This window comes from Flavobacterium frigidum, from assembly GCF_048286735.1.
Classification (GTDB): Bacteria; Bacteroidota; Bacteroidia; order Flavobacteriales; family Flavobacteriaceae; genus Flavobacterium.
The window spans coordinates 57,672-115,342 of the sequence record NZ_JBLVPU010000009.1; the positions used below are offsets into that span (position 1 = coordinate 57,672).

Below are 57,671 nucleotides of genomic sequence, written 5' to 3' on the forward strand. Positions count from 1 at the left end.
TTTTTAGAGAAACATTTTGGAAAATCAGGGACTTTTTATTACAATGTTGTAAGAGGAATTCACAATAGCTTGGTAAAATCAAACCGAATTACCAAGTCAGTCGCCGCTGAACATACTTTTGATGTCAACCTCTCCTCTGAAGTTTTCATGATGGAGCAATTGGAAGTCATTGCAATCACATTAGAAAAAAGATTAAAAAAACACAATATAGCAGGTAAAACAGTTACTTTAAAAATTAAATACAGTGATTTTACCCAACAAACACGTAGTAAAACATTACCTTATTTTATTGCAGATAAAACACTTATTGTAGAGGTTGTTAAAGAGTTGTTGTATCAAGAACGAATGAAAGATTCCGTGCGGTTGTTAGGAATTTCTTTAAATAATTTAAATACGGAACAAAAAAAATATGTTGTTGTACAGCTTAAATTTGATTTTTAACAGATTACACACACGTTCAACAAGGGTTAAAGTTTACTTATTACTATTTTTTCGTTGTAATTAATTCTAAATTTGGTGTTTTAAATCAATTTATTATGAATGATTTTAGACAATATGAAGAAGCTATCGCTTTGTATCACAATAAATTAAGTATAAATACTGCTCCAGTTTACTCATGGGATTTTCATAACGATTTCCTGTGTTCTATCAAGAACTTTTTTTTAGATCTAAACAAACTGAATGGAATTGCTTCTAAGAATAAATGGGTTCATAGTGATTGGGATTTAAATGATAGCCCACAAGATGAAGTGATCATTGTGACGGATGTAAAGTTGAAAATTGTTTTTGCCTCGCATAACATTGTTAATATGAATGGGTACAGCGAAGAAGAAGTTCTAGGTAAAAGCCCAAAAATGTTTCAAGGTGCGGCTACAAATGGTACTACCTCTAGTGAAATTCGTACAGCTATTTTAGAACAAAAACCATTTGAAAAAACAGTTATGAATTATAAAAAAAACGGTGATGTTTATGCCTGTATAATAAAAGGATATCCTGTATTTAACAACAAAGGGGAATTAATCCATTATATAGCCTTTGAAAAAGCTGCTTAAAAGATAAAACCTTTCCAATTGGAAAGGTTTTATCTTTTTATGACAATCGCAGTTGTTATTAATTTTTACTATTCAGTTTTGAGAGTAATCTTAAAAATTCGATGTAGAGCCAAACTAGCGTAATCATTAATCCCATGGCGCCGTACCATTCCATATATTTAGGCATTTTTTGCTCAGCGCCTTTTTCGATACGGTCAAAATCCAAAAACAGGTTTAAAGCAGCAATTACTATTACAAAAATGCTGATTCCAATACTCATCATAGAGTTACCATAATGTACAGGGACAAAACTTGTAAACATCGAAAATAACCAAGAAATAATGTAATAGGTAGCAATAGCTAGTGTAGCTGCCACAACAACTGATTTGAATTGTTCGGTTACTTTTACTATTTTATACTTGTATAAGCCTAGGCAAACCATAAAAGTAACAAAAGTTGCTCCCACGGCTTGAATTACAATTCCAGGATACATGGCTTCAAAAATTGCTGAAATACCTCCTATAAATAAACCTTCAAATAAAGCGTAAGCCGGCGCTAAATACGGAGAGTATTGTGGCTTGAAAGCTGAAATTAGCACTAAAATTAATCCAACAATTGCTCCTCCAATTGTGGGAACCAAAGGATTCATACCATTAAACGTCAACCACCAGATCACAGTTGCAGATGCGGACAAAAGTAAAAATAAAATTAAACTTTTATTTATAGTTCCTAATAAAGTCATTTCGTCGTTATAATCAATAACGGTAGCCTCTTGTACTTCTTCTTTTTTAGAAACGGCAGTAGAAAAAGTCTTATTGTTTAAAAATGGATTTTTAGAATTCAAATTCATAATAGATTCAGTTAAGTGTTCATCAAATATAATTTTTATTTTTCAAAGGATTTCCTAAATAGTCTTAAATTTTAATGGGTATAAATTCTATTTCTTTGGAGTGTTAACAAAAAAAATCCGTCCTATTTCGTTTACAAACGAGATAAAACGGATTTGATATTTAAAGAGCGTAAGGTTATTCTATTTCAGATACTCTCAAGGTGTTTACCATTCCTTTATCTTTAATGGGCATTGCTGCTAAGTTGATAAGAAAATCGCCTTTTTGAACAAAACCTTTGTGTTTCACAATTTCATTGATATCTGTTACCGTATCATCTGTGCTCACATCTTTAGTATACATGAATGATTTTACTCCCCAAAGCAAGTTAAGTTGTGTCAAGATTCTTTTATTGGAGGTAAAAACTAGAATATGTGCATTGGGTCTCCAAGCCGAAATTTGGAAAGCAGTATACCCACTATTCGTTAAGGTACAAATTGCTTTAGCTTTGATGACATTTGCCATAGTTGCAGCGTGGTGGCAAATTGTTTTGGTGATAAAACGTTTTGTTTTGATTTGTGGTGTGTTTTGTGGTACTTGAATTAGTGGAGAATCTTCAACTGCCTCAATGATTTGAGTCATTTTTTGGATCACCTGAATCGGATAGTTGCCTGTAGCTGTCTCACCAGATAGCATTACAGCATCTGCTCCATCCATAACAGAGTTGGCCACATCATTTACTTCTGCACGAGTTGGTGTTAGGGAAGTGATCATTGTTTCCATCATTTGCGTAGCAACAATAACTGGAATACGAGCTGTTTTTGCTCTGCGGATCAATTCTTTTTGAACCAATGGAACTTCATGAGCAGGAAGTTCTACTCCTAAGTCGCCTCGGGCTACCATCAAAGCATCGCAATAGGCAACAATTTTATCAATATTTTCTAATGCTTCCGGCATTTCGATTTTGGCTATAATTGGAATTTTATAGTCAGAATGTTCAGCAATTAATTCTTGTAAGTCTTGTAAATCTCTTGGTGTTTTTACAAAAGACAATGCAATCCAGTCTACATTTTGTCCAATTGCAAAAATTGCGTCAGCTATATCTTTTTCGGTCATAGCTGGAAGAGAAATTTTGGTATTAGGTAGATTAACCCCTTTTTTTGATTTCAATTCACCACCTTGAATGACTCTTGCAATGACCTCTGATTTTTTATCAGTTTCAACAATTTCAAAAATAAGTTTTCCGTCATCAAGCAAAATACGCTCTCCAGGATTTACATCATTTGGAAAGTTTTGGTACTTCATAAATACTTTCTGAGCTGTTCCTAAAATGTCTTCGGCAGTAGTAAATGTAATTAAATCACCGTCATGCACCACTACGCCTTCTTCCATCACTCCAACTCGTAACTTAGGACCTTGTAAATCACCAAGGATAGCTGTAGTATAGCCAAATTCTTCATTTAGACCTCGTATGATATTAATTTTTTCTTTTACATCATTGTAATCTGCATGTGAAAAATTTACTCTAAAGACATTTACACCGGCATCAATCATGTCTTTTATTATTTCTCTTGTACTACATGCAGGCCCAAGGGTAGCTACAATTTTTGTTTTTTTGTTTGTAAGCATTTGTATTAAAAAATTAAATTGTTTTTTGATTTTATTTGATTTATGTCTACACTATATACGGTAGATACATTATCAATGGTATTTAATAGGATTTGTATATTCGACACACTCACAGCATCTTCATTATTTTCTATTTTTAGAAAATAGTCTACTTTTTTAAATTCGGGAAGTAAATACACTTTTGTTGCCACTTCCATAGTTAGATTTGAAAATAAATTTTGAGTAGTTCCTTTTTTGTATTGAATTACTTCGTTTTTATTTTGAATCAAATCCCAAGAAATTTCTTTATCGGAATTTGAATAACAAAATCTCGAAAAATTTGTTTCTCCTTCTTTGATATTAATTTGAATTTCATTCTTGCTTTTACTCAAATTTATAGATAGCTTTTGATTTATAAAATAAGCTAACCTATAATTTTCAAGTGAAGTATGAATTGCAATTAGATGGTAATCTATTGCATCAAATTCGCCAAGATTTAGTCTATGAATTGTCATTTCGAGAAAAAATAAGATGTAAATATAGTATTTCTAATGAAGTGTAGACCTCTCAAAATAAGATGTTTTCGTTATTTTATGAACGAAAACGTTATAGTTTTGTGGAAATTGATATTATTTCCTATCCATTTTTTCTTGAAATGCAAAATAAGCACGTTGGGATGCTTTTTCTTCTGCTTTCTTTTTTGAAGTTGCTCTGGCTTTTGCAATCACTTTCTCGTCAATACTTAGTTTGACACCAAACAGTCGTTGTCCGTCAATTGCATTGTCTTCAAATATATCGTAATGAAATATTTTCTTTTCTTTTTGACACCATTCGATGATCAAACTTTTATAACTAATTACTTTTCCTTCCAATCTAGCGATATCTACATAAGGAGCTACCACTCTTTTTTGAATAAATTTTTCACAATATACATAACCACGATCCAGATAAATGGCTCCCACGAGAGATTCAAATATATTGCCGTGTATGTTTTCTCCAAAATGGTTTAAGGGTACTTTGCTTTCTATGTATTGAACTAAATTTAAGTCTTTTCCTAATTCATTTAAATGTTCTCTACTTACAATCTTTGAACGCATTTTGGTAAGGTATCCTTCATCGCCAGCGGGTGCTTTGCTAAATAAATGTGCTGCTATTACGGAACTTAACATGGCATCACCTAAAAACTCTAATCGTTCATAATTAATTGGATTCCCTAAAACATCCATCCGGTTAGAAGAGCGGTGTGTGAATGCTTTCTGGTAATACTCTAAATTTAAAGGAGCAAAACCTAAGATTTTCTGAATAGAATCAAAAAAAATCCCGTCTTCAAGAGAACGGGATTTTGAAAATATTTTTCTAATTATACGCATATATAATTATTAGATTTCTAATTTTTTTACTAAAACACAGGCATTATGGCCTCCAAAACCAAACGTATTACTCATAACAACGTTCATCTCTCTTTTTTGAGCTTTGTTGAACGTGAAATTCAATTTAGAATCAATGTTTTCATCATTTGTTACATGATTGATGGTTGGGGGAACAATTCCGTATTTCATCGAAAGAATGGAAGAAATAGTTTCTATAGCTCCTGCAGCTCCAAGTAAGTGACCAGTCATCGATTTTGTTGAATTGAGATTCATGGTATACGCATGTTCACCAAAAACATGAAGAATCGCTTTTGACTCTGCCATATCACCTAGTGGTGTTGATGTTCCGTGCATGTTCAATCCGTCAACGTCAGTTGGTTGTAAACCAGCGTCTCTTAGGCAATTTAACATTACATTTTTAGCACCTAATCCTTCAGGATGTGGAGCGGTTATGTGGTGTGCATCTGCTGACATTCCGCCACCTCCAATTTCACAATAGATTTTAGCACCACGTGCAATAGCATGTTCGTATTCCTCTAGGATCAAAGCTCCCGCTCCTTCTCCTAATACGAAACCATCACGGTCTTTGTCCATGGGTCTGGAAGCTGTCTTTGGATCATCATTTCTTGTTGATAGCGCATGCATTGCATTAAATCCTCCCATACCTGCAATAGTTACTGCTGCTTCAGATCCACCAGTGACCATAACATCAGCATGACCTAATCTAATGTAATTAAAAGCGTCGATAATAGCGTTTGTAGAGGATGCACAGGCAGAAACTGTTGCGAAATTTGGGCCTCTAAATCCATATTTTATAGAAATATGTCCACAAGCAATATCAGATATCATTTTTGGAATAAAGAAAGGATTAAATTTTGGAGTACCATCGCCTGCTGAAAAATTCAACATTTCGATTTGAAAAGTTTCTAATCCGCCTATTCCTGAACCCCAAATAACTCCCGCGCGATCTTTATCTAAAGTGTCTAAATTAAATCCAGCATCATTTACTGCCTCTTCAGACGATACCATGGCATACTGTGCATAGCGATCCATTTTTCTAGCTTCTTTTCGGTCTAAAAAATCCTCAGCATTAAAATTTTTAAGTTCGCATGCAAATTGAGTTTTAAATTTTGAAGCATCAAAATAAGTGATTGGTGCTGCACCACTCACGCCGTCAATAAGGGAGTTCCAATATTCTTCAATGTTATTTCCAATGGGTGTAAGAGCGCCTAAACCTGTTACAACAACTCGTCTTAATACCATAAATTCTTTATTTTTGTTATCTTAAAAACAAATAAAACCCATGCTTTCTTTACTGTATTGCTATTACAAAAGAGCCATGGGTATTACAATAAATATAGTTTTGATTGAAAATCAATCTCGAATTTAATTTTAAAAAAAATAATAACACCCGTATACAAGATTGCAACGGGTGTGTCTTTATTATTTTTTAGCTTCCTCTATGTAAGAGATTGCTTGACCTACAGTAGCGATGTTTTCTGCTTGATCGTCTGGAATTTGAATGTCAAATTCTTTTTCGAATTCCATAATAAGCTCAACAGTGTCTAATGAGTCAGCTCCTAAATCATTAGTGAAGCTTGCTTCTGTTACAACTTCGTTTTCGTCAACACCTAATTTGTCTACGATAATCGCTTTTACTCTTGATGCAATGTCTGACATAATCTTTAATTTTAGAATTTAATTTGTTGGCAAAAATAAAAAACTTTATTTTAAAACAACGATTTAGTTGATAAATGTGACATCTAATTTATGAAATATATTTTGACAAAGGTGTCTCAATGCTATTTATTTTAAATTATTATGCTTTTTTTTGTGGCTTCAAATTGAATGTAGTTATGAAAAAAATCGTGATTTTTGCCTCCGGATCGGGTACTAATGCTGAAAATATTATCCAATATTTTAAAAAAACGAATACAGCATGTGTTATTGCAGTTTTTACAAACAACCCTAATGCGGGAGTCATCAATAGAGTTCAAAAATACGATGTGCCTATTGAAATTTTCACCAAAACACAATTATTTGAAATCGAAATACTACAAAAAATTAAAGTGTTGAATCCGGATTTAATTGTTTTAGCCGGTTTTTTACTCCAATTCCCTTCTAGTATTATAAAAGCTTTCCCAGATAAAATCATAAATATACATCCTGCTTTACTGCCTAAATACGGTGGAAAAGGGATGTATGGAATGTATGTACATCAAGCAGTTGTTGAAAATAAGGAATTAGAAACGGGAATTACGGTACACTATGTAAATGAAAATTACGATGAAGGCGCAATAATCGCTCAACAACGTGTTGCATTAACAGCAGTAGATACTTTTGCAACAGTTGCAGAAAGAATTCATGAACTAGAGCAAGCGTTTTTCCCAGTTATTATAGAGCGCATTTTAAATCAAAGTATATAATAGTAATGGAACACGACGTACATATATATACAGATGGTGCCGCAAAAGGAAATCCTGGAAATGGCGGTTACGGCGTTGTGATGGAGTGGGTAGGAAAGCCGTATAAAAAAGAGTTTTACGAGGGTTTTAGGCGAACTACGAATAATAGAATGGAATTATTGGCTGTAATAGTGGGTCTTGAAAAATTAAAAAACCTAAATACTAAAGTATTAGTCGTTTCGGATTCGAAATATGTGGTTGATTCAGTAGAAAAAAAATGGGTTTTAGGCTGGGAAAAAAAAGGCTTTGCTGACAGGAAAAATTCCGATTTGTGGAAGCGTTTTCTGGTTGTTTACAGAAAACATAAAGTCGATTTTAAATGGATTAAAGGGCATAACAATCATGTTCAAAACGAAAGGTGTGATGAATTAGCCGTTATGGCTTCGATGCAAAAGCAACTTTCTGTCGATGCTTTTTATGAAAAAGAAGAAGCTAAATTGTTGTAAATAAGTTATATAAATTGGCAAAACTTTACATGTCTTGCACTTTGCAACTTTACAACTTATAAACTATCTTTGCCCCTTAATTTGAAACGTATATAATGAATAAATTATTGATTGTTGGAACAGTAGCTTTCGACGCAATTGAAACTCCATTTGGTAAAACTGATAAAATTTTAGGTGGAGCAGGAACATACATTGGTTTATCTGCTTCTTTTTTTAATGTGCAATCAGCTATCGTTTCTGTAGTTGGAGATGATTTTCCTCAAGAATATTTAGATTTATTAACTTCAAGAAATATTGATATCTCTGGACTAGAAGTAGTACAAGGTGGTAAAACTTTCTTTTGGAGCGGTCGTTACCACAATGACTTAAACTCAAGAGATACACTAGATACACAATTAAATGTTTTGGCTGATTTTCAACCAAAAGTACCACAAGGCTATAAAAATGCTGAAATTGTAATGTTAGGAAACTTGCATCCTTTGGTACAAAGCAGTGTTTTAGATCAAATGGAAACACAACCCAAATTAGTAGTGCTTGACACAATGAATTTTTGGATGGATTGTGCTTTGCCAGAATTGATGGATGTGATAAAACGTGTAGATGTAATTACCATCAATGATGAGGAGGCTAGGCAACTTTCTGGAGAATATTCTCTTGTTAAGGCTGCTGCCAAAATTCAAACTATGGGTCCCAAGTATGTAGTGATAAAAAAAGGGGAGCATGGAGCTCTTATTTTCCATAATAAGGATGTTTTCTTTGCGCCAGCATTACCACTAGAAGAAGTATTTGACCCAACAGGAGCTGGAGATACATTTGCAGGAGGATTTGCGGGGTACTTGACACAAAGCGAAAACATCTCTTTTGAGAATATGAAAAACGCAATTATTCAAGGTTCTAACTTAGCTTCCTTTTGTGTAGAGAAATTTGGAACAGAACGAATGCTTACTTTAGAGAAAACCGAAGTAGTGTCTCGATTAAAACAATTCAAATCGCTAACACAATTTGACATAGAATTATAATAGTATAAAACCTCGGAAACGGGGTTTTTTTGTTTACAAAAATTAGCAGGGAATTTCAACTGATTTATTATTAATTCTTCAGTTCACATTATTTTAGAATAACACAACAACACAAACAACATTACAATGAGCGATGCTTTAAAACACGAGTGTGGTATAGCCTTAATTAGATTACTTAAACCGCTTGAATTCTACAAAGAAAAATACGGTACTGCTTTCTACGGAATACAAAAAATGTATCTTCTCATGGAAAAGCAGCACAACCGCGGGCAAGATGGTGCAGGTTTTGCCAGTATAAAACTAGATGTCGAGGCGGGGGAACGTTACATTAGTCGTGTACGTTCGAATCATGCACAACCTATTCAAGATGTTTTTGCTCAAATAAACGACAGAATAAATGAAGAAATGGCTGCTCATCCAGAATATGCGGATGATGTGGCTTTGCAAAAACAAAAAATCCCATATTTAGGAGAATTGTTTTTAGGCCATGTTCGTTATGGGACTTTTGGTAAAAACAGTATCGAAAGCGTACATCCTTTTTTAAGACAAAATAACTGGATGCACCGAAACTTGATTTTGGCTGGAAATTTTAACATGACAAATGTTAAGGAGCTTTTTCAAAGTTTGATTGAACTAGGGCAGCATCCAAAAGAAATGGCAGATACCGTTACTGTGATGGAAAAAATAGGTCACTTTCTTGATGATGCCGTAACCGATTTGTACCTAGAATGTAAAAATGAAGGATTGACTAAGAGAGAGGCTTCACCCGTTATTGCAGAGCGATTGGATGTAGCTAAAATTTTGACCCGAGCTTCAAAAAATTTAGATGGTGGTTATGCCATGGCAGGACTTTTAGGTCACGGAGATTCTTTTGTATTTAGAGATCCAGCAGGAATACGTCCCGCTTATTTTTATCAAGATGATGAAATAGTGGTAGTAGCTTCGGAGCGACCGGTGATACAAACCGTGTTCAATGTTCCTTTCGAAAAAGTACAAGAGATCGAGCCCGGAAATGCTTTGATTATTAAAAAGAATGGAACGATTTCTATGAAGGAAATTTTGCCTCCCACAGTTAAAAAAGCATGTTCTTTCGAACGTATTTATTTCTCTAGAGGAAGCGATGCCGAAATATACCAAGAAAGAAAAACGCTAGGAAAACTTATTTTGCCTGCCGTTTTAAAATCAATAGATGAAGACACAGACAATACGGTATTCTCCTATATTCCTAATACTGCAGAGACTTCATTTTACGGATTAGTAGAAGCAGCTCAGGATTTCTTGAATCAAAGAAAGAACAATTTCATTTTGCAAAATAGAAATTCCTTGACTAAAGAATCGTTGCAAGAGTTGCTTTCGGTGAAAATACGTACCGAAAAAGTAGCCATCAAAGACGCAAAGCTGAGAACTTTTATTACCGAAGATAGTAGTAGGGATGATTTAGTTGCGCACGTTTATGATGTTACGTATGGCGTGATAAAACCAACAGACAATTTGGTAATTATAGATGATAGTATCGTTCGAGGGACAACCTTAAAAATGAGTATTATCAAAATGATGGATCGTTTGAATCCAAAAAGAATTGTTGTGGTTTCATCGGCACCGCAAATTCGATATCCAGATTGTTACGGAATTGACATGGCTAAGCTAGAGGGATTAGTAGCTTTCAGAGCCGCTTTAGAATTACTCAAGGAACGCAATTTATACCATATTGTTGATGAGGTGTATGCTAAATGCAAATCACAAGAAAACTTTAAGGACAGTGAAGTAGTGAATTACGTAACGGCCATTTACGAACCTTTTGAACCACAAGAAGTTTCAGATAAAATTGCTGAAATGTTGAGCTCACCAGAGATAAAAGCTGAGGTGAAAATTATTTTTCAAACTGTAGAAGATTTGCATATAGCTTGTCCTAAACACTTGGGGGATTGGTACTTCACTGGAGATTATCCTACACCAGGAGGAAATAGAGTCGTTAACAGAGCTTTCATGAATTTTTACGAGGGGAAAGATGCTAGAGCATACTAATAAGTTTCCGTATTTAGTTGTTAATCGGTTTTCTAAGTTGTTTGTCTAATTTTTTTGGTGACAATAAAGAACTACTATACTTTTAACAAACCATAATATTAGTAGGTTAAGTTTATGGTAGATTTGGGGCAAAAAGGGTGGAAGAAATTCCACCTTTTTTATTGGTATAAAGTCAAAGCCTCCTGTGCCAAAAGAAGAACAAAAATGTAACACATGGTACATTTATTATGCAATAAAAAACAGGCTATAAAAAGATGAATAAATCTTTTTATAGCCTGTTTTGCTTATTCCCTCCGGAGGGTTAGGATCTCTTATTTTTCTAAAGCGAATCTTCTAGCCACTTCTGTCCAGTTAATAACACTGAAAAAAGCTTCGATGTAATCTGGTCTTCTGTTTTGATAATTTAAATAGTACGCATGTTCCCAAACGTCCATTGCTAAAATAGGTGTTCCGCCACAACCTACACCTGGCATTAATGGATTGTCTTGGTTTGGAGTACCACAAACTTCAACTTTCCCGCCTTTTTGTACACAAAGCCAAGCCCATCCAGAACCAAACTGAGTCGCGCCAGCTTTACTGAAACTTGCTTTAAATTCTTCAAAAGTTCCAAAAGTAGCCTCAATTGCAGCCAATAAATCTCCAGTTGGAAGACCGCCACCGTCTGGAGTCATAACTGTCCAGAATAAGTTGTGATTGTAAAAACCACCGCCATTGTTACGAACAGGCATATTTTTCATATCAAGGTTAATCAAGATATTTTCAATAGTTTTACCCTCCATATCTGTTCCTGCTATAGCAGCATTCAAATTTGTCGTATACGCATTGTGATGTTTTGAATGATGGATTTCCATTGTACGAGCATCAATATGAGGTTCTAATGCGTCATACGCATAAGGTAATTGTGGTAATTCAAAAGCCATAATATGATTGTTTATTGATTTATAAATATTTTATTCAAATTTAAACATTAAACTCCGAAATGGAAATTCTATTTCGTTATAATTTCATTAAATAAATCAACAGGATTTTATTTTTGATTGCACTTCATTTGTTTTCAGGGGCTATTTACTTCGTCAGTTCACTTCGCTGTTTCATTCTTTAGGTTTTTTTTACCCATCTAAAAAGCTGTTAAAAAGGATTTTCTCCCGAAGCATCGAGAGTATTGGGTTCAAAACGAGTGCAATTCTAAAGTTCTAGATTGTTTTTAGCACAAATTACACTTTGGTTGAAACTGAAAAACAGTATTTTACGAATGCGCCATCGCCATACAAACAACACTAATTTTTGCGCCAGGGATTTGTAGTAAAGCACGCGAACACGCTTCAAGTGTTGCACCGGTTGTAATAACATCATCTATTAAAAGGAAATGTTTGTTGTGGTCTTTCTCAGTAAAAGTAACATTAAAAATAGTTTCGATTCCCTCTGTTCTTCCCAATAGGTTTTTTTTGGATTGCGTTTTTGAGTAGACGTTTCGTTTTAATAACGAGTCGTTGTAGTCAATTTTTAAACTCGCAGAAAGCGATTTGCCAAAAGTAGTTACTTGGTTGTATCCTCTTTCTTTCAGTTTTCTAGGATGTAACGGTACAGGAATAATTTCGTCTGCTGTATGCAATAAGGCAATCGTTTTTAAATCTTCGGCATACCATTCGCCAAGAATTGCTCCAATCTCTTCGTGACCTTTGTACTTTAAATTATGAATGAGTTCCTGAACAATTCCCTTTTTATGGAAATAAAATAATGCCGAAGCATGAACTATAGGGATACGACCATAAAACTTTTTGTATGCCTCATTTTCAGAATTTAAATGGTGATTCGTCAATGGAATATCATGTCTGCAAACAGTACAAATAACGGTTTCATTGGTCAATAAAAAAGAGCTGCATCCAGAACATACTTTTGGAAAAAATAAATTGATGAGGCTTTCAAACATATAATCAAGGATTTATTTATAAAAATAAGCAAATCAGTGGTTCAATCTTGAACAATTTCCTTTTTTTTAAGTTCACTTTTTATATTTTTGCAGTACTATGGCAAAACAAGAAGATTTATTTAAGAATGTAGTTTCGCACGCAAAAGAGTATGGATTTATTTTTCCGTCAAGCGAAATATACGATGGTTTAAGTGCAGTCTATGATTATGCACAAAATGGAGTAGAGTTAAAAAAGAACATACGCGAATATTGGTGGAAAGCGATGGTTCAAATGAACGATAATATTGTAGGCCTTGACGCTGCAATATTAATGCACCCAACAACTTGGAAAGCTTCAGGACACGTTGATGCCTTCAACGATCCATTGATAGACAACAAAGATTCAAAAAGAAGATATAGAGCCGATGTTTTGATTGAAGACTATGCTGAAAAGCTCAATCAAAAAGCCATTAAAGAGATCGAAAAAGCACGTGCTCGTTTTGGTGATGCTTTCAACGAACAGGAATTTGTTACGACAAATGCGCGTGTAATGGAATACAAAGCTAAGAAGCGAGAAATTCTGGAAAGAATGGCGCGTTCTTTAGGCAACGAAGATTTGGAAGATGTGAAAGCATTAATCGAAGAATTAGAAATTGCTTGTCCAGAATCTGGTTCGAGAAATTGGACCGAAGTGCGTCAATTTAACTTAATGTTTGGGACAAAATTGGGCGCTTCTGCTGATTCAGCAATGGATTTATATTTGCGTCCAGAAACGGCTCAAGGTATTTTTGTAAATTTCTTGAATGTGCAAAAATCAGGGCGAATGAAAGTTCCTTTTGGGATAGCACAAACCGGAAAAGCGTTTAGAAATGAAATTGTGGCGCGACAATTTATTTTCCGTATGCGCGAATTCGAACAAATGGAAATGCAATTTTTTGTACGTCCAGGTGAAGAAATGAAGCATTACGAATTTTGGAAAGAAGCTCGTTTGAAATGGCATTTATCACTTGGTTTAGGAAGAGAAAATTATCGTTTTCACGATCACGAAAAATTAGCGCATTATGCCAATGCGGCTGCAGATATTGAGTTCAATTTCCCTTTTGGATTCAAAGAGTTAGAAGGTATTCATTCTAGAACTGATTTTGATTTAAAAGCACACGAACAATTTTCTGGCAGAAAATTACAGTATTTTGATGCGGAATTAAATCAAAACTATGTTCCGTATGTAGTAGAGACTTCAGTAGGATTAGATAGAATGTTCTTGGCTGTTTTTGCTACTTCATTAAAAGAAGAGACATTGGAAGATGGTTCTACAAGAACAGTGCTGAAATTACCTTCAGTTCTGGCTCCAACTAAAGCAGCTATTTTACCATTAGTTAAAAAAGACGGATTACCAGAAATTGCACATAAAATCATTGACGATTTGCGTTGGGATTTTAATGTGTCTTATGATGAAAAAGATGCTGTAGGAAGACGTTACAGAAGGCAAGACGCTTTGGGAACTCCATTTTGCATTACTGTAGATCATCAAACTATTGAAGATCAAACGGTAACCATACGTCATAGAGATACTATGAAACAAGATCGTGTAGCTATTGCAGATTTAAAAGCGATCATTGAAAATGAAGTTTCGATGAAAAACTGGTTGATGAAAATGTAACTGATTTTATATTGTATAAAAAAAGCTTCTCGACTGAGAAGCTTTTTTGCTTAGAAACGGTAGCCTAGTGTTATACCAGCACGTGGTACAACATCATAAACGTTATTATTAAATAAATTTCGCCCTATTCCAGCATTGATTTCAAAGACAAAGCCACGTTTGTGTATCCACTTTGACCCAAGGCCAAAACCTAATGCAAAATCAGTGAGTCTTTTATCTTGTTGTTTATAATTTTGACCATCATAATAGGAATAAGTCTCTACCTCAGAATTTAGCATACCAAATCCTTCAATAAAAAATCCAGCTGCTGGTTTTTTTCCAAAATAAGCACGGTAGTATGGTGTTACATAATAAAAAGAATTAACACCTTCTCTTTTTCCATAAAAAAAAGATATACCAACACCAGAATCCTCAGTGATCAGCCGTTCATATGTTATTTCTACTACACCCGCCACTAAAAATAAAGCATTCCCTTTTAATTCATTTCTTTTAAAATCGATTGTTTCTTTTTCTTGGCTAAAACCAAATAAAAAAGAAGAAAAACACAAAACAACAAATAGTTTTCTCATAATTTTTTTTGCTAAAAGTAAGGTAATTTTGTAAAAAAAAAATTTTTTTATTTACTAATTATTTCTTGCAAATACAGTTCCGTTTGGTATTATAAATCTTTTTGTTGGGATTGATTGGAATAATACACTTTTACTATTGAAAGTTTTTTTGATCTAAAAGACATGAGAATGAAAATTTTAGCATCATTCCTGTGGAGTATTTTTTTTAAAGCTTAAGTTTGCGCTCTTTAACGGATTTATATGTACTTCATCTAAACATGTCAACATTTGTAAAAAACATATTAACAACACAAATAGTAAAAACATTTAATGCTTATTTTTAGGAAGTTAAGCAATTTTTATTTAGCAAGTTTCCCATAAACTACCATTATTACTTTATTATTTAAAGTTTTTTTCGCTTTAAACGAACCATGTAATGCCCAACAACTCCAGGAAAAACATTGATGAATTATTCGTACATTATTATTGACGACAATCAAGAAAATGTTTTGAAAACTAAAGCTATAACTGCTGGTTTCTCAGAGCTTCAATTTGTAGACTCTGCTACTAATTATCATGACGGTTTACATCTCATATTAGAACACCTTCCGCAACTAGTTTTTTTAGAAATTGAACCAACAAATCTAGACAGTAAATTGTCGCTAGCTTTAATTAATGAGTTGTACCGCTATTTGAAAATAATTCCTAAAATTATTGTTACCACCGCAAAAAAAGATTTGGCTTTTGAGGCAATTAAATATGAGGTTTTTGACTACTTGCTAAAACCGCTGACTCGCATCGATGTAATCCAGTTGGTATTGAAACTGAATAAATCGATAGTTCCACAAGAAATACTAGAAAAGACATCCTTGGCTTCATACAACGAGCCGACAGTTGTTGTCCAACCACAAGTACCAAATCAATATCAATCTCTTATTTTGTGCATCAAGTCGTATGGCGATTACAGGTATATTGCCGCAAAAGATATTTGTTATTTACATGCCGACAATAATTCTACTGACATTCACCTTAATACCGGTGAAATGATCACGGCTTTCAAAACATTGAAGCATTTTGAAAGAGTATTATCCCTTCCATTTATAAGAATTCACAACAGTTACATTGTAAATAAGGATTATATTTCAAGGATTCATAGCGGGAATTCACTGTGTTATATAAAAAATAGTGCTGTAAAAATACCTTTTTCTAAAACTTATAAATTCAATATTGAGTTGATTATCGCTAATTTTTCCAAAGGGAATTACCTTGAAATCTAAAAAACAATCATTCACTCAAATTTGATACTCATTCACACTCAAACAACTACACTCTACCATAAACCCTCTTTTTTGTAAGAATTCACGAAGCTTTCTATGTAATTTTATTTCAGAATCTGTTATCAAAAAGGTTCTAAAACCAAACAAATAAATAACAACATAAAAGTTTAAATTATGAAAAAAGCAATCGTAACAATCGGATTATTCTCATTTGCATTGGTCTTAACTTCTTTTACTTCAAACGGACAAATCAGTAGTATACAAAAAAAAGACAGCAAAACAGAGATTTTCAAAATTGAAAATGTAAAATTGGAAATTGTCGGAGGTGTGACAGGCGGGAATAAAAAAGGTGATTAAACACAATGTGGTTATTTTTAATTTAATATTGGCTGCCATTTATTTTGGTGGCTTTTTTTATACTCGATAGTTTTATTTCTTATTTTTGAATAATCAAAAATTACAACTATTGAAATATCCTTTTTACTTTTTATTTTTTTTAGTGTTGAGCTGTACTCATAAAAATGCAGCAACCAAAACCATTACTAGTTCCCAAGATAGTTTAGAGTCTTATTTTTCTTCCGCCAATAATTTTGATTTTCCTTCTCGTCAACGAGAAAAATACATAGAAAAAGCACTAGAAATTATTCTTCCACAAGAAAACGATTCTATGCATCGTGTCAATCTTTTCAAAATTGCCAATCGCTACTACAATATAGAAAACTGGCAAAAATATAAAAAAACCGTACTATTGGTTCTTGAAAAAGCTGAAATAAAACAGGATACTTTTAGTATGGCAAAAGGGAATACGTATTTAGGAGATTACTACGATTCTCAAGCGATACCTGATAGTTCTTTTTTGTATTATGACAAAGCACAAAAAATATATCTTGTGTTAAACGACTCTTATAATCTAGCACAAACAATTTTAAAAAAGTCCATTTTACAATTCAATCAAAATGATTTGTTTGGGGCCGAAAAAGGAGTGTCTAAAGTTTTAAAGATTATAAAAAATACTGATTATAATGACATCAGATATGATGCTTATAATCTTTTGGGATTAATTTATAATGAACTTGAGGATTATGATAATGCGATGGTATATCACAATAAAGCTTTAGCAAGTATTGATGATAAACTGAAGGCTTCTTTTTCACAACCGAAAGCCACTTCATTTAATAATATAGGGCTCGTATATCAAAATAAAAGAAACTTTAACGAAGCAAAAATATATTTCGAAAAAGGTTTAGCAGAAAAAAATGTTTTTAAAAATAAGCCCTATCTATATGCTACGCTTATAAATAATTTAGCTTATGCAAAATTTAACCTCAAGCAGAGGGAAGGGTTACCAGCTTTATATTTTAAGGCGATACAAATCAGAGATAGTTTGCAATTCACCTCAGGCATTATAGAAAGTAAAATTAATGTTTCAGAGTATTTTATGTCTGAGAAGGATTCTGTAAAAGCAAGGATGTTCGCCCAGCAGGCTCTTGAGTTATCGCAAAAATCTAAGAATTATCGAGCTATTCTAAATTCATTAAAACAGTTATCCGTAGTACAACCGCAAAATGCAGCAGCTTATTCTAAGGAATACATTAAAATCAATGATAGCTTGCAAAAAACAGAGCAAAAAATAGGAGAGAAATTCACCCGTATTGAGTACGAAACAGATGAAATAAAAAGCGAAAACAAGGACTTAGTTGTTCAAAACCGGAATATAGTGTATGCTTTTAGTGCAATTGGAATATTGGGCTTGCTTTCTTTTATTATTCTAACTCAAAAAGCAAAAAATAGAGAGCTCATTTTTAAACAGCAACAGCAATATGCCAATGAAGAAATTTATAATTTAATGCTAGCGCAACAAAATACTATCGAAACTGGCAGAATTGAAGAAAAGAAAAGAGTAGCTCGGGAATTGCATGATGGCATTTTAGGCAGAATGTTTGGAGTAAGGATGAATCTGGACGGATTAAACAAATTTCCAGATGATAATGCGGTTCATCAGCGAACAAACTACTTATCAGAATTGAAAAATATTGAGCAAGATATTCGTGAAATTTCCCATGACCTAAATAGAGAGAAATCAGAATTAATTAATAACTTCGTGGCAATAGTAGATCAGTTATTCGAAGAGCAGAAAAAGACCTATACAGCAAAATTTATTTCAAACATTGATTCGCATATAAAATGGGAATTAGTATCAAACGCTGTAAAAATAAACGTATTCCGAATGCTACAAGAGTCACTCCAAAACACCAACAAATATGCAAGTGCTACTACTGTTAATGTCGATTTGAGTCAGTTAGATAATCATCTGATCTTGAAAATAAGTGATGATGGAGTTGGTTTTAATGTGAAAAATACCAAAAAAGGAATTGGACTACAAAACATTATCTACAGAACAAATGAGTGCAGTGGAGTAGTTACAATAGAATCAATAAAAGACGGAGGAACAATCATAACTATTACACTACCGATAGTCTAAAACAAATAATTTAAAAGGGAATATGATTGATTCAGTTGACAAAGAAAAAATAAAGAAAAATATATTAATCGTTGATGATCATCCTTTTATTATAGAAGGATATAAAAACGCGATCACGAGATACCTCCCTGACCAATTTGAGTTTTTTATAACTCAAGCAAAAGACTGTGAATCAGGGTATAATAGTATTACAAAATCGGAAATTGCGCATTTTGATATTGCTTTTCTAGATATTAGTATGCCAGCTTATGAAGAAAAAAACATGTATTCTGGGGAAGATTTAGCTAAATTGATATTAGAATTCATGCCTAATTGCAAAATTATTTTGCTAACCATGTTTACCGAATTTTTAAAGATAAAAACCATTATCAATACTATAAATCCAAGTGGATTGGTTATAAAGAACGACTTAACCTTTGATGAGTTAATTTATGCTTTTAATAAAATTATAAACAATGAACAGTATTATAGCGATTCGGTTTTAAAAATGCTTGCGCAATCTAAAGAAGGAAGTATAGAAGTTGATGTATTTGACAAACAAATTTTGTTTCATTTGTCTAAAGGAACGAAGCCACGGGATTTCCCGCAATACATCCCAATTTCTTTAGGAGCAATCGATAACAGAAAATCAAATTTAAAACGATTATTAAAGGTAGAATCGGGTAGCGACAGCGACTTAATTCTAGCTGCCAAAAGCAAAGGATTGCTTTTTTAATATTTTCAAGTTCAACCAAAAACAAAAACGACACTACAAGAGTGTCGTTTTTGTTTACTTACAATACGTTTTATTGCGTCAATGCGTCCCACCCACGCGCTTTCAAAGCAATTTTTGTATTCGCACGAGTTACTAAATGAATCCCTTCGCTTTCTTGTGTCATGTGTCCAATAATCGTGAAATTAGGATTACCTTTTATCTTTTCAAAATCTTCCATGGCAATGGTAAAAAGCAATTCATAATCTTCTCCTCCGTTTATGGCTACTGTAGTGCTGTCAATATTAAATTCTTCGCACACATTTATAAACTGAGGATCTATTGGTAATTTGTCTTCATATAAATTACAACCCACTTTAGATTGCTTGCACAAATGCATAATTTCTGACGATAATCCGTCTGAAATATCAATCATTGCAGTTGGTTTTATTTCTAAAGCATGCAACAAAGTGCGTACATCTTTTCTAGCTTCGGGCTTCAATTGACGTTCTATAAGATACGTATAAGCATCTAAATCAGGTTGTGAATTAGGGTTTACCTGAAAAACTTGTTTTTCTCTTTCTAAAACTTGTAATCCCATGTATGCAGCGCCTATATCTCCTGTAACTACTAATAAATCAGTTTGCTTGGCACCGTTTCGATAAACGATTTCATCTTCATTCGCTTCACCAATAGCAGTTATACTTATAATTAATCCTTTTTGAGATGAGGTTGTGTCACCACCAATAACATCTACATTATATTCTAGTGCGGCATGCGTTATTCCAGCGAATAATTCATCTAATGCTTCTAGTGGAAAGCGATTAGAAACTGCAATAGAAACTGTGATTTGTGTTGGTTTTGCATTCATCGCACAAATATCGGAGATATTAACTACGACTGCTTTATAACCCAAATGTTTTAAAGGCATGTACGCCAAATCAAAATGAACCCCTTCGATAAGTAAATCAGTAGAAACAACCACTTTTTTATCTTTAAAATCTAAAACAGCTGCATCATCACCAATTCCTTTCAAAGTGGAAGGTTGGTTGATTTTGAAGTTTTTGGTTAAATGGTCTATCAATCCAAATTCGCCTAGTTGTGCTATGCTGGTGCGTTGTGGGTTTTTATCTTCTATCATGGTAGCTGAGGGGAATAAAGGATTTACTTTATTCGTTACGATTAATTTACAAAGTTTTAAGCGTGCAAATATACAAAGAAATATTTGCCCAGATTTGAACCCTTTTTTTGGATTTTTGTTCGATCTTTAGACACAATAAAGTACACAATATGAAACCATTTGATATCGTTACACTGACGGTAAATCCTGCTCTTGATAAAAGCACCCATTTTAAAGGTCTTGTTGCTGAGCAAAAAATAAGATGTGAAGAACCGCGTTTTGATGCTGGAGGCGGCGGAATCAATGTCTCCAAAGCGATTTCCCGTTTAGGAGGAACTTCGCAAGCAATATTGACATCTGGCGGACCTATAGGCGAGATGCTGGGACAATTAATACATAAAGAAGCGATCGCTTTTGAAGCTGTTGCGGTTCAGAGTTGGACGAGAGAAAGTTTTGTGGCCGTGGATGACAACACCAATTCTCAATATCGTTTTGGTTTTGCAGGCGGTATAATTTCTGAGCAAGAGGAAAGCAACATACTTGAAACGATCGCAAAGCTGACTCCCAAGTTTTTAGTAGCCAGCGGAAGTTTAAATGAAGGTTTGCCAACTGATTTTTATAAAAAAATAGCTAAAAAGTCTAATTCTAAACTCATCGTTGATACTTCTGGTGAAGCATTAAAAAAAGTATTAGAAGTGGGTGTTTACATGATCAAACCCAATGTTGGAGAACTAGCAAAACTAACTGGAGTGGAGCGATTGGAACTGGAAGAAGTAAACGAAGCCGCAAAACAAATCATCGCTAAAGGCGGTGCCGAAATTGTAGTCGTTTCCCTTGGACCGCAAGGTGCTGTTCTGGTAACCAAAGATTCGTATGAGTTTGTTCCTGCTCCCAATGTTGCTAAAAAAAGTACTGTTGGTGCTGGCGATAGTATGGTGGGCGGCATGGTTTGGGCTTTGTCTCAAAACAAAAGTCTGAAAGAAGTTATCCGTTGGGGAGTTGCTTGTGGATCAGCAGCTACGATGAATGAAGGGACGCAATTGTTTAAACTCGAAGATGCTAAGCGATTGTTTGAATGGTTGAAGAATAAATAGCGTTTTCAAAAGCTAAGAAACGTATTTTATTATAAAATTACAAAATATGACAATTCCATTTGAACCTGTTTTTTTTGGGTATGAAATAAATATTCATTTGATTTTTGAATATTTCGCGTTTTTTATTGGATATAGATATTACGCTTATCTACGAAAAAAACAAGAAGATCTAATTCAAACAACTAATCGATTTTCTATCATTTTTGGTGCTGCAATGGGTGCTTTTTTAGGTTCAAGAATTATGGGTTTTTTTGAAAGTCCTATTCTCCCGGATGATTTAATCTCTATAGTTAAAGCCTTAAATACCAAAACAATTATGGGTGGATTGTTTGGTGGACTTTTAGGTGTAGAATTGACAAAAAAAATAATAAATGAAAAAAATTCGTCGGGCGATTTGTTTACGTTTCCTATAATTCTAGGCATATTTATTGGAAGAATGGGTTGTTTTTTATCTGGAACAAATGAATTTACTTATGGGAATGTGACATCGTCTTTTGTCGGAATGAATTTGGGAGATAATTTAACTCGACATCCAACCGCATTATACGAATTAATTTTCTTATTTGTTCTGTTTTTATTTTTATGGAGATTAAAAAATAGAGGTTTAAAAAACGGATTACTTTTTGAATATTTTATGATTTCTTATTTTACCTTTCGATTTTTGATTGAGTTTATCAAACCCAATATTTTCTTTATTTTAGGATTAAGTTCAATTCAGATTTTATCCTTAACTTGTTTGATTTATTATCATAAAACAATTTTAAATTTAGTTATAAATGCCCGTTAGAAAATATACCTATTACGACTATACGCTGAGTCTTTGTCCAGAATGCTTAAAAAGAATAGATGCTAAAATTGTTTTTGAAAACGACAAAGTATATATGCTTAAAAGATGTCCAGAACATGGGAAATCTAAAGTTTTAATTGCTGATGATATTTCATATTATAAAAATATTAGAAATTATAATAAGCCTTCTGAAATTCCATATAAATTTAATACTCAAACGCATTATGGCTGTCCTTATGATTGTGGTTTGTGTCCGGACCATGAGCAACATTCTTGTTTGACAGTTGTAGAAATTACCGACAGGTGTAACCTTACATGTCCTACTTGTTATGCAGGTTCTTCCCCAACTTTTGGAAGACATAGAACCTTAGAGGAAGTTAAAGCAATGTTAGATGTAATTGTATTAAACGAAAAAGAACCAGATGTTGTGCAGATAAGTGGGGGAGAACCAACAATTCACCCGCAGTTTTTTGAAATTTTAGATTATGCAAAATCACTCCCAATTAAGCATTTAATGTTGAATACTAATGGAATTAAAATTGCCAAAGACAAAGGGTTTGCTAAACAATTAAAAAGTTATGCGCCAGATTTTGAGATCTACTTGCAATTTGATTCTTTTAAAAATACAGTTTTACAGGAATTAAGAGGTGCCGATTTAACCGAAATTAGAAAACAAGCTATTGAAAATTTAAATGATTTAAATCTTTCTACAACTTTGGTTGTTACTTTGCAAAAAGGATTGAATGACTGTGAAATAGGAAAAATAATTGACTATGCTTTACAGCAAAAATGTATCAGAGGCGTTACATTTCAGCCCACACAAATTGCAGGTAGATTACAAAAATTTAATCCTGAAACGGATAGGATGACACTTACCGAAGTAAGACGAAAAATTTTAGAACAAACAAACATTTTTAATTCCGACGATTTGTTACCTGTGCCTTGTAATCCAGATGCTTTAGTAATGGGTTATGCTTTAAAAGTAGAAAATGGAGTTATACCTTTAACTCGATATATTAACCCAAATGATTTATTGGATAATAGCAAAAACACCATTATTTATGAACAAGATGTGGTTTTGCAAGGTAAAATGCTCGAGTTGTTTAGTACCGGAAATTCCGTAGAAGTTGCCGAAGAAAATTTAAAATCTATTCTATGCTGCTTGCCTAATATCGACGCTCCAAGTTTAGGTTATGATAATTTATTCAGAATCATTATAATGCAATTTATCGACGCCTATAATTTTGATGTAAGAGCAATAAAAAAGTCGTGTGTACATATTGTAAACAAGGATAATAAAATAATTCCTTTTGAAACTATGAATTTATTTTATAGAGATGATAAATTAGAACGTTTGGAAGAATTAAGAAACGAAATAAAATTTTAAAAAAATGATAGCATTAGAAGTTGGAAATTTAGGTGGTTTGGTTGCTATTTTGATTATGATCATGGTTGTACCTCCAGTTATCTTAACAATAATAGGATTTGCAGTAAGAAGTAACAACCCTAAAACTGCTAAAGTGTTATTTATTTTAGCAGTACTTTATTTAATTGTAGGCTTAGGTATTTGTGGAGGTTTATTAAATTGAAAAACCTGACAATTTTTACATTGCCAGGTTTTATCTATGTTTTTTAATTCCCCCTTCGGGGGTTAGGGGGATTTAATCGTTCAATTTCAATACCGCCATAAATGCTTCTTGCGGAATCTCAACATTTCCTACTAAACGCATTCTCTTTTTACCTTTTTTCTGTTTTTCTAAAAGTTTACGTTTACGAGAAATATCCCCTCCATAACACTTAGCAGTAACGTCTTTACGCAGCGCTTTTATCGTTTCACGAGAAATTACTTTTACACCAATTGCCGCTTGAACCGGAATATCAAATTGCTGTCTCGGAATCAATTCTTTCAACTTCTCACACATTTTTTTACCTATCGAATACGCGTTATCAGTATGCATCAAGGACGATAAAGCATCTACAATCGTTGCATTCAATAAAATATCTACTTTCACTAAAGAGGAAGTTCGCATTCCTATTGGCGTATAATCGAAGGATGCATAACCTTTAGAAACCGTTTTTAAACGATCGTAAAAATCAAAAACAATCTCTGCTAGTGGCATATCAAATGTTAACTCCACACGCTCGGTAGTTAAATACGTCTGGTTCGTAATCAATCCGCGTTTTTCAATACACAAACTCATTACATTCCCTACGTAATCAGATTTGGTGATGATTGTTGCCTTGATAAAAGGTTCTTCTACGTGGTCCAAACGAGACGGTTCTGGCAAGTCTGATGGATTATTTACAATCAATATTGTAGTTGGGTCCTTCTTGGTAAAAGCGTGGTACGAAACGTTAGGAACAGTTGTGATAACCGTCATGTTAAATTCACGCTCTAAACGCTCTTGGATAATTTCCATGTGTAACATTCCTAAAAATCCACAACGAAAACCAAATCCTAATGCCGCCGAACTTTCCGGTAAAAATACCAAGGAAGCATCGTTCAACTGTAGTTTCTCCATCGAGTTTCTCAACTCTTCGTAATCTTCCGTGTCTACTGGATAAATTCCTGCAAAAACCATTGGTTTTACATCTTCAAAACCAGTAATAATATTGGTAGTAGGATGTTTTGCATCCGTCAATGTATCTCCTACTTTTACTTCTTTTGCTTCTTTAATCCCGGATATCAAGTAACCAACATCTCCTGCAGAAATCACTTGTTTCGGAACTTGATTCAATTTCAAAGTGCCTATTTCATCAGCAAAATATTCATTTCCAGTGGCCATGAATTTAATTTTTTGCCCTTTTTTTATCTGTCCGTTTTTAACTCGGAAGATAACTTCGATTCCACGAAACGGATTGTAGTGCGAGTCAAAAATCAATGCTTGTAAAGGTTCATCAATATTTCCTTTCGGGGGCGGAATTCTTTCAATGATCGCAGCTAGAATATTTTCGACACCAAAACCTGTTTTACCAGATGCGTGAATAATTTCGTCTAATTTACATCCCAGTAAATCTACAATATCATCACTTACTTCCTCAGGATTGGCACTTGGCAAATCTACTTTATTCAAAACCGGAATAATTTCCAAGTCGTTTTCTAACGCCAAATATAAATTCGAAATTGTTTGTGCCTGTATACTTTGCGCAGCATCTACAATCAGAAGTGCCCCTTCGCAAGCCGCAATAGATCGAGAAACTTCGTACGAAAAATCGACGTGACCTGGAGTATCAATCAAGTTCAAGATGTATTCTTGTCCTTTATAAGTATATTCCATCTGAATCGCGTGACTCTTAATCGTAATACCGCGTTCACGCTCTAAGTCCATATTATCAAGCAATTGCGCCTTTTCTTCACGAGCCGTAACCGTTTGAGTCGCCCCAAGTAAGCGGTCGGCAAGCGTACTTTTCCCGTGATCAATATGTGCAATAATGCAAAAATTCCGTATGTGTTTCATTCTATCTAAATATCAATTTCAATTATGTCGTATTAAGCGCAATCGTTCTTTGGGCGTGCCGGCAAAAAAAGCCGTCGGGCTATACGCTCTATCTTTTGTTTCGTTACCACTTCACAAAAGGATGCCGCTGCTATCCCTCACGCAAATCCCCAAAAAACAGTCGATTAATTTGCAAATATAAGGTAAAAGTTTTGATTGGGGATTGAACAAAAGCTAATGTTAAGGATCAGCAATTTATTTTTTGTAAAGGATTCAGTAGTAGTTTGTAGTATTTCATAATAAGTTGATAGAAGTTCTGTTTCTGTGCGATAGAATGGATGCAAATTGCACTAATTTTTGCATTATTTCTGATGCTATTTTGTTATTTTTGAGTCCATCAATAGTCCACTCCCAAATCGAAAAAATTGTTTTCCATGAACCAACTAAACGAAGATTACATCACCATAAACGACACCAATTATAATTTGCAAGGCATTGAATCCTTGGCATGGAAAAAATTAGTCAACGGATCCGTAAAGAAAAAAAATGGTTTTAGAACCATGTGTGTGGGAACCATCGACGAAAAAACCACTGCCGCACTGCGAATTGTAGTAAACAGAAAAGTAGATGAGAGTAAAAAAACGATTTATTTTCACACGGACAATCGTTCTAGAAAATTCTCTGATTTAGAACAAGACAATCGCATCTCGCTGTTGTTTTATGATGCGCGGCAAAAAGTGCAAATTGTAGTAAAAGCATTTGCTACACTTCATACCAACAACGCTGTCGCAAATGATCGTTGGAAGGCAACCAGTGCGCAAGCCCGATTAGGTTATATGACACTGGAACCGCCAAATACAAAATCAGACCAAACAACATTGGGTTATGAAGAGCGCTTCGCAAGCATAAAACCCTTGGACGAGGAAAGCAATCCTTTTGAGAAGAACTTTTCAGTTGTAGCTTGCACGGTTTATGAACTAGAATTTTTATACCTCGACTTTTACGGCAACCGAAAGGCTAATTTTTATTATGAAAACGGAGTTTTAGAAAATAGTTTTTGGACTGTTCCTTAAAAGAAAACGACTAAAACTTATCTCTTATTGAATGTCGCATTGTAAAAAGTGGTATCTACCTGAGAAAAATCAACTCTTCGATTTTCTTGATTATCAAATTCTAGGCTGTCGTTCACCATAAATTTAATCTCAGTATAAGTGTAACCAGTTTCAAAGGTTGTTGTTAGCTCATACAAGCTATCTTTTTTTATGATTTTCATTTCAGTAGCATCATCCCAAGAAAAGGGTTTGTCTTTCCCTTTAATTCCTACTTTTTTAATTACGCCGATATTGCTTGTATTCAGTCTAAAAACAACTGTTTTTTTATATATTTTTTGAACACAGCTCGTTAGTGAAATAAAAAGTAATAAGGTCAAGAAGACGGTTGCAGTTTTCATATTTTAATTTTTTCGAGTTAGTAAATAATCAATCCCAAAACGCCCTGAACCTAAGATGAGGTAGAACATGGCAATCCACAGAAATCCCATGGCGGCAAGGCAATTCCATAATCCGTTTTGTATTTGTTGCATAAAGATGGCCACTAGCATGGTGCAAATTACTAAGAAAGAAGCAATTCGGGTTTGAAATCCACACACTAAAAACAATCCGCCAACAGCTTCTGCAAAAGCGCCCATCCAAGCAAAAAAAGCGGGAGCAATGGCAAAAATCCCACCATAATTTGCCACATCACCGGGAAACCAAAAAGCGACTTCAAACAATCCTAAATTAGCATCGACAGGTGACCAAGGCATTCCAAATTTATCGGCTCCAAAGTTAAAAGCCAGCAAGTACCCACAAACAATTCGCGGAATAGCAATAAATAGATCTTGTGACCAATGTGGCAACAAAATAGGTTTGGTGATTTTGGTGAGTAGTTTCATAATGTTATATTTTTTTGAAATTGAAATTGACATTGAACTTTGCCATTTGAAATTGAAATTGCTATTGCCATTTACAGGGTTAATTTTTATATCCCATTGATAAGCCAGTATCTCCAGTTACATACAGATCGACTGATGCACTTTCGCTGGATTTATTCTCAATTCGTAATGCTGTATTTCTTTCTGCTTTTACGATTACAGTTTCATTTGGTCTAACGATAATTGGCGAATGTGTTCCTCCACCAAGAGGAGCCATAATAATATTTAAATCGTGATTTGAAACGTTTTTAAGTTTTACTCTGAAGCTTCCGTGTTCATTATTTCCTAATACAAAACTTTCGTTTGGTTTAATAGTTGTGTTTGAAGTAAGCGAATCAAAAACACTGCAAGAAGTAAGGAGTAAAGCATTTGCGAATAATACGAGGATTGTTTTCATAATTAGTTTTTTAGTGATTAATAACAGGGCAAAGTTGCGCCATAAATCAGCACCAATCGCTTCAAATTATGATTTGAGACTAGTTTAATTCTGCTGTGAAGTATTGTAAATATTGACAATGTTGTTTTTAACGATTCTTTTTCAAAAAAAGTTTGTAGTTATTCCTGATTTTTAAGGTCAATTAATAGTTCACAATTGCAGTCTATCTGTCGAAAGTTCTTTTGGTAGTTTGTTTAAATTTAACGCTTGTTGTAGGGAATCATTTTTATAGAGTTCGTAGTTTTATACTCAGGAGTAAATGCAGTTTTGGAAAACAAAACCAAGTAATAAACTCTTGAAATTTTTAACGCTATTGAATTATGAAACGGAATTCCCCAAAAGACATCAGTCATCTTGATGATTTAAACCGATTGAATGAAATAGTTTCTGATAAGCGCCTTGCTAAAAGAGCCACAGAAAAAAAGAATAGACGCAACCGACACTACGAAAAGCAGTTTATCAAAAATACCATTGAACGGTTTGATGCTGAATAAGTAGTTGCTTTTTTATTGGCGGAAACCTTAATCGTTGATGTATTCTTTCGGAGTTATACCAGTATTTTTCTTGAAAGCTCTGTTAAAAGTAGCTTTCGAATTAAAGCCGCAATCGTAAGCAATTCCTAATAAGGTAGATTTCTTGTGTTCGCCATTTGATAAACTGATTTTAACCGCCTCAATTCTGAAGTTATTGATGTAATCATTAAAGTTCATTAGAAAACCTTGATTGATCGTTTTAGAAATTACAGAGGCGTTGGTTTCTAATTTTTTTGCCAAATCGGTAAGCGTTAATTCGGGATTTTGATAGAGTTTTTCTTCTTGAATTAAGGTTTCTATTTTAGATTTCCAAAGTTCCGTTTCTGATGAAACAGCTTTTTCAAAAGTCTCATATTGAATGTCAATACTGGTCTCCAGATCATTTGTACTGTTATGATCTAATAAAAGAATGGGACTTTTGTCAAAAAAAGACATCTTAAACGGTATCGTAGCATTTGTAGGATTAGAATATCCCGTAATGGCAATATAATACATCACTATCGAAAAGAAAAGATAAAACCACCAACTGCCTTGATAGGATTTCATTTCGGGAAAAAAGTACCCTATACTATCAAAAACTAGTGGTAAAAGCAACATCACTAAAAAAGCAATCAAATACGTTTGGATCCATTTAAACAAAACAGAATCGGCATAACTCACTACTTGAAACATGAGTTTTTTGTATACATTGTAATATCGGATACTCAAAATAAAATACACAATCATCGAGAGTAGACCTAATTTTTGATACCATTGCTCAAAGTCTTTGTCCATTCCGTTTTTATAGAAATAGTAATCACCAAAAATGAATTGGTCATAAATCCAAATAGCAATAATGTATAGTAGATATAGCAATCCCGGCGTTAAATGAAGTGCTTCTTTTTTCGAAAATTTGAAAGAGGGATTCAGTAAACTTTGGGTGTAAAAAAAGATGATAGGACCTATCCATAAAAGGTGCTGAAAAGGAGTGTAAAATAAAATATCTCGATAGGGTTGATTGTCATACCAACTCGCAAAACCAAGCATCCAAGGTGCACTATAGAGGCTACAAAGAAAAATAAAAAAACTCAACCAATAATTAGATTTATTGTCAGTTTTAATAGCTTTTGCAAGTAATAAAGCGCTATAAACAATACCTTGCGTAAACGAAATAAGTAAAACGGAACTGTAAAAGCCAAATTGAAAAAGCATCGGTTTTTTTTGTAAAAATAGTATTATTTATAATGTCTTGTTGCACTTGTAATTGCTATTTTTAGGATGTTAATTAACTCAAAATAAAACAATAAGAATTTTATTTATAACTAACTTTGTAGTTCTTATTCTAGAAAAAAACAGCAAATTTGAACTTCGACAAACTCAAAGAAAAACTAGAGATTCTTGCAGATGCGGCTAAATATGACGTGTCTTGCTCCTCTAGTGGTGGAAACCGAAAAAACACTGGTAAAGGGCTGGGCGATTCGTCTAGCTCTGGAATTTGTCACACCTATACTGAGGATGGACGTTGTGTGTCGTTACTAAAGATTTTATTGACTAATTTTTGTATTTACGATTGTGCGTATTGCGTTACTCGAAAAAGCAATGACATTCAGCGCGCTGCCTTTACAGTGGATGAAGTCGTTGATTTGACCATTAATTTTTACCGAAGAAATTATATCGAAGGTTTATTTTTAAGTTCAGGGATTTTTAAAAATGCTGATTATACCATGGAACGATTGGTTCGCGTGGCTAAAAAGTTGCGCTTAGAACATAATTTTAATGGCTATATTCACCTAAAAAGTATTCCAGGTGCAAGCGATGAATTGATGCGTGAGGCAGGTTTATACGCCGATCGATTGAGTATGAATCTTGAAATTCCAACTGAATCAGGACTCAAATTATTGGCGCCAGATAAAAACCATCAGGACATGATCAATCCGATGCGTTTTGTAAAAAATGAATTGATACAATATAAAGAAGAAAAGAAAAAATTCAAAAGTACGCCCAAGTTTGCTCCAGCCGGACAAAGTACACAAGTGATTGTTGGAGCAACACAAGAAAACGATTTTCAAATCATACAAGTTGCCGATCATTTTTATAATAATTTCAACATGAAACGGGTTTATTATTCGGGGTATGTACCGGTTTCTAATGATGTTCGTTTGCCAGCTATTGGCACACAAGTTCCATTAATTCGCGAAAACCGGTTGTATCAAGCCGATTGGCTTATGCGATTTTACGGCTTTAAAGCCAATGAAATTCTCGAAAAAAACAATCCATTTCTAGATTTAGAAGTCGACCCAAAAATGGGCTGGGCGTTGCGAAACATCACGCAATTTCCAGTAATAATTCAGCATGCACCGCTGGAAATGATTTTGCGCGTTCCAGGAATTGGTGTCAAATCAGCACATAAAATTGTGTATGCACGCCGTTTTCAAAATCTATCGATGGAACACCTCAAGAAAATTGGAGTTTCGGTAAATAGAGCCAAGTATTTTATTTCGGTAAGTAATGAAAATACGCATTTAAAATTCTTAAACGCTTTAAATCTCAAAGAAATTATTCTGGGCGATATGAAGTCCAAATTCGAAAAACCATTTGATAATCAACTATCATTACTCAATGACACAACTTTCTTACGATAATACTTTTGAAGGTTTGTTGACGGCGATTTTTGAAATTTACGAATACAAATACCCAAGTCCCAATATCAGTAAACACAATGATACGCAGCAGAATTTGTTTGCTGATAGGGTAATGGTTAATACTGATGTATCTAAATCGGATCGCGTGGTAAAAAAACTCCAAACCCAAATGGGTAGTGATGGTGTACGCTGCTTGATTTGGGCTTTTCTGTCGGAGAAAATCGGTGTGGAGAATGTTATTTTTAATGTGATCAATTACGCCGTTCAGAATCCTACTGTCAATATCATGAAAGATTTTTCGAATGATAGCGTGTTACAAATTTCGCAATTGACTAAAAATGTAGGACGAGAAAAGCACCGAATGGAAGCATTCATTAGATTTGAACAATTAAAAGATGGTATTTATTTTGCTAAAATTGATCCTGATTTTGATGTTTTGACATTGCTAATCAAGCATTTTAAAAACAGATATCAAGATCAAAAATGGATCATTTATGATTTACGACGAAAATATGGCGTGTACTATGATTTAAACGAAGTGGAAATTATTACCATGGATCTAGACCTGAAATCACTTGATGATAAAAGTAATGAGATTTTCTCAGATACTGAAATCGACTATCAAAAATTGTGGTGGGAATATTTTGACCATACCAACATCAAGGAACGCAAAAACACCAAGTTGCACATACAACACGTCCCTAAACGCTACTGGAAATACTTAACTGAAAAGAAAATGTTTTAATCGTGTAAACATTTGTGTAATTTTGCAAAAAAAATTCCCTTGATAAAAATAGGCAACATAGAACTTCCTGATTTTCCCTTACTTCTTGCACCCATGGAAGATGTGAGCGATCCACCGTTTCGTAGATTGTGCAAAATGCATGGTGCCGATATGATGTACTCTGAATTTATTTCATCAGAAGGATTAATTCGGGATGCTATCAAGAGCCGAATGAAATTAGACATTTTTGATTACGAACGCCCTGTGGGAATCCAAATTTTTGGCGGAGATGAAGAAGCAATGGAACTATCGTCAAAAATTGTGTCTACCGTAAATCCAGATATTATTGATATCAATTTTGGATGTCCCGTAAAAAAAGTAGTATGCAAAGGTGCTGGAGCCGGAGTTTTGAAAGATGTTGATTTGATGATTCGGTTAACAAAAGCCGTTATTGCTGGTACCCATTTGCCAGTCACCGTAAAAACACGTTTGGGTTGGGATGACAACTCTATAAATATTGATGAGGTGGCAGAGCGTTTACAAGATATTGGTGTTGCGGCACTAAGCATTCACGCTCGTACCCGAGCCCAAATGTACAAAGGCCATTCTGATTGGTCGCACATTGCCCGAGTAAAAAATAACCCGAGAATAACCATGCCAATTTTTGGTAATGGCGATATCGATTCTCCAGAAAAAGCATTGCAATATAAAAATGAATATGGAATCGATGGAATTATGATTGGTCGTGCCGCGATAGGGTATCCATGGATTTTTGACGAAATCAAACATTATTTCAAAACGGGCGAACATTTAGCTAAACCTACTGTTATTGATCGAGTAGAAGCCGTTCGCAATCACCTCACTTGGGCCATGGAATGGAAAGGAGAACGCTTAGGAATTGTAGAAACGCGTCCGCATTACACCAATTATTTTAAGGGAATCCATTCTTTTAAAACCCACAAGCAAAAATTAGTTACACTAGATCGTCCAGAAGAATTGTTCGCTGCTTTAAATGAAATCGAAGAAGCGTACGTTGGATATGAGGTGGTTTAGATTTTTACATAAAATGTAAAGTCAATTATTTTTCGCTAAGTTTTATTATATTTGTTAGAAATAATTTTGATTATGAGTGTTCAAACCGAAAAATCTTTTTTAATTGATTTACTTCAAAATATCAATGACGCTTCTATCATTCAGAAAGTGAAGAATTTTGTATTGCGCGAAATCGAACCTATTTCTTTGTCAGAAAATCAAAAAAAAGAATTAGACAAAAGAGTATTGGAACATCAAGAGAATCCTACATCAGGAGTAGTTGCACTTGAGTTTTTAGATTCTTTAAAATCCAAATATGAGTTATAACAAACTCATTTTAAATACTATTGCTGCTATCGAAATTGAAAATACAATTGCGTATTATGCTTTAATAAATAAAGGTTTAGCTAAAAAAATCGAAAAAGAAATACGATTTGGCTTTAATGCAATTGCTAAAAATCCTGAAAGTTACCAGTGCCGTTATTTTGAAGTCAGAATATTTTGGTTAGATAAATTTCCATATGGTTTGTATTATATCTGTCAAAATAGCGAAGTGTTTATTCTGGCTTTTTGGCATACTAAAGAAAATATTCCAAACAAGTTGTCTAAAATAATATAATTACTATTCCAACAACTTCTTGCTCACCCGACTGCTCGCAATTAAGGAAGCTATAAATCCAAGCGTGACAATTGTTCCCATGACGATCAGTACGTTTTCAAGAGAGAAAATTACAGGATAAGCTAGTGTAGGAGTAATCATTACAAGCTGAAAATGTTCTTGTAGTAGTACAATTATAATCCCTAAGGTTAGCCCGATAATTCCGCCAAAAACACTCAATAAAGTACCTTGCAGCAAGAATATTTTTCGTAAATCCTTAATTTCAGTTCCCAAATTAAACAAGGTTTTTAAGTTTCCTTTTTTGTCTAAAATCATCATAATCAGTGCGCCTATCAAGTTGAAGAGCGCTACAATAATGACCAATGTAAAGATCAAGTAGACCGCAATATTCTCTGTATTCAACATTTTATAGAGCGATTCGTTGAGTTGCGCCCTATTTTTTACGGTGATTTTACTGTTGAAAATAGTTTGGAGTGCGTCTGTAATGGCACTTTCATCAGCACCAGGCTTTACTTTGATTTCAATTCCAGAAACTTGATTGGTTTTGTATTCTAATAATTCCTGCGCTAAACCTAAATCAGCAAAAACATATTTAGAATCTAAATCTTCGCTAATGGCGTAAATCCCAACAGGAATTAAATCTGTTTTATTAAACGCTTCTTCAGGATTTTCAATGGCACCTTTTCCCGGTTTTGGAGTTAGAACTTCCAATTGCCTGTTGAAATCCAATAATCCCATCGAGAATTTTTGGGCAATTCCATAACCTACAACTACTTGATAGGCATTGGGTTGCAGCCATTGACCATTGAAAAGCTTCTTTTCAATAGCGTTAACCTTGGTGTAATTGAAGTCTACTCCTTTTAAATAAGTAACTTCTTGTTTGTCATCAAAAGTGAATAAAACACGCTCTTCAATAATTTTTGTAAAAGAAACAACGCCGTCAATATTCTTGATTTTACGTTCTTGATCGGGAGAAACAAAAAACGATTTTCCCAGCGTGCTGCTTATTTTTAAATCGGGATCAATTTCATTGGTAAACGATAAACTAAAAACTTTCAGTCCACTAAACACAGATAATACCACAAACAAAGCCATGGCACCCACAATAATACCCATACTAGCAATACGATTGATGATATTGATAGCATTGTTTTTACTATTACTACGAATGTAGCGTTTGGCTATGTATAAAGGGAAATTCAAATGTTATTGAAATCTGCGTTTGTCTAGAAGGTCTCTGTTGTCAATAGGATTATCTCTATTGGCTAGTGCATTGTCAATTTTTTCAATGTAGTCTAGCGAGTCGTCAATAAAGAAAACGAGATTAGGAACTTTACGCAATTGCAAGCGCACGCGTTGCGATAAATCGTGTTTTATATTTTTAGAATTCGACTTTACCGCTTCTAAAATTTCTTTAGCTTTTTCTTGAGGAAAAACACTTAAATGAACTGTAGCCACAGATAAATCTGTAGTTACCGTAACCTTGGATACCGAAATTATCAAATTACTAACTCCGTTTTTTCTCACTTCACCTTGCAGAATATCAACCAAATCTTTTTGGATAACCCCACCTATTTTTTTCTGTCTATTTGTTTCCATGTTGCAAAAATACTACTTTTAAGGTTTATCCCGTAGTTTCAACACAAATTTTAAAAACAACCTAACAATAGTTGTATGTTTAGGAGCTATTTCCTGCTGTTCACTATATCTTTTTATAAGATGATGAAAAATCACCTTATAAAAAGGATGCCGTTTCCATCAGGGCTAGGGAATTTGGGATATTAGAACGCTAATTCTAAATCAGAAATCAAAAACCATAATGTATAAACAACATCAATTTGGAACCTAAAATAAATCCAATTTCTGCTCCCTCTCCTTCGGGAAGTCCCGACGTTTCGGGAAGGGTGGGGAAACCCTCTTTCTCCATTTACGATGCCTCAGCGGGATCTGGAAAAACGTATGCGCTTGTCAAAGAATACTTGAAAATTATACTTGTTGCACCAAAAAATGATGCCTATCGCCACATTCTTGCCATTACGTTTACCAACAAAGCGGTGCATGAAATGAAATCCCGAATTGTGGGTAGTCTTTCTGAATTTGCTAAAGAGGAACCAAGTGCAAAAGCACAGGATCTTATGCAGGATTTATCTATTGATACGGAATTATCTATCATTCAAATTAAAACAAAATCACAGCAAATCATCAAGCACATAATTCATAATTACGCCGCTTTCGATATTTCGACCATCGATAAGTTTACGCATAAAGTGATTCGAGCTTTTGCCCATGATTTGAATTTACCCATGACTTTTGAAGTTACTTTGGACACTGAAAACTTATTGATAGAAGCTGTTGATGCCATCATCGCCCAAGCCGGAGAAGATGAAACATTAACAAAATTACTCATCGATTTCACGATGGAAAAAACCGACGATGATAAATCTTGGGATATTTCTCGTGAAATTCTTGAAACGGGTCGTTTGGTTTTAAATGAAAATAACCGAAATGAAATCACACATTTTCACGGTAAAACGATCGAGGAATTTATCGAAATTAAAAAGAAACTAACAGCTGCCTGCAAAGACTTAGAAAAAGAAACCATTGTTTTTGCAGAAGAAGCGTTGACCTTAATAGATAAAAATGGGATTGATGTAAAATCTTTTTCCAGAGGCACTTTTCCAAATCATATTAATAGCATTCAACAAGGGAAATTCAATCCTAAGAATAAAATGTTTCATGAGTTTGACGATATTGCAATCAATAAAACGGCAAAAGACCGAGCGATTATCGAAAATCTAATTCCTGAATTTTTACAAATTCTATCAAAAGTGTATTCGACTTTCGAGAAAATAAATTTCTATAAAGCATTCCTCAAAAATATTACGCCACTATCGTTATTAAACACTGTCAGTAATGAATTAGCCAAAATTCAGGAAGAACAAAATGTACTTTCTATTTCCGAATTTAATGCGATTATCCGTCGCGAGATTCAAAATCAACCCGCTCCCTTTATATATGAACGATTAGGCGAGCGCTACCGTCATTTTTTTATTGATGAATTTCAGGATACTTCCGAAATGCAGTGGCAAAACCTAATTCCGCTGATTGATAACGCACTTTCTGGCCAGGATGATTATGGAGTAAAAGGAACTTTGATGATTGTGGGTGATCCAAAACAATCTATTTACCGCTGGCGTGGCGGAAAAGCTGAACAATTCATCGAATTGAGTAAAGATAAAAACCCATTCAGTAATCCCGATAAAAGACTCGAACATTTAGATAAAAATTACCGGTCTTATTCGCAGATAATCGAATTCAACAATGAGTTTTTCAAATTGTTATCGAATGAATTTGAGCATTTGGATTACAAAGATTTGTATGAAAATCACAGCCATCAAAAAACAAATAACAAAACGGGTGGTTATGTAAATATTTCATTTATCCCAAAAGTTGAAAAAGCAGATGAAACTAGTGAGGGATCATACGACGAGGAAGGTTTGGATAAAACAGATTTATACGTACTAGCAACATTAAATACAATTCATAAGGCAATTCAGGAAGGTTTTCAGTACGAAGACATTGTTGTCCTGACTAGAAAAAGAAGTCAGGGAATTGCGATTGCTAACTATTTGACAGAGCAAGGTATTCCACTTTTATCTTCAGAAACCCTGATGATTCAAAATGCGACCGAAGTTAGATTGATTATTCATTTATTGAAATACTTGAAAAACAGCTCTGATTTGGAATCTAAAGCAAAATTTCTTCAATATTTAGCACAAAACAGTCAGGATAAATTATCTATTCATGACTTTATTGCTCAAGGCATGGCGTTATTTCAGGAAACTGATTTCGAAAATTGGTTGATGAGTTTTGATGTTTCGCTTTCGTTTCAAAACATCCGAAAAAAATCATTGTATGAAGCGGTTGAGGTTATCATTTCTAAATTTCTTAATCCAAAAATAAATAATGCTTATATTCAATATTTTCTTGATATCGTTCTCGAGCGCGACATTCGGAATCAAGCAGGAATATCTGATTTTTTGAATTTCTGGGATAAAAATTCGGAGAAATTCAGTATTCCATCTCCGGAAGGCACTAATGCAGTTCGGATTATGACGATTCATAAATCGAAAGGATTGGAATTTCCAGTCGTCATTTTTCCTTTTGCCGAAGAAGATTACACGAGAAAGCCAAAAGATAAATTATGGCTCAATGCGGAAGAGCAGGATTTTGGTTTGCCAAAGGTTTTAATTGACAATAGCACTGCTGTAGAAGGTTTTGGAGAAGAAGCTGCTGCTGTTTTCAATCAAAAAAAACAAGAAGAATTGTTGGATAATATCAATGTGTTGTATGTGGCATTAACAAGAGCAGAGGAGCAATTGTATGTTATTTCGAATATGAATTTATCCAGTAAAGGGGAATTTCCGAAGAATAATATGTGTAGTTTTTTCATTAATTATTTGGGTAACAAAGGCGAATTTGATGAAAATAAATTAGAATACGAATTTGGAAATGCGACGAAACTATCTTCAGTAATACAACATGTCGATACTTCAAAAATAATTCCTGTTGTAGCCGAAATTTTAAATCCAAAGAACATAAAAATTGCACAACGAGAAGCTTTAATGTGGGGAACACATCAGCAAGAAGCAATTGAATATGGTAATGTAATTCATGAAATTTTATCTTTTGTTAAAACAAAAAACGATGTTGATTTGGCAATTACAAAGTCTATTGAAAACGGATTGATCACTTTTGGTCAAAAAGAAATAGTTCTTAAAACGATTCACGAAATTGTGAATCATAGTGAATTAGAAATTTGTTTTACAGAGGGAAATACGGTGATGAATGAACAAACTATTATTCAAAAAGAAGGAAATGCAATCAAACCAGACCGTATAGTCGTCGTAAAAAATAACGAGGTTTTCCTGCTAGATTATAAAACAGGAATACACAACGCAAAATACCAGCAACAATTAGAAAATTATCAAAAAGCAATTGAGCTGATGGGTTATAAAGTGATAAAAAAAGCACTTATTTATATCGGAAAAGAAATCGAAGTAGTAAATTTGTAACCATAAAAATGGATAATTCGCAATATTGAACTTTAAAAAACATAAAAATGTACGGAAATATTAAAGAACACCTTCAAGCAGAATTGCAAACTATTGAAGAGAACGGAATTTTTAAAAAAGAAAGAATTATAACTTCACCTCAAGGAGCTGAAATCACAATTTCAACAGGAGAAACGGTATTGAATTTTTGTGCTAATAATTATTTAGGGTTATCCTCGCATCCAGAAGTGGTGCAAGCAGCTAAAGATGCTTTGGACACTCATGGTTTCGGAATGTCATCGGTTCGTTTTATATGTGGTACTCAAGATATTCATAAAACGTTGGAAAAGAAGATAGCTGCATTTTATGGATTAGAGGATACTATTTTATATGCAGCTGCCTTTGATGCTAATGGTGGTGTTTTTGAACCTTTGTTGGGAGAACAAGATTGTATCATTTCGGATAGTTTGAATCATGCCTCTATAATAGACGGAGTACGTTTATGCAAAGCAGCACGTTACCGCTATGAAAACAGTAACATGGAAGATTTGGAGCAACAATTGATCAAAGCAACAGCTGCCGGAAGTCGTTTTAAACTAATTGTTACTGACGGAGTTTTCTCTATGGATGGACTTGTCGCGCCACTAGATAAAATTTGTGATTTAGCCGATAAATACGATGCATTGGTAATGGTTGATGAATGTCATGCAGCTGGTTTTATTGGTGCAACAGGCAAGGGAACTCCAGAAGCAAAAGGGGTAATGGGACGTGTAGATATTATAACGGGAACATTAGGGAAAGCATTAGGCGGAGCTATGGGAGGTTATACCACAGCAAAAAAAGAAATTATCGAGATCTTGAGACAGCGTTCAAGACCGTATTTATTTTCGAATTCGCTGGCTCCTGCAATCGTAGGTGCCTCTATAAAAGTATTTGAATTATTAGAAAAAGATACCACTTTGAGAGATCAATTAGAATGGAACACTAATTATTTCAGAGAGGGTATGAAAAAAGCAGGTTTTGATATTATTGATGGCGATTCGGCAATTGTTCCTGTAATGCTGTATGATGCAAAATTGTCTCAAAATATGGCTGATGAATTACTAAAAAAAGGTATATATGTAATCGGTTTCTTCTTTCCGGTGGTCCCTAAAGATAAAGCAAGAATTAGAGTACAACTGTCTGCAGCACATACAAAACAACACTTAGACAAGGCTATCAGTGCTTTTATTGAAGTTGGCAAAATGTTAAATATTATATAATTTCGAAATGAAGTTATATAATTTACACTTTGGGTAGTTTTTACAAGTTTTTTTTAACTTTTAGTTTTGTAGTTAAAAATTTACGCGTTACTTTTGCTCTTAATTAACTAAATTGTAATTAAAAATTTTAAGTATGAAACATCTTAACAAACTTTTAGTTGCTGTAATGATGGTCATGGGATTAAGTTCACATGCACAAGACAGTAACAATCCATGGGCTATATCCTTTGGAGTTAATGCCGTTGACACTAGAACTAGTGCTGGTGGTGGTAAAAATTGGGCAGACCGTCATTTTTCACAACCATTTGCAGTAAAAGACAACTGGAATATTCTTCCATCTGTTTCTTACTTAAGTGTGTCTAAGTACATAGGGGATAATTTCTCTTTTGGACTTGCTGGTTCCGTAAACAAAATTGATAAATATGTGAATTTTGCTCCAGGTGCTCCTGGTAGTGACTCACGTGGTTATTTAGTTTCTAACCCTGGTGATTTAATGTATTATGGTGTTGATGCTACTATTAAATATAGCTTCATGAACTTAATTAAATCTAAAGTTATTGATCCGTCTTTATCTGTTGGTGGAGGTTATACTTTCTTTGGCGATAGTAGCTACGGAACATTAAATCCAGGTGCAGGTTTGACATTCTGGTTTACTGATAATGTAGGTTTAGAGTTGGCAACTAGATACAAAAAATCTTTTGGTGAAAGAGAAGAAGCAAACGGAACTCCAGATGCTCCATCACATTTTCAACATTCAGCTGGTCTAATCTTCAAATTTGGAGGTAAAGATACAGATGGTGACGGAATATTCGATAAAGATGATGCTTGTCCAGACGTTGCTGGTTTAAAAGAATTCAACGGATGTCCTGATACTGATGGAGATGGAATACAAGATAGTTCAGATTCTTGCCCAGATGTTGCTGGTTTAGCAGCATTGAATGGATGTCCTGATACTGATGGAGATGGTATAGCAGATAAAGATGATGAGTGTCCTAATGAGGCTGGTCCAGTTTCTTTGAAAGGTTGTCCTGACACTGATGGAGATGGCGTAGCTGATAAAAATGACAAATGTCCAACTGTTGCAGGTCCAAGAGAAAATGCAGGTTGTCCTTGGCCAGATACTGACGGAGACGGAGTATTAGACAAAGATGATAAATGTCCACAAGTAAGAGGTACTGTAGCAAACCAAGGTTGTCCAGAAGTTTCAGAAGAAGTAATGAAAACATTAAACAACTACGGTAAAGTAATCTTGTTTGATTCTGGTAAATCTACTTTCCAACAAGGTACTTACACAGTGTTACAATCTATCACTGCAATCTTGAAAGAGTATCCAAACTCAAAATTCCAAATTGAAGGTCACTGTGATAGTGATGGTAGTAATGAACTAAACCAAACTTTATCTGAAAATAGAGCTCACGCTGTTGTAAATTATTTAATTGAAAACGGAATCGCTGAAGACAGATTAAAACATACAGGTTTTGGTGAAACTAAACCAATTGCATCTAACAAGACTGCAAAAGGAAAAGCAGAAAACAGAAGAGTTGAAATTTCTTTGATAAAAGAATAATTTTTCTCAAAATATTTTTTAAAACGCCCCGATTTATCGGGGCGTTTTTTTTATTTTTATGAAATGATAAATTCATCTTTTCTTGATAAGATCGCTTCTGTTTTAATAGAAAGTTATGCTGACAACCTGTATAATACGATTGTTGTTTTACCAAACAAACGCGCTAAGATATTCTTAATTGAAGCCTTAAAAAAACAAGTTACTAGTAACATCCTTTCTCCTGAAATTTTAAGTATTGAAGACTTTGTTCAAAATATCGCAGGAATTAGGACAATAGACCCTATCGAGTTACTTTTTGAATTTTATGAAGTGTACTTGTCTAATACTGAAAAAGGCAATCAACAATCCTTTGAGTTATTTGCCAATTGGGCCAAAACATTGCTTCAGGATTTTAATGAAATTGACCGCTATTTACTAGATCCTTCTCACGTGCTTTCCTATCTGAATGATATTGAAGATATCAAAAAATGGGGAATTGAAATCGAAAATAAAACTCCTTTATTAGAAAAATACATTGATTTTTGGAAGTTGTTACCCAATTATTATAAATCTTTTTATGCCCATTTATTAAATAAAGGAATCGGCTATCAAGGTTTGATTTATCGGGAAGCAGTTAATAATTTAAATTATTTTTCGAGTTCGGTACAAGAGAAAAAATTTGTGTTTGCTGGCTTTAATGCCTTAAATGCAGCCGAAGAAAAAATCATTCAACACCTTATTGTTACTGATCAAGCTAAAATTTATTGGGATGCAGATCAAACGTTTCTTAACGATCCGTATCATGATGCAGGTTTGTTTGTAAGGCGATTTAAAGAAAACTGGAAGCATTACAAATCAAATCCCTTTGAATGGATTGTAGACGATTTTTCACAATCAAAAAATATTCAAGTAATTGGTACACCCAAAACAATAGGTCAGGCTAAAATAGCTGGAAGTATTATTGAGAATGTTATCAATGAATCCCGAAGCCTCGGCACTGATGGGAAGTTGGATAAAGTAGCTGTTGTACTAGGTGACGAGAATATGTTGGTTCCACTTCTATATTCGCTACCCGCTAGCGTTGGAGCTCTAAATATTACTATGGGATATTCAAGTAAGAATAATCCAGCACAGATTTTGATTGCCAAATTATTCAAAATGCACACGAATGCGTTGTCCAGAAATGCCAAAAGTTATGTGTTGTATTACAAAGATGTATTGGATATTTTGACGCATCCGTTAGTAGAACCGTATGCTAAGGCGAATACTCTTGTAAAAATCATAAATCAGAATAATTATACTTTTATCACGCATCATAAATTGATGGAATTGAATGCAATTCCGAGCGAATTATTTCTTCTATTATTCCAAAAATGGGAAAAGGGTTCGATTCCGGTATTAGAGACCATTTCAAAATTATTGCAAACCATAAAAGAAAATTTAAGCAACGATAACGAAGAAGAGAAAATCACGAAGGCTTTTGTTTTTGCTATTTTCAAAGTCATCAATAAATTGACTAATTATTATTCGAAACACACTCATATCGATAAAATAGATATACTTTATGCTATTTACAAACAGGTAATAGATTTAGCTGAAGTATCTTTTGAAGGGGAGCCATTGAACGGTTTGCAGATAATGGGCGTTTTAGAAAGTCGTGTTTTGGATTTTGACACCGTTATTGTCACCTCGATGAACGAGGGGAAATTTCCTGCCGGCAAATCTCAAAATTCATTTATTCCGTATGATGTGAAACGCGAGTTAGGTTTGCCAACATTTAAAGAAAAAGATGCGATCTATACGTATCATTTTTATCATTTGCTACAGCGGGCTAAAAATATTTACTTGCTGTATAATACCGAAAGTGAAGGTCTAGACGCAGGTGAAAAGAGCCGATTTTTAACTCAGTTGGAAGTCGAAAAGCAAAAAAATCATACACTTTCGCACGAAATCTATAATGCTGTTTTACCAGAAACAGCCTATCAACCGATGGTAATTCCAAAATCGGAAAGCGTAATGGTTCGATTGAAAGAAATCGCCGAAAAAGGATTTTCTCCATCGGCTTTGACAAGTTATATCCGTAATCCGATTCAGTTTTATTTCCAGAAAATATTACGCATCATCGAAGTAGAAGAAGTAGAGGAGAATATAGCCTTGAATACTTTGGGAACCATTATTCACGAAACTCTAAAAGTTTTGTACGAGCCATTTATTGGTAAATTTATTTCTGAAAGTGCTATTTTAAATTGTTTCAAACAAATAGACGCTGAGGTTTTAAAACAATTCAAATTAGTTTACAAAGAAGGTGAAATAAAAAAAGGCCGAAATTTATTGGCGTTTGAAGTAGCCAAACGGAATGTTTCTAATTTCCTGAAAGTAGAATTAGAAAGCATTAAAAACGGTGATGCAATAAAAATAATTGCTTTAGAACAAACTTTCGAGCGACCATTACATCATCCTAATTTGCCGTTTCCGGTATTGATAAAGGGAAATGTAGATCGTATTGAAGAGCGCAACGGAGTCATTCGAATTATCGATTACAAAACGGGAAAAGTAGAAAAAGCAAGCGTTACTCTGAAATCTTGGAATCGATTAACGGAAGATATCAAAAGCGATAAAATCATTCAGGTTTTGGCGTATGCTTTTATGTATGAACACGAAGCAAAAGGAAAACCAATTGAAGCCGGAATTATTTCTTTTAAGAATTTAAAAGCAGGTTTTCTCCCATTTAATTTTAAAGAAGACAAAGAAGTAAATTCAATTATAAATGAAGAAATTTTGAGTAATTATTTAGAACAAATGGTTCTTTTATTAAGCGAAATTTTGAATGAAAGCATTCCTTTTGAAGAGAAAATAATTTAAACAAAACTCCCAATCAGAAAATTAGCTAACATCTTCGAGTTTTATAAAAGTACTTTGACGATTAACGTGTCAGTAAGTGCTTTGGCATGGGTTTTTGGTGGATTTGAAACTTTTAAGTATATATTAATTTTTTTTGGTTTCTTCATTAGCTTATTGATAAAAGAGGTGAATGCTAAAAATGAATACCTGTTTTATTATAATAACGGAATTTCTAAAGTGCAGTTGTTTGTGTATGGTTTTATAATGAATATTGTTTTTTCGATGGTCCTGATTTTAGTCATTAATGTAGTTCTCAAATTCGTATGACTAAAAATGTTTTAGAAGTAGATAGTGTACAAAAACAATATGATGGGAAAATCATAGTTTCCGATGTGTATTTGAAATGTGAAACTGCTGATATTATTGGCATTTTAGGAAGAAATGGTTCTGGAAAATCGACGGTATTGAAAATCATTTTCGGAATTGTTACAGCTGATTTTAAATTTGTTCGGGTGGATGGCGTCGTGAAATCAAAAACAAGCGGTTTGCTAAATGAAATTAGCTATTTGCCTCAAGATAATTTTATTCCAAATTCATTTTCGATACAAAGGACCATTCAATTGGCTATTGCCAAAGAGAAGCTACAGGGTTTTTATGCCGATGAAATGATTCAATCGATGTTGAACAAAAAAATAAAACATTTGTCCGGCGGAGAATTACGGTATTTAGAAATTAAATTAATCCTGAACAATGCGTCAAATTTTGTTTTGCTAGACGAGCCTTATAATGGTTTGTCACCTATCATGATTGAAAAAATAAATGAATTAATCACTGCCATGTCCCGTGTAAAAGGAATTATTATAACGGATCATAATTATGAAAATGTGATTAAAGTCTCCACAAAATTGGCGTTGATGAAAGAAGGAAAAATGCACCATTTAAAAGACAAAAGCGAATTGGTGGAAAAAGGCTATTTAAAATCAGGAATGATTTAGATGCTTTTGAAAAAAGCCAATAATACAATCAATAACTGGTCTTGGTTTTCAATGTGGCTCATGTGTCCGTCAGGAAAAGTCACTAATTTTACCGAGGTGTTTTCAATTTGTTCTTTGGTTTCTTCGTAATTTAAAACTGGATCTTTTTCGCCCAGAATCAATAATTTTGAATAAGAGGTTAGATGCAAAAGTACGTCTCTGTCGGGTCTAATTTTCATTCCTTCGAGAGAGGCAACAATTCCTTGAAGCGGGGTTTTTATAGCTTCTTTTTTTACTTTTTCAATTTCTGACGAAAGTCTTTCTCGATTCGTTTCACTGAATAAATTAGCTATAGAAAGTGAAATAAAATTGACGAAAGATTGTTTCACAGCTTTAATCGCTCGGTCCCGATTGATTTTTCGTTCGGCGCTATCGGCTTTTGCGGTCGAGTTTAATAAGACTAATCCTTTTATCGTGTCTGGATATAATTCGGCAAAAGCCAAAGCGACATAACCGCCCATAGAATGCCCGACAAAAATGGATTTCCGTAGGCGCAATTCTGATAAAACAGCGTGGATTGCATCGGCATTATCTTCCATGGTTTGCACGTAACTCAAACATTCCGTTTCTCCATGTCCCAATAGATCAATCGTGATAACACGGTTTTTTTTAGCAAATTCCGGAATGTAAAAATCCCACATGCCTTTGTTTTCCAAGAAACCATGAAGTAAGACAATAGCAGTTCCTTTTCCGGTATCGGAATAAGAGATGTTGGTATTTTTAAAGAGAATTTGTTTCAAAATGGGAAATTTAGTCTGCAAAAGTAGCATTTTATTTTTTTAACTATTTAAGAAATATAAGGGCATATAAGCAATTTACGAATGCGTTTGTATTAAAAATAGTATATTTGAGAAAAGTATTTATAAATATGAACAGACTTGTTATTATTGGAAACGGATTTGATTTGGCGCATGGATTACCGACTTCTTATAAAGATTTTATTGATGATTATTGGAAAAATGTATGTGATACTAAAGGAACTAAAACTATAATAAACCAGAACGATAATTTTGTTACAATTATATGCAAGTTTGGGTATTCATATAATACATCTGAATATGACGCAATTGATAGTTTAAAATCTTATGATGAATTAAAGAATTTTGTAGAAAGGAATATACAAATGAAGTCTGGCGATTTTGTTATTGAGTTTAAAAATTTGTTTTTTAAAAAAATTTCCGAAAACTCAATTGAAAACTGGGTAGATATAGAAAACGAATATTATAAACTTCTAAAACAATGTATAAAAAAAGATAATAATTCAAGTATAATTAAGTTGAATAAGGAATTTGAGGATTTAAAAAAGCTTTTTGAACTTTATTTAATTGAAAAGGTAGAAAAAGAATATAATTTTTCAAAAGATGTAGTTAGAAAATTTATTAATATTTTTGATGTAAATAGGTATGAGAACCTAGAATTAGATAGATTTTTTATGGAAATATCTAAACAAACAGAAATTTTTTTAGTCAAGGAACATAAAGAATATCTAGATAAAAGCAGACCAAGTAAAGGTTATCTTCCTTCGGATGATATTAGTCACAAAGTTGATGTTGAACATCATTTTTTAAGCTTTAATTACACTTCTACTGTTTTTAATTATATAAAAGCACTCGATATGAATTTATATAATCTTAATGAAATTCACGGAAGATTAGAAGATGAAAGAAATCTAATAAATTTTGGTTTTGGAGATGAAATGGATAAGCATTATCAAGAAATTGAAGAAAAAGATGATAACGAATATTTAAAAAATATAAAATCCTTTCAATATTTACATACACCAAACTATAAGCGTCTTTTAAATTTAATTGATAGTGATAAATTTCAAGTTTATATCATGGGTCATTCTTGTGGTTTATCGGACAGAACCTTGCTAAACACTATTTTCGAACACGAAAACTGTTGTTCTATTAAAATATTTTTTCATGAAATTCTTAATGAACAAGGTGAAGTGATAAAGGATAATTATACAGAGATTACTCAAAATATATCAAGACATTTTAACAAAAAGAAATTAATGAGAGAAAAGATTGTAAACAAAACACTTTGTCAACCTTTACCACAAATTCAACTTCCTTTAAAATAAAAAGGCTCTCATTTCTTGAGAGCCCTCAAATTTTAAAATCTGTTATCGCCGTCTATCAATCGGCCTAATCCGCCTAATAAACTTCCTTCGTCACGACTGTTTCCGCCAGCTCTTGGTGCAGATGCGATGATTCTGTCCGCTAGTCGGCTGAAAGGCAACGATTGAATATATACTGTTCCTGGACCGCGAAGTGTGGCATAAAACAAACCTTCCCCACCAAAAATGGAATTCTTGATGCCGCCAATAAATTCAATGTCATAATCAACGTCTTTGGTAAAACCTACGATGCAACCGGTGTCGACTTTTAGGATTTCGCCTTCGGCTAATTCTTTTTTGGCTAATGTTCCTCCAGTGTGTACAAATGCAAGACCGTCGCCTTCTATTTTTTGCATGATGAAACCTTCCCCACCAAATAACCCAGTTCCTAGTTTTTTAGAGAATTCGATTCCAACAGAAACACCTTTGGCCGCGCAAAGGAAAGAATCTTTCTGGCAAATGAATTTCCCTCCAAATTGTGTCAAATCAATTGGAATAATTTTCCCTGGATAAGGCGATGCGAATGAAACTTTACTTTTAGTATTATTCTGATTGATGAACGCCGTCATAAAAAGACTTTCGCCAGTAAGTACTCTTTTTCCGGCGCTTAATAGTTTACCGAACAATCCGTTTTCCTGTCCGGAACCATCGCCAAAAATGGTTTCCATCTGGATGTTATTGTCCATCATCATAAAACTTCCCGCTTCGGCAATTACAATTTCTTGTGGGTCCAGTTCTATTTCTACATATTGCATTTCCTCGCCGTAAATGTGATAATCGATTTCGTGTGCTTGCATGATTTGTACGTTTTAAGTTAGTATTTTAAATGTTTTTACCATTAAGGAATTAAGATTCATTAAGAATTAGAACTTAATTTTTCTTAATTTCTTATTGGTTGAAATTACATATTGAATATACTTTAAAAAATAGTTGTTGTGTTAAATAAGTCGGAAGCGTGATTATAAAGTTACAGCTTTAGAATTGTTTTAACATTTATGTTCTTTTAAAAACGGTGCGCACTTTTTAGCCCTGATGGCAGTGGTATCTCCCGATTTTAAAAAAAAACAAGGCTTTTTAGGCGCAGTTTTTTTGATCGGGAATATAACGGACAGCAGGACTGATTGTGGTTTTGAAAATATAGTATTCTGCTCCCAAAAAAAAGCAGCCTAGATTGCGCTAGACTGCTTGTTATGGATATGTAACATTTATTATGCGTTCATTAATTCTTCGATTTCGTCTACTTCGATAGGGATGTTGCGCATCATGTTGAATGGTTCGCCGCTTTCTTGAACAATAATATTATCTTCTAGTCGAATCCCGAATCCTTCGGCAGGAATATAAATTCCAGGCTCAACTGTGAATATCATATTGGCTTGCATAGGTTCAGTTAGGATGCCGTAATCGTGCGTGTCCAATCCCATGTGATGCGATGTCCCGTGCATGAAATATTTTTTATAAGCAGGCCAATCGAGGTTTTCATTTTGCACATCGGCTTTGTCAATAAGACCCAAACCAAGCAGTTCTGAAGTCATTAATTTCCCCACTTCGATATGGTATTGTTTCCAAAGAGTTCCTGTAGTCAGCATTTTTGTAGCTTCATTTTTGACATTCAGCACGGCATTGTACACTTCTTTTTGTCTCTTACTGTAGCGGCCTGAAACCGGAATGGTACGCGACATATCACTGGAATAATTAGCATATTCAGCGGCAACATCTAGCAAAATTAAATCACCAGCTTTGCATTGTTGGTTGTTTTCAATATAATGCAGCACATTGGCATTGTTTCCGGAAGCGATAATTGGCGTGTAAGCAAAACCTCGAGAGCGATTGCGAATGAATTCATGAATCAATTCAGCTTCGATTTCATATTCGGTTACGTTCGGTTTTACAAAAGGTAATATGCGTCTAAAACCAAGTTCAGTAATGTTACAAGCTTTTTGAATTAAGTCTAATTCTTCGGTTTCTTTTACCGAACGAAGGCGTTGCAATATCGGGTTACTTTTGGCGACAGCATGTGCTGGATATTTGTCTTTCCACCATTTTACAAAACGGGCTTCGCGGGTTTCAGTTTCTACAGTGGCTCTGTAATGCTCATTAGTATTGATGTAAATAGTATCACAATGCGTCATCATTTCGAATAACACTTTCTCGAAATCTTGAAGCCAGTAAACCGTTTTAATGCCGGTTACCTCGTATGCGCGTTCTTTTGTCAATTTTTCACCTTCCCAAATGGCAATGTGTTCGTTGGTTTCTTTCAAGAAAATCATTTCTCGTTGATGCTCATAAGGTGCATCTGGAAATAGCAATAAAATGCTTTCTTCCTGATCTGCCCCACTTAAATAGAAGATGTCGCGGTGCTGTGCAAATGGCAATGTACTGTCTGCCGATACGGGATAAATATCATTGGAATTAAAAACAGCAACGCTATTTGGTTTCATTTGCGCCATGAATTTGGCTCTGTTTTTTATAAATACATTTCGGTCAATTTGATGGTATTTCATTTGTGGTAATTTTTATTTTTTGTTGTAAAATGCAATCTTCAAGCTAGTTTTTAGTGGTAAATAGTATTGATGTCATACAATTATCATAAATAGTAATGATTATTCAAAAATACTAACTTTGAAAGGAACGGTTGTTAATTCGGGTATAAAATTTTTGGATACGTGTTTTTATTCTTAAATTTCCACTTCAAAATTGCTTCTTATGAAAAAACCAATACTCTTAGCCGCTCTAATCATACAAACCGTCTCTTGGGCGCAGGTTTCCACTGGAACTCTGCAACAAAGTTTGGAAACTAAAAAACAATTAAAAAATCAATCGCTATTTCAAAAGGTTACACTCGAAAATGTGGGTCCAACAGTAATGAGTGGACGCGTTGTTGATGTAGCTGTAAACCCTGAAAACCCAACTGAATTTTATGTAGGATATGCTTCGGGAGGACTATGGTATACCAATAATAACGGAATGAGTTTTTCAGCTGTTATGGATGCGGCGCCTACACAAAATATAGGTGATATCGCAGTAGACTGGAAAACGGGTACGATTTGGGTAGGAACAGGTGAGGTAAATTCTTCGCGTTCTTCGTATGCGGGAATCGGGATTTTAAAATCAGAAGATAAAGGGAAAACGTGGCAAAATATGGGGTTGCAAGACAGCCATCATATTAGTAGAATTCTTTTAAATCCTACTGTTCCTAATGAAATTGTAGTAGGCGTAGTAGGGCATTTGTATTCAAAAAATGAGGAACGTGGTATTTATAGAACGACTGATGGCGGTAAATCGTGGAATAAAACTTTGTTCTTAGACAACGAAACTGGGATTATAGATGTGGCTGTTTCATCAAAAAATTTCAATATTCAATACGCAGCGGCTTGGAGTAAAGATAGAAAAGCGTGGGATTTTAAAGGTAGTGGTGCTGCATCTGGCATTTATAAAAGTGAAGATGCGGGCGTAACTTGGAAGCTTTTTTCGACTGCTGATAGCGGATTTCCCACTGGTGAGGGTGTAGGTAGAATTGGTTTAGCGGTTTATGATGACACTACGGTTTATGCTATTTTAGACAATCAATTTAAAAGGCCTCTTGATACTAAAAAAAGTAGTTCCTTAGCAACTGCTTTTGCTGTGCCGGGTGAAGAATTCTTACAGCTGCCTAATAAAAGTTTGAATTCTATTTTAAAGAACTTCGGTTTAACCGAAAAGTACCGCGCCGAAAATATTAAACATTGGGTACAAAACGGATATTTGCAGCCTAATGAGGCGGGAAAATTGGTATTGGAATCCATTAGTAGTCTAGCGGATGCCGAAGTAATTGGAGCAGAAGTTTATAAAACGACCAACGGAGGCACGAAGTGGACCAAAACACATACTGGATTTATAGACGATTTCTTTTATTCCTACGGGTATTATTTCAGTTCAATTTCAGTAGATCCAAGTAATGCAGATAAAATTTATTTATCAGGAGTACCGGTTATCAAATCAGATGATGGCGGAAAAACATTTAAATCGATTAGTGAAGAAAATGTACATTCTGATCATCATATTGTATGGGTAAATCCTAATAAATCTGGGCATCTGATTAACGGAAACGATGGTGGTTTGAATATTTCATATGACGATGGAGCCCATTGGTTTAAAGGTAATTCACATGGAGTAAGCCAGTTTTATGCAGTCAATGTAGATGAGCAAGAACCCTACAATATTTACGGTGGTATGCAAGATAATGGCGTTTGGGTAGGCCCGAGCAACTATAAATTTTCTTCCGATTGGCTCCAAGATGGGAAGTATCCTTATGAAAATTTGATGGGTGGTGACGGCATGCAAATTCAAATTGATAAGCGCAACCCAAATATTGTTTTCACAGGTTTTCAGTTTGGAAATTATTACCGAATCGATCGTGCCACTAACAAACGCGAGTACGTTTCGCCAAAGCCGAAAAAAGATGAAAAACCATTTCGTTTCAATTGGCAAACACCTATATTATTGTCTTCCCACAATCAAGATATTTTGTATATGGGATCCAATTTTTTACATCGTTCCATGAATCAAGGACAAACTTGGACAACTATTTCACCTGATTTGACTAATGGAACTAAGGAAGGTAATGTTGCTTTTGGAACCATTGCCACAATAAGCGAAAGCCATTTGCAATTTGGTTTGCTGTACACTGGTAGTGATGATGGATTGATTTATGTTTCTAAAGATGGCGGTGTAAGTTGGAACAAAATTTCGACCAATTTACCGCAAAACTTATGGGTTTCAAGAGTAACGGCTTCTACACATAAAAAGGAGCGCGTATATGCTACCTTAAACGGATACCGAAATGACGATTTCACCAGTTACGTTTATATCTCCGATGATTATGGACAAACGTGGACCAGTATTGTTGGGAATGTACCGGTAAGTCCGGTAAATGTTATTGCTGAAGACAATATAAATGAAAATATCTTGTATTTAGGAACAGATAACGGCTTGTATGTTTCTTTGAACAGAGGAAAAAGTTGGGAAGATTTTTCGAATGGTATGCCAAATGTAGCTGTCCATGATGTAGTGCTCCAAAAGAAAGCTAGAGACTTAGTCGTAGGAACACATGGTCGATCTATTTATAAAGTCAATGTGGATCAAATAGAGCAACTAACTGATAAAGTCTTAGCGGAAAACGTGCATATTTTTGAAGTAAATAAAATCAAAAAATCAAAAGATTGGGGAAACAGTTGGAGTTCATGGGCCAAAGCTACTGACCCAAAAGCTACTATTTGGTTTTATTCCAATACTGATTCAGAAGTAGTACTTCAAGTGGAGAATAGTTTTAAAGAAGTAATTTTTTCTCAAAAAGTACAAGCTGTTAAAGGATTGAACAAATATGTGTATGACTTAGCGGTTCCAAAAGAGATTGCGGAAAAAGCAGTAGCGAAAGACAAAAAATTAAAATGGGAAGCGGCAAAAAATGGAAAGTATTACCTTCCTGTTTCTATAAATAAAATCAGTATTCAAAAAGGAAAAGAGATGGTGGTTACTAATCTTGAAATTATAGAATCGAAATAAATAGTACTATTTTGAAAAAGCAAAAAGCACGATTCCATTTGGAATCGTGCTTTTTTTTTGGAGCATAATATTTTTAAAACTGTGCAGTTTCAGTAGAGTCTTTCATTGCAGTTGTAGAGGATTTACCAATTGTCACGGTGTTTTGTACTGCATCAAAATAGGATGTTCCTACAAAACCTTGGTGTTTTACGGCTTTGAATCCGTGTTGTTGCAATGCAAATTCTCTTTCTTGCAATTCAGAATATCCGGCCATTCCTCTTTCTTTGTAAGCTTTAGACAATTCGAACATACTTGTATTTAGCGCGTGAAATCCAGCTAAAGTAATGAATTGGAATTTGTAACCCATTGCAGCAAGATCTTCTCTGAATGTTTCCATCTCGGCTACGGATAATTTTGCAGCCCAGTTGAAAGAGGGTGAACAGTTGTAAGCCAACATTTTTCCTGGAAATTTGGCATGAATTCCTTCAGCAAATTTTCTTGCGTAATCAAGATCCGGATTGCTGGTTTCCATCCAAATCAAATCGGCGTATGGTGCGTAACTCAATCCTCTATCAATACCTTGTTCTACGCCACAGTTCACGTAGAAAAATCCTTCTCCTGTTTTTTCACCCGTGATGAATTTTGCATCTCTTGGATCAATGTCACTAGTTAGTAAGTTGGCAGCATCAGCATCAGTTCGGGCAACTACAATGGTAGGTGTTCCCATAACGTCAGCGGCTAAGCGGGCTGCAATTAGTTTATTGATGGCTTCTTGCGTAGGAACCAATACTTTTCCGCCAAGGTGTCCACATTTTTTTGCAGAACTCAATTGGTCTTCAAAGTGAACTCCTGCAGCTCCTGCTTCAATCATCGCCTTCATTAATTCAAAAGCGTTTAGGTTTCCACCAAAACCTGCTTCGGCATCGGCAACAATAGGTACTAAGTAGTCTTTTTTGTCTGTAGTTCCGTTTACTACCTGTATTTGGTCAGCACGTAAAAGTGCATTGTTAATTCGTTTTACTACTAATGGAACGCTGTTCGCAGGATATAAAGATTGGTCAGGGTACATTTCCCCTGCAACATTGGCATCTGCTGCTACTTGCCATCCGCTCAAATAGATAGCATCTAATCCTGCTTCTACTTCTTGAATGGCTTGATTTCCAGTTAGTGCGCCAAGTCCAGCTACAAAATCCTGAGAATTTAGTTTGCTCCACAAGGTATTAGCTCCAATTCTGGCGACACTGTGTTCAATTTGATACGATCCTTGTAGTTTCACCACTTCTTCAGCAGTGTAAGGACGCTCGATGCCGTTCCATCTTGGGTTTGTAATCCAGTCGGTAACTAATTCTTGAATTCTCGTTTCAGTAGTTTTCATAGTGTTTGTAATAGTTAAAAGGTGTTTAATAATTTTATATTGATGCTAATTGTAGTGTAATTGCTATTGATTTTAAATGTATTTGTATCCAGGAAGGGTTAAAAATTCGGTAAAGGTGTCGTTAACAACAAGCTCGTCCAATAATTGTTCTGCCAGTCTGTATTTTTGTTTTTCATGATTTTCATCCCCAACTAAATTTCTTATTTTTTCAAATTCTTCCATGGCTAAGCGATGGTAATAACTTTCGTTTAATATTTTTCCATTGTCTAAAATCACTTTGTTTTGGAGCCACTGCCACAATTGCGATCTTGAGATTTCAGCTGTAGCGGCATCTTCCATCAAATTGTGTAATGCTGCTGCACCTTGGCCGTTGAGCCATGAAGCAAGGTATAAAACGGATATGCTGATGTTTTTTCGAATCCCTTCTACGGTAATAGTTCCTTTTGGAGTTTCTAGTAAGTCCTGTTCCGTCACTTTTATATCTTCCCGTTTTATGTGAATTTGATTTTTGGTAGGCATGTGTTGGTCAAATACGTTCATGGCAAGTGCAACTAAATCGGGATGCGCTACCCAGGTGCCATCATGACCATTTTTAACCTCACGTTCTTTATCAGCTATTACTTTGTTGAAAGCAATGGCATTAGCTGCTTCATCATTTTTTATCGGAATCTGAGCTGCCATACCACCTATAGCGTGAATGCAACGTTTATGACATCTTTGAATCACCAGTTGGGAATAAGCACTCATAAAAGGCGAAGTCATGGTCACTTGATCTCTGTTAGGAACAATAAATGCTGGGTTATTTCGTAATTTTTTAATGTAAGAAAAGATATAATCCCATCGTCCGCAGTTTAAACCAACAATATGATCTCTTAGCTCATAAATGATTTCGTCCAGTTGAAAACTAGCCGTTATCGTTTCGATTAGAACGGTGGCTTTGAATGTCCCATTTTGTTCACCCAAATAATCCTGTGCAAATTCAAACACTTCATTCCACCATCTTGCTTCTAAATAATGCTCGAGTTTGGGCAAATAAAAGTAAGGTGCCGTGCCGTTTTTAATTAGTTCTAAGTGATTGTGAAATGCGTATAAGCCAAAATCAACCAGAGAACCTGAAAGTGGCTGACCATTAACAAGTATATTTTTTTCAGATAAGTGCAAACCTCTTGGGCGCACGAGCAATACGGCAGTTTTATCTTTTAAGCTATATTTTTTGTTTTTTACTGTATCTTCAAGACTTATAGTTTTGTTTACGGCGTCTTTTAAATTTTGTTGTCCCGACATTAAATTACTCCATGTAGGTGACGTGCTGTCTTCAAAATCAGCCATGAAGGTTTTTGCGCCAGAATTGAGTGCATTAATAACCATTTTTCGATCTACAGGACCAGTTATTTCCACTCGTCGATCTAATAAATCAGTAGGAATGGCCGCTGCACGCCAATTACTTTCTCTGATGTTTTTAGTTTCAGCAGGAAAAGTAGGCAAGGCGCCTGCATCAAATAAAGCTTGTTGTTTTTTTCGATTTTCTAAAAGTACAAGTCGCTGTGGATTGAAATTTTCATGAAGTAAGGACAAGAAAGTCATTGCTTCATCAGTTAAGATTTCCGGATAACGTTCCGTAGTTTCTTCTGAAAAATTTAACAAATTATCTGAATATACTTCTTTAAAATTCATGATTGACTTATTTAATGAAACACTTATTGGCTTTTTGATAAGAATATTTAATTATTCAACACTGCAATACTACAAAAAGTTTTTTACAAAACAAGCGAACGTACGCTAAAAATTGAAAATAATTTTTTTGACGTCAATTTTTTTTGATGTATCTTTGAAATATGAACATAGAAAAGGATTACATCAAGCTGATTTTTGGACTGAAACTCAAGCAAGCACGCACGAATAAAAATTTATCCTTATTTGGCTTAGCCAAAATCACCGACTTGTCAAAATCGTATTTAAACGAAATTGAAAAAGGAAAAAAGTATCCCAAAACAGATAAAATCATTCTGCTTTCAGAGAAATTGGAGGTTTCGTATGATAGTATGGTGTCTTTAAAGCTGGATAATAATTTGGCGCCAATTGGTGAAATATTGAAATCAGGTATTTTGAAAGAGATTCCGTTGGATCTTTTTGGCATACAGGAAAATGATTTGATTGATATTATTGCAAATGCTCCTGCAAAAGTCAATGCCTTTATCAGTACCATTATTGAGATTGCACAACATTATAACTTGACAAGAGAGAGTTTCTTTTTGGCTTCTTTGCGTTCGTATCAAGAAGCGCATACCAACTATTTTGAAGATTTAGAACAAAAAGTCATACAGTTTTTCCAATCGTTTCATGTTAATATGGAGGTTCAAATTTCTATTGAAGAACTGACCGCAATTTTGATTGAAGAATATGGTTATACGATCGAAGAATTGGTTTTTTCGGAGCAAGATCAGTTGGGCGATTTGCGATCTATTTTTGTTCCAAAAAGCAAAACACTACTACTTTCAAAGGATATAGACGAGCCACAAAAAGCCTTTATACTAGCCAAAGAAATTGCCTATAATTATCTCCAAATCTCAGAACGGTTGTATACGTTCAGTTGGATTAAGTTTGATAACTTTGATCAGGTCCTCAATAATTTTTACGCTTCTTATTTTGCAGGAGCCTTACTTATTCCAAGACAAAAATTAATAGATGAACTCAATGTTTTTCTGTCAAAATCAGATCCAAAACCGCAAGAGATGGTCGCTTTAATGAGTGGTTTTAACGTATCACCTGAATCTTTTTATCAAAGACTGACAAATATTTTACCTAAAGATTTTCAGTTAAAAAATCTCTTTTTTCTGCGTTTATCCCATCAAATAGGAACCGATACATATCAGATAAAAAAAGAGTTGCACATTACCAATCAGCAAGAACCGCATGCAAACGAGATGAATGAGCATTATTGCCGTCGTTGGGTTTCTATACGTACTATTGAGGAGTCTTTGAGGCAAAAGAAAAGTCATTTTTTTGATGCGCAAATTTCCAGTTATGAAAATAGTAAAAATGAATATTTAGTCTTTTCATCCGCCACGACTGATCCTTTCAAAATCAATTGCATTCGAAGTATTTCGGTTGGAATTTTGATTACGCCTGGAATGAAAAAGAAATTTAAATTTATGGAGAACAATTCCGTACAAAAGCAAGTTGT

The 57,671-nt window shown here is 34.3% G+C and carries 52 protein-coding genes (2 of these 52 cut by a window edge); 30 read left to right on the forward strand and 22 right to left on the reverse strand.

Annotation, left to right across the window (positions count from 1 at the left end; translation table 11 throughout):
• A protein-coding gene (gene dinB, locus ACNQGO_RS07190; RefSeq protein ID WP_417984825.1) for a DNA polymerase IV crosses the window boundary here: on the forward strand, positions 1 to 441 show its end. The gene continues 642 nt to the left of window position 1, outside the view; only the last 441 of its 1,083 coding nucleotides appear in the window; its start codon lies off the left edge, out of view; its stop codon occupies positions 439 to 441.
• A gap of 95 nt (positions 442 to 536) precedes the next feature.
• Positions 537 to 1,052 (forward strand): PAS domain-containing protein, encoded by a 516-nt coding sequence (locus tag ACNQGO_RS07195; RefSeq protein ID WP_417984826.1) that lies wholly within the window; start codon positions 537 to 539, stop codon positions 1,050 to 1,052.
• A 58-nt stretch (positions 1,053 to 1,110) separates the two neighbouring features.
• Here the strand turns inward: ACNQGO_RS07195 and ACNQGO_RS07200 are convergent, their stop codons facing one another.
• The 6 genes from ACNQGO_RS07200 to ACNQGO_RS07225 form a co-directional block, all read right to left on the reverse strand.
• Complete coding sequence (locus ACNQGO_RS07200; RefSeq protein ID WP_417984827.1) at positions 1,111 to 1,881, reverse strand: Bax inhibitor-1/YccA family protein; 771 nt, start codon at positions 1,879 to 1,881, stop codon at positions 1,111 to 1,113.
• Positions 1,882 to 2,056: 175 nt separating this feature from the next.
• A complete protein-coding gene (pyk, locus tag ACNQGO_RS07205) occupies positions 2,057 to 3,487 on the reverse strand; it encodes a pyruvate kinase (RefSeq protein ID WP_417945363.1) in 1,431 nt (476 codons plus the stop codon).
• A gap of 5 nt (positions 3,488 to 3,492) precedes the next feature.
• Positions 3,493 to 3,981, reverse strand: a complete 489-nt coding sequence (locus tag ACNQGO_RS07210; RefSeq protein WP_417984828.1) for an IPExxxVDY family protein — start codon at positions 3,979 to 3,981, stop codon at positions 3,493 to 3,495.
• Between the two features lie 114 nt (positions 3,982 to 4,095).
• Positions 4,096 to 4,836, reverse strand: coding sequence for a ribonuclease III family protein (locus ACNQGO_RS07215; protein WP_417984829.1), 741 nt, complete (start codon positions 4,834 to 4,836; stop codon positions 4,096 to 4,098).
• A 9-nt stretch (positions 4,837 to 4,845) separates the two neighbouring features.
• Entirely contained in the window at positions 4,846 to 6,099 is a 1,254-nt protein-coding gene (gene fabF, locus ACNQGO_RS07220) for a beta-ketoacyl-ACP synthase II (protein WP_417984830.1), read from the reverse strand.
• Between the two features lie 180 nt (positions 6,100 to 6,279).
• Positions 6,280 to 6,516, reverse strand: coding sequence for an acyl carrier protein (locus ACNQGO_RS07225; RefSeq protein ID WP_007137004.1), 237 nt, complete (start codon positions 6,514 to 6,516; stop codon positions 6,280 to 6,282).
• Positions 6,517 to 6,692: 176 nt separating this feature from the next.
• Between ACNQGO_RS07225 and purN the strand changes: the two genes are divergently transcribed.
• The 4 genes from purN to ACNQGO_RS07245 all read left to right on the forward strand — a co-directional run bounded on the left by purN (position 6,693) and on the right by ACNQGO_RS07245 (position 10,791).
• Complete coding sequence (purN, locus tag ACNQGO_RS07230; RefSeq protein ID WP_417984831.1) at positions 6,693 to 7,262, forward strand: phosphoribosylglycinamide formyltransferase; 570 nt, start codon at positions 6,693 to 6,695, stop codon at positions 7,260 to 7,262.
• Positions 7,263 to 7,267: 5 nt separating this feature from the next.
• Positions 7,268 to 7,747, forward strand: coding sequence for a ribonuclease HI (gene rnhA, locus ACNQGO_RS07235; RefSeq protein WP_417984832.1), 480 nt, complete (start codon positions 7,268 to 7,270; stop codon positions 7,745 to 7,747).
• Between the two features lie 95 nt (positions 7,748 to 7,842).
• A complete protein-coding gene (locus ACNQGO_RS07240) occupies positions 7,843 to 8,766 on the forward strand; it encodes a PfkB family carbohydrate kinase (RefSeq protein ID WP_417984833.1) in 924 nt (307 codons plus the stop codon).
• Positions 8,767 to 8,892: 126 nt separating this feature from the next.
• The gene (locus ACNQGO_RS07245) at positions 8,893 to 10,791 is read left to right on the forward strand and encodes an amidophosphoribosyltransferase (protein WP_417984834.1); all 1,899 of its coding nucleotides are present in this window, start codon (positions 8,893 to 8,895) and stop codon (positions 10,789 to 10,791) included.
• 311 nt (positions 10,792 to 11,102) lie between these two features.
• On the opposite strand, the gene ACNQGO_RS07250 is transcribed toward ACNQGO_RS07245, so the two are convergent.
• The gene (locus ACNQGO_RS07250) at positions 11,103 to 11,711 is read right to left on the reverse strand and encodes a superoxide dismutase (protein WP_417967478.1); all 609 of its coding nucleotides are present in this window, start codon (positions 11,709 to 11,711) and stop codon (positions 11,103 to 11,105) included.
• 326 nt (positions 11,712 to 12,037) lie between these two features.
• The gene (locus ACNQGO_RS07255; protein ID WP_417984835.1) at positions 12,038 to 12,721 is read right to left on the reverse strand and encodes a ComF family protein; all 684 of its coding nucleotides are present in this window, start codon (positions 12,719 to 12,721) and stop codon (positions 12,038 to 12,040) included.
• Between the two features lie 97 nt (positions 12,722 to 12,818).
• Between ACNQGO_RS07255 and ACNQGO_RS07260 the strand changes: the two genes are divergently transcribed.
• Positions 12,819 to 14,360 (forward strand): glycine--tRNA ligase, encoded by a 1,542-nt coding sequence (locus tag ACNQGO_RS07260; protein WP_417984836.1) that lies wholly within the window; start codon positions 12,819 to 12,821, stop codon positions 14,358 to 14,360.
• A gap of 50 nt (positions 14,361 to 14,410) precedes the next feature.
• Here ACNQGO_RS07260 and ACNQGO_RS07265 read toward each other — a convergent pair whose 3' ends face one another.
• Entirely contained in the window at positions 14,411 to 14,929 is a 519-nt protein-coding gene (locus tag ACNQGO_RS07265) for a DUF3575 domain-containing protein (RefSeq protein ID WP_417945347.1), read from the reverse strand.
• 443 nt (positions 14,930 to 15,372) lie between these two features.
• Between ACNQGO_RS07265 and ACNQGO_RS07270 the strand changes: the two genes are divergently transcribed.
• The 4 genes from ACNQGO_RS07270 (at position 15,373) to ACNQGO_RS07285 (ending at position 19,382) form a co-directional block, all read left to right on the forward strand.
• Positions 15,373 to 16,185 carry a LytR/AlgR family response regulator transcription factor gene (locus ACNQGO_RS07270; protein ID WP_417984837.1) on the forward strand — a complete coding sequence of 271 codons (813 nt, stop codon included), beginning with the start codon at positions 15,373 to 15,375 and terminating at the stop codon, positions 16,183 to 16,185.
• Between the two features lie 174 nt (positions 16,186 to 16,359).
• Positions 16,360 to 16,542, forward strand: a complete 183-nt coding sequence (locus ACNQGO_RS07275; protein WP_417947890.1) for a hypothetical protein — start codon at positions 16,360 to 16,362, stop codon at positions 16,540 to 16,542.
• 109 nt (positions 16,543 to 16,651) lie between these two features.
• Entirely contained in the window at positions 16,652 to 18,667 is a 2,016-nt protein-coding gene (locus tag ACNQGO_RS07280; protein ID WP_417984838.1) for a tetratricopeptide repeat-containing sensor histidine kinase, read from the forward strand.
• A 22-nt stretch (positions 18,668 to 18,689) separates the two neighbouring features.
• Complete coding sequence (locus tag ACNQGO_RS07285) at positions 18,690 to 19,382, forward strand: response regulator (RefSeq protein WP_417984839.1); 693 nt, start codon at positions 18,690 to 18,692, stop codon at positions 19,380 to 19,382.
• 70 nt (positions 19,383 to 19,452) lie between these two features.
• Here the strand turns inward: ACNQGO_RS07285 and thiL are convergent, their stop codons facing one another.
• Positions 19,453 to 20,499: a thiamine-phosphate kinase gene (thiL, locus tag ACNQGO_RS07290; RefSeq protein ID WP_417975774.1), complete on the reverse strand. Its 1,047-nt coding sequence runs from the start codon at positions 20,497 to 20,499 to the stop codon at positions 19,453 to 19,455.
• Positions 20,500 to 20,648: 149 nt separating this feature from the next.
• Here thiL and ACNQGO_RS07295 point away from each other — a divergent pair, with 149 nt between their 5' ends.
• The 4 genes from ACNQGO_RS07295 to ACNQGO_RS07310 are packed head-to-tail and all read left to right on the forward strand — an operon-like array spanning position 20,649 to position 23,948.
• Positions 20,649 to 21,572 carry a 1-phosphofructokinase family hexose kinase gene (locus ACNQGO_RS07295; RefSeq protein WP_417984840.1) on the forward strand — a complete coding sequence of 308 codons (924 nt, stop codon included), beginning with the start codon at positions 20,649 to 20,651 and terminating at the stop codon, positions 21,570 to 21,572.
• A 46-nt stretch (positions 21,573 to 21,618) separates the two neighbouring features.
• Positions 21,619 to 22,359 carry a prolipoprotein diacylglyceryl transferase gene (locus ACNQGO_RS07300; RefSeq protein ID WP_417967462.1) on the forward strand — a complete coding sequence of 247 codons (741 nt, stop codon included), beginning with the start codon at positions 21,619 to 21,621 and terminating at the stop codon, positions 22,357 to 22,359.
• On the forward strand, positions 22,349 to 23,746 hold the full coding sequence (locus tag ACNQGO_RS07305) for a radical SAM protein (RefSeq protein ID WP_417945334.1): 1,398 nt from the start codon (positions 22,349 to 22,351) through the stop codon (positions 23,744 to 23,746). The genes ACNQGO_RS07300 and ACNQGO_RS07305 overlap by 11 nt, the downstream gene beginning before the upstream one ends.
• Before the next feature lie 4 nt (positions 23,747 to 23,750).
• Entirely contained in the window at positions 23,751 to 23,948 is a 198-nt protein-coding gene (locus ACNQGO_RS07310) for a hypothetical protein (protein WP_417945332.1), read from the forward strand.
• A gap of 72 nt (positions 23,949 to 24,020) precedes the next feature.
• Here the strand turns inward: ACNQGO_RS07310 and lepA are convergent, their stop codons facing one another.
• Positions 24,021 to 25,817, reverse strand: coding sequence for a translation elongation factor 4 (gene lepA, locus ACNQGO_RS07315; RefSeq protein ID WP_417984841.1), 1,797 nt, complete (start codon positions 25,815 to 25,817; stop codon positions 24,021 to 24,023).
• 413 nt (positions 25,818 to 26,230) lie between these two features.
• Here lepA and ACNQGO_RS07320 point away from each other — a divergent pair, with 413 nt between their 5' ends.
• Positions 26,231 to 26,869 (forward strand): pyridoxamine 5'-phosphate oxidase family protein, encoded by a 639-nt coding sequence (locus ACNQGO_RS07320; protein ID WP_417984842.1) that lies wholly within the window; start codon positions 26,231 to 26,233, stop codon positions 26,867 to 26,869.
• A gap of 17 nt (positions 26,870 to 26,886) precedes the next feature.
• On the opposite strand, the gene ACNQGO_RS07325 is transcribed toward ACNQGO_RS07320, so the two are convergent.
• The 3 genes from ACNQGO_RS07325 to ACNQGO_RS07335 all read right to left on the reverse strand — a co-directional run bounded on the left by ACNQGO_RS07325 (position 26,887) and on the right by ACNQGO_RS07335 (position 28,165).
• Positions 26,887 to 27,246, reverse strand: coding sequence for a hypothetical protein (locus ACNQGO_RS07325; protein WP_417984843.1), 360 nt, complete (start codon positions 27,244 to 27,246; stop codon positions 26,887 to 26,889).
• 3 nt (positions 27,247 to 27,249) lie between these two features.
• The gene (locus ACNQGO_RS07330) at positions 27,250 to 27,729 is read right to left on the reverse strand and encodes a DoxX family protein (RefSeq protein WP_417984844.1); all 480 of its coding nucleotides are present in this window, start codon (positions 27,727 to 27,729) and stop codon (positions 27,250 to 27,252) included.
• Between the two features lie 79 nt (positions 27,730 to 27,808).
• Positions 27,809 to 28,165 (reverse strand): putative periplasmic lipoprotein, encoded by a 357-nt coding sequence (locus tag ACNQGO_RS07335; RefSeq protein ID WP_417984845.1) that lies wholly within the window; start codon positions 28,163 to 28,165, stop codon positions 27,809 to 27,811.
• Positions 28,166 to 28,524: 359 nt separating this feature from the next.
• Between ACNQGO_RS07335 and ACNQGO_RS07340 the strand changes: the two genes are divergently transcribed.
• Positions 28,525 to 28,698, forward strand: a complete 174-nt coding sequence (locus ACNQGO_RS07340) for a hypothetical protein (RefSeq protein WP_417948108.1) — start codon at positions 28,525 to 28,527, stop codon at positions 28,696 to 28,698.
• Between the two features lie 27 nt (positions 28,699 to 28,725).
• On the opposite strand, the gene ACNQGO_RS07345 is transcribed toward ACNQGO_RS07340, so the two are convergent.
• Positions 28,726 to 29,928: a helix-turn-helix domain-containing protein gene (locus tag ACNQGO_RS07345; RefSeq protein ID WP_417984846.1), complete on the reverse strand. Its 1,203-nt coding sequence runs from the start codon at positions 29,926 to 29,928 to the stop codon at positions 28,726 to 28,728.
• Positions 29,929 to 30,077: 149 nt separating this feature from the next.
• Here ACNQGO_RS07345 and ACNQGO_RS07350 point away from each other — a divergent pair, with 149 nt between their 5' ends.
• The 5 genes from ACNQGO_RS07350 to ACNQGO_RS07370 all read left to right on the forward strand — a co-directional run bounded on the left by ACNQGO_RS07350 (position 30,078) and on the right by ACNQGO_RS07370 (position 33,733).
• Positions 30,078 to 31,358 (forward strand): putative DNA modification/repair radical SAM protein, encoded by a 1,281-nt coding sequence (locus ACNQGO_RS07350; protein WP_309755995.1) that lies wholly within the window; start codon positions 30,078 to 30,080, stop codon positions 31,356 to 31,358.
• Positions 31,336 to 32,103: a TIGR03915 family putative DNA repair protein gene (locus ACNQGO_RS07355; protein WP_417947669.1), complete on the forward strand. Its 768-nt coding sequence runs from the start codon at positions 31,336 to 31,338 to the stop codon at positions 32,101 to 32,103. The genes ACNQGO_RS07350 and ACNQGO_RS07355 overlap by 23 nt, the downstream gene beginning before the upstream one ends.
• 39 nt (positions 32,104 to 32,142) lie before the next feature.
• A complete protein-coding gene (dusB, locus tag ACNQGO_RS07360; RefSeq protein WP_417947059.1) occupies positions 32,143 to 33,135 on the forward strand; it encodes a tRNA dihydrouridine synthase DusB in 993 nt (330 codons plus the stop codon).
• A gap of 72 nt (positions 33,136 to 33,207) precedes the next feature.
• Positions 33,208 to 33,441, forward strand: coding sequence for a hypothetical protein (locus tag ACNQGO_RS07365; RefSeq protein ID WP_417947668.1), 234 nt, complete (start codon positions 33,208 to 33,210; stop codon positions 33,439 to 33,441).
• Positions 33,431 to 33,733: a type II toxin-antitoxin system RelE/ParE family toxin gene (locus ACNQGO_RS07370; protein ID WP_417984847.1), complete on the forward strand. Its 303-nt coding sequence runs from the start codon at positions 33,431 to 33,433 to the stop codon at positions 33,731 to 33,733. The genes ACNQGO_RS07365 and ACNQGO_RS07370 overlap by 11 nt, the downstream gene beginning before the upstream one ends.
• Positions 33,734 to 33,736: 3 nt before the next feature.
• Here ACNQGO_RS07370 and ACNQGO_RS07375 read toward each other — a convergent pair whose 3' ends face one another.
• Both ACNQGO_RS07375 and rbfA read right to left on the reverse strand, forming a co-directional pair.
• Positions 33,737 to 34,936 carry an ABC transporter permease gene (locus ACNQGO_RS07375; protein WP_417984848.1) on the reverse strand — a complete coding sequence of 400 codons (1,200 nt, stop codon included), beginning with the start codon at positions 34,934 to 34,936 and terminating at the stop codon, positions 33,737 to 33,739.
• A gap of 3 nt (positions 34,937 to 34,939) precedes the next feature.
• A complete protein-coding gene (rbfA, locus tag ACNQGO_RS07380; protein ID WP_417984849.1) occupies positions 34,940 to 35,332 on the reverse strand; it encodes a 30S ribosome-binding factor RbfA in 393 nt (130 codons plus the stop codon).
• A 305-nt stretch (positions 35,333 to 35,637) separates the two neighbouring features.
• Between rbfA and ACNQGO_RS07385 the strand changes: the two genes are divergently transcribed.
• The 5 genes from ACNQGO_RS07385 (at position 35,638) to ACNQGO_RS07405 (ending at position 45,431) form a co-directional block, all read left to right on the forward strand.
• On the forward strand, positions 35,638 to 38,808 hold the full coding sequence (locus tag ACNQGO_RS07385; protein WP_417984867.1) for a UvrD-helicase domain-containing protein: 3,171 nt from the start codon (positions 35,638 to 35,640) through the stop codon (positions 38,806 to 38,808).
• A 47-nt stretch (positions 38,809 to 38,855) separates the two neighbouring features.
• Positions 38,856 to 40,049, forward strand: coding sequence for a glycine C-acetyltransferase (gene kbl, locus ACNQGO_RS07390; RefSeq protein WP_417967440.1), 1,194 nt, complete (start codon positions 38,856 to 38,858; stop codon positions 40,047 to 40,049).
• A gap of 133 nt (positions 40,050 to 40,182) precedes the next feature.
• The gene (locus ACNQGO_RS07395) at positions 40,183 to 41,616 is read left to right on the forward strand and encodes an OmpA family protein (RefSeq protein WP_417984850.1); all 1,434 of its coding nucleotides are present in this window, start codon (positions 40,183 to 40,185) and stop codon (positions 41,614 to 41,616) included.
• 63 nt (positions 41,617 to 41,679) lie between these two features.
• Positions 41,680 to 44,457 (forward strand): PD-(D/E)XK nuclease family protein, encoded by a 2,778-nt coding sequence (locus tag ACNQGO_RS07400; protein WP_417984851.1) that lies wholly within the window; start codon positions 41,680 to 41,682, stop codon positions 44,455 to 44,457.
• A 302-nt stretch (positions 44,458 to 44,759) separates the two neighbouring features.
• The gene (locus tag ACNQGO_RS07405; protein ID WP_417984852.1) at positions 44,760 to 45,431 is read left to right on the forward strand and encodes an ATP-binding cassette domain-containing protein; all 672 of its coding nucleotides are present in this window, start codon (positions 44,760 to 44,762) and stop codon (positions 45,429 to 45,431) included.
• Here ACNQGO_RS07405 and ACNQGO_RS07410 read toward each other — a convergent pair.
• Positions 45,428 to 46,210, reverse strand: a complete 783-nt coding sequence (locus tag ACNQGO_RS07410) for an alpha/beta fold hydrolase (RefSeq protein ID WP_417984853.1) — start codon at positions 46,208 to 46,210, stop codon at positions 45,428 to 45,430. The two genes, ACNQGO_RS07405 and ACNQGO_RS07410, sit on opposite strands and share 4 nt — an antisense overlap.
• 107 nt (positions 46,211 to 46,317) lie before the next feature.
• On the opposite strand from ACNQGO_RS07410, the gene ACNQGO_RS07415 reads away from it, so the two are divergent.
• A complete protein-coding gene (locus tag ACNQGO_RS07415; RefSeq protein ID WP_417984854.1) occupies positions 46,318 to 47,556 on the forward strand; it encodes an AbiH family protein in 1,239 nt (412 codons plus the stop codon).
• Between the two features lie 32 nt (positions 47,557 to 47,588).
• Here ACNQGO_RS07415 and ACNQGO_RS07420 read toward each other — a convergent pair whose 3' ends face one another.
• Both ACNQGO_RS07420 and ACNQGO_RS07425 read right to left on the reverse strand, forming a co-directional pair.
• On the reverse strand, positions 47,589 to 48,389 hold the full coding sequence (locus ACNQGO_RS07420) for a TIGR00266 family protein (protein WP_417944938.1): 801 nt from the start codon (positions 48,387 to 48,389) through the stop codon (positions 47,589 to 47,591).
• A gap of 411 nt (positions 48,390 to 48,800) precedes the next feature.
• Positions 48,801 to 50,093 carry an aminopeptidase P family protein gene (locus ACNQGO_RS07425; RefSeq protein WP_417984855.1) on the reverse strand — a complete coding sequence of 431 codons (1,293 nt, stop codon included), beginning with the start codon at positions 50,091 to 50,093 and terminating at the stop codon, positions 48,801 to 48,803.
• A gap of 202 nt (positions 50,094 to 50,295) precedes the next feature.
• Here ACNQGO_RS07425 and ACNQGO_RS07430 point away from each other — a divergent pair, with 202 nt between their 5' ends.
• Positions 50,296 to 53,133, forward strand: a complete 2,838-nt coding sequence (locus tag ACNQGO_RS07430) for a WD40/YVTN/BNR-like repeat-containing protein (RefSeq protein WP_417984856.1) — start codon at positions 50,296 to 50,298, stop codon at positions 53,131 to 53,133.
• 73 nt (positions 53,134 to 53,206) lie between these two features.
• Here ACNQGO_RS07430 and aceA read toward each other — a convergent pair whose 3' ends face one another.
• Both aceA and aceB read right to left on the reverse strand, forming a co-directional pair.
• A complete protein-coding gene (gene aceA, locus ACNQGO_RS07435; protein WP_417984857.1) occupies positions 53,207 to 54,487 on the reverse strand; it encodes an isocitrate lyase in 1,281 nt (426 codons plus the stop codon).
• A gap of 72 nt (positions 54,488 to 54,559) precedes the next feature.
• Complete coding sequence (gene aceB, locus ACNQGO_RS07440; protein WP_417984858.1) at positions 54,560 to 56,161, reverse strand: malate synthase A; 1,602 nt, start codon at positions 56,159 to 56,161, stop codon at positions 54,560 to 54,562.
• Between the two features lie 161 nt (positions 56,162 to 56,322).
• On the opposite strand from aceB, the gene ACNQGO_RS07445 reads away from it, so the two are divergent.
• Positions 56,323 to 57,671: the 5' portion of a helix-turn-helix domain-containing protein gene (locus tag ACNQGO_RS07445; protein WP_417984859.1), read on the forward strand. The gene runs 133 nt beyond the window's last position; the window shows 1,349 of its 1,482 coding nt (coding positions 1-1,349); its start codon is at positions 56,323 to 56,325; its stop codon lies beyond the right edge, outside the window.

Coding starts and splice junctions, on each gene's coding strand:
- ACNQGO_RS07195 (WP_417984826.1), top strand. CDS start 537: ATGAATGATTTTAGACAATATGAAGAAGCTATCGCTTTGTATCACAAT.
- ACNQGO_RS07200 (WP_417984827.1), bottom strand. CDS start 1,881: ATGAATTTGAATTCTAAAAATCCATTTTTAAACAATAAGACTTTTTCT.
- pyk (WP_417945363.1), bottom strand. CDS start 3,487: ATGCTTACAAACAAAAAAACAAAAATTGTAGCTACCCTTGGGCCTGCA.
- ACNQGO_RS07210 (WP_417984828.1), bottom strand. CDS start 3,981: ATGACAATTCATAGACTAAATCTTGGCGAATTTGATGCAATAGATTAC.
- ACNQGO_RS07215 (WP_417984829.1), bottom strand. CDS start 4,836: ATGCGTATAATTAGAAAAATATTTTCAAAATCCCGTTCTCTTGAAGAC.
- fabF (WP_417984830.1), bottom strand. CDS start 6,099: ATGGTATTAAGACGAGTTGTTGTAACAGGTTTAGGCGCTCTTACACCC.
- ACNQGO_RS07225 (WP_007137004.1), bottom strand. CDS start 6,516: ATGTCAGACATTGCATCAAGAGTAAAAGCGATTATCGTAGACAAATTA.
- purN (WP_417984831.1), top strand. CDS start 6,693: ATGAAAAAAATCGTGATTTTTGCCTCCGGATCGGGTACTAATGCTGAA.
- rnhA (WP_417984832.1), top strand. CDS start 7,268: ATGGAACACGACGTACATATATATACAGATGGTGCCGCAAAAGGAAAT.
- ACNQGO_RS07240 (WP_417984833.1), top strand. CDS start 7,843: ATGAATAAATTATTGATTGTTGGAACAGTAGCTTTCGACGCAATTGAA.
- ACNQGO_RS07245 (WP_417984834.1), top strand. CDS start 8,893: ATGAGCGATGCTTTAAAACACGAGTGTGGTATAGCCTTAATTAGATTA.
- ACNQGO_RS07250 (WP_417967478.1), bottom strand. CDS start 11,711: ATGGCTTTTGAATTACCACAATTACCTTATGCGTATGACGCATTAGAA.
- ACNQGO_RS07255 (WP_417984835.1), bottom strand. CDS start 12,721: ATGTTTGAAAGCCTCATCAATTTATTTTTTCCAAAAGTATGTTCTGGA.
- ACNQGO_RS07260 (WP_417984836.1), top strand. CDS start 12,819: ATGGCAAAACAAGAAGATTTATTTAAGAATGTAGTTTCGCACGCAAAA.
- ACNQGO_RS07265 (WP_417945347.1), bottom strand. CDS start 14,929: ATGAGAAAACTATTTGTTGTTTTGTGTTTTTCTTCTTTTTTATTTGGT.
- ACNQGO_RS07270 (WP_417984837.1), top strand. CDS start 15,373: ATGAATTATTCGTACATTATTATTGACGACAATCAAGAAAATGTTTTG.
- ACNQGO_RS07275 (WP_417947890.1), top strand. CDS start 16,360: ATGAAAAAAGCAATCGTAACAATCGGATTATTCTCATTTGCATTGGTC.
- ACNQGO_RS07285 (WP_417984839.1), top strand. CDS start 18,690: ATGATTGATTCAGTTGACAAAGAAAAAATAAAGAAAAATATATTAATC.
- thiL (WP_417975774.1), bottom strand. CDS start 20,499: ATGATAGAAGATAAAAACCCACAACGCACCAGCATAGCACAACTAGGC.
- ACNQGO_RS07295 (WP_417984840.1), top strand. CDS start 20,649: ATGAAACCATTTGATATCGTTACACTGACGGTAAATCCTGCTCTTGAT.
- ACNQGO_RS07300 (WP_417967462.1), top strand. CDS start 21,619: ATGACAATTCCATTTGAACCTGTTTTTTTTGGGTATGAAATAAATATT.
- ACNQGO_RS07305 (WP_417945334.1), top strand. CDS start 22,349: ATGCCCGTTAGAAAATATACCTATTACGACTATACGCTGAGTCTTTGT.
- ACNQGO_RS07310 (WP_417945332.1), top strand. CDS start 23,751: ATGATAGCATTAGAAGTTGGAAATTTAGGTGGTTTGGTTGCTATTTTG.
- lepA (WP_417984841.1), bottom strand. CDS start 25,817: ATGAAACACATACGGAATTTTTGCATTATTGCACATATTGATCACGGG.
- ACNQGO_RS07320 (WP_417984842.1), top strand. CDS start 26,231: ATGAACCAACTAAACGAAGATTACATCACCATAAACGACACCAATTAT.
- ACNQGO_RS07325 (WP_417984843.1), bottom strand. CDS start 27,246: ATGAAAACTGCAACCGTCTTCTTGACCTTATTACTTTTTATTTCACTA.
- ACNQGO_RS07330 (WP_417984844.1), bottom strand. CDS start 27,729: ATGAAACTACTCACCAAAATCACCAAACCTATTTTGTTGCCACATTGG.
- ACNQGO_RS07335 (WP_417984845.1), bottom strand. CDS start 28,165: ATGAAAACAATCCTCGTATTATTCGCAAATGCTTTACTCCTTACTTCT.
- ACNQGO_RS07340 (WP_417948108.1), top strand. CDS start 28,525: ATGAAACGGAATTCCCCAAAAGACATCAGTCATCTTGATGATTTAAAC.
- ACNQGO_RS07345 (WP_417984846.1), bottom strand. CDS start 29,928: ATGCTTTTTCAATTTGGCTTTTACAGTTCCGTTTTACTTATTTCGTTT.
- ACNQGO_RS07355 (WP_417947669.1), top strand. CDS start 31,336: ATGACACAACTTTCTTACGATAATACTTTTGAAGGTTTGTTGACGGCG.
- ACNQGO_RS07365 (WP_417947668.1), top strand. CDS start 33,208: ATGAGTGTTCAAACCGAAAAATCTTTTTTAATTGATTTACTTCAAAAT.
- ACNQGO_RS07370 (WP_417984847.1), top strand. CDS start 33,431: ATGAGTTATAACAAACTCATTTTAAATACTATTGCTGCTATCGAAATT.
- rbfA (WP_417984849.1), bottom strand. CDS start 35,332: ATGGAAACAAATAGACAGAAAAAAATAGGTGGGGTTATCCAAAAAGAT.
- kbl (WP_417967440.1), top strand. CDS start 38,856: ATGTACGGAAATATTAAAGAACACCTTCAAGCAGAATTGCAAACTATT.
- ACNQGO_RS07395 (WP_417984850.1), top strand. CDS start 40,183: ATGAAACATCTTAACAAACTTTTAGTTGCTGTAATGATGGTCATGGGA.
- ACNQGO_RS07400 (WP_417984851.1), top strand. CDS start 41,680: ATGATAAATTCATCTTTTCTTGATAAGATCGCTTCTGTTTTAATAGAA.
- ACNQGO_RS07405 (WP_417984852.1), top strand. CDS start 44,760: ATGACTAAAAATGTTTTAGAAGTAGATAGTGTACAAAAACAATATGAT.
- ACNQGO_RS07420 (WP_417944938.1), bottom strand. CDS start 48,389: ATGCAAGCACACGAAATCGATTATCACATTTACGGCGAGGAAATGCAA.
- ACNQGO_RS07425 (WP_417984855.1), bottom strand. CDS start 50,093: ATGAAATACCATCAAATTGACCGAAATGTATTTATAAAAAACAGAGCC.
- ACNQGO_RS07430 (WP_417984856.1), top strand. CDS start 50,296: ATGAAAAAACCAATACTCTTAGCCGCTCTAATCATACAAACCGTCTCT.
- aceA (WP_417984857.1), bottom strand. CDS start 54,487: ATGAAAACTACTGAAACGAGAATTCAAGAATTAGTTACCGACTGGATT.
- aceB (WP_417984858.1), bottom strand. CDS start 56,161: ATGAATTTTAAAGAAGTATATTCAGATAATTTGTTAAATTTTTCAGAA.